The sequence below is a fragment of the Ketobacter sp. MCCC 1A13808 genome, from assembly GCF_009746715.1.
Classification (GTDB): Bacteria; Pseudomonadota; Gammaproteobacteria; order Pseudomonadales; family Ketobacteraceae; genus Ketobacter.
In genome coordinates, this window is record NZ_VRKW01000010.1 from 57,672 (window position 1) to 115,342 (window position 57,671).

Here is a 57,671-nt window from a genome sequence, read left to right on the forward strand (position 1 = left end):
GCATGTTTAGTGGACCCATACACCGGCTGTCGGGGCGCACCGATTAGACCGCCGATGGACGACGTGTTGACGATACTGCCACCGCCCTGTTTCAGCATTTGTTCGATCTCGTATTTCATGCAAAGCCAAACGCCTTTCACGTTAACGTCCATCAGGTCATCGAATGTATCCTCACTGATTTTCGCTAACGGTGCCTGTTCGATTTCAATACCGGCATTATTAAATGCGATATCAAGTGAACCATAGCGTGCGACCACCTGCTCCACCATCGTCTCAACCTGCTCACTGCGAGTCAGGTCGGCAGTAATGCTGATCGCATCGCCGCCTGATGCAGTGATTTCTTCGGCCACTGCCTGCGCCGCCGCTGCGTTGATATCAACCACGGCAACCCTGGCTCCTGCGGCTGCATACGCCAATGCAGTTACCCGACCAATGCCGCCACCGCCACCGGTCACCAGCGCCACTTTGTCCGTCAATTTTCCAGTCCCGCTATTTGCGTTGCTGATTTTTATTTCACTCATTATTCAGATAGCTCCGGATCACGCCACAGGTGGGCTAGTTGAGATTTTCTTTATCTTCCTGGCTGAACGGTTTCAACTGATCCAGTTCACCCTTTCTGACTTTGTTCACCCAATCCGGGTTGGATAACAAGGCACGACCAATTGCAATCAGGTCGAATTCGTTTTTGTCCATTCTTTCAATCAGGTTATCGATGTTGGCAACACCAGCACCCGCGCCCTGGAATGAGGAAATAAATTCCTGATCCAGCCCCACACTGCCAACACTGATGGTGGGTTTACCGGTGATTTCCTTGGTCCAGCCCGCCAGATTCAAATCCGAGCTATCGAATTCGGGCTCCCAAAAGCGACGCTGACTGCAATGGAAAATATCGACCCCAGCCTGGCTTAACGGCTCAAGAAAAGCAGCTAGCTCTTCCGGGGTGTTCGTCAGCTTTGCGGTGTAATCCTGCAGTTTCCATTGTGACCAGCGCAAGACCAGGGGGAAATCCTCACCACAGCGTTCACGGATGGATTTTATAATCTCCACTGCAAACTCCGTGCGGGCAACGATACTGCCCCCGTATTTATCGTCGCGCAGATTAGTGCCACCCCAAAAGAATTGGTCCACCAGATAGCCGTGAGCACCGTGTACCTCTACGCCATCGAAGCCCAACTCTTTTGCATCGAACGCGGCCTGGGCATAAGCTTGAACCAGGGTTTCAATTTCGGCAGTCGACAGCGCTTCAAAAACTTTTTTGCCGGGTGCAACCAGGCCCGAAGGCGAGACCGAAGGCGCGTCTGGATTTGGCCCGGTACCGGGCCGGCGGGTAGAACCGATATGCCAGATCTGAGGCATCATTTTGCCGCCGGCTGCGTGCACCGTTTCGATCACGTTTTTCCATCCTGCCAGCGCGTGCTCACCAAAGAATGAAGGGTATTCGGTGTTATCCGTTGCTGCCGGATGGTTAATCAGGGTGCCTTCGGAGACGATCAGGCCGACGCCCCCCTCCACTCGCTTGCGATAATATTCTGCAACATTTTGGCCGGGAATGCCGGCGGGCGAGAATCCTCTGGTCATCGGCGCCATCACGGTCCGGTTCGGCAGGCTCAGATTACCCAGTTGAAAAGGCTCGAACAATACATCGTAACTCATGCAGAAATACCTCTAAAAAAACTCAGTTAGGGCCAAGCGAACATGCGGTAAGCCCGGGTGAAGATCAGGAGTGCTAGTATACTTTTTCCGATTCATATGATAATCAGCTAATATATCGAAATACTTTTGCTGGAATTGCAATAATGGACAAGATCAGGGCGATGCAATACTTCTGCTTTATCAGCGAAACCGGCAGTTTCAGTGCTGCTGCCAGAAAGGCTCAGGTTCCGGTTTCGTCGCTATCGCGCAGCATTCAGGCACTGGAATCGGAGCTGGGCGCGGAGTTGCTGAAACGCAGCACCCGCCACGTTGCCATGACCGAGATCGGTAAAATCTACCTGGATCAGTGCAAAGAGATTTTGGCAGCAATCGAACTGGCTGACGGGCAGGTCGGCAGCTATCAAAGCTCTCCCTCCGGCATCCTCAGAATCAGCGCTCTTCCCCACTATACCGAGTTTCGCCTGCTACCGGTGTTAGAGGCCCTGCAAGCCCGTTATCCCGATATAGTGCTTGATCTGGAATTATCCGGGCAAGTCAGTGACCTGAACCGGGATGGCGTGGACATTGCTATTCGGGGCGGCAGTGCGCCAGATGGCCGGGTGATAGCCCTGAAGCTTGAGGATAACACCCATCGTTTATGCGCGACCAAAGCCTATTTGGAGCAGTATGGCACGCCCACCAATGCTGCAGACCTGCAACAACACAAAGCATTATTTTATCGTGCTCCGGCTCAGGTGTTGCACTGGCATCTGCAATGCGGCGATGAATGGCTGCCGGTTGATATCAACCCGGCGCTGATCAGTAACAGTGTTCGTGTTCTTCAACGGGCTTTATTGGCTGATAAAGGTTTGGCAATGTTGCCCGCCTGGTGCATCGAACAGGAGCTGGCCGATGGCGAACTGGAGTGGGTGCCAATTAAAGAAACACTGTCCATCGTACCCGCCTATCCGGCTGCTGGTATCTATATGCTGTATCAACGGCCTCAATACGTCATTCCAAAAATCAAAGTGGCCGTGGATTTTCTGCGATCCCAACTGACCTGCGACGATTTCTAGCCTTACGCCGGGCTCCGCCGGATTTGGTTTTTTTCTAACCCTATGCTATTTTTTTAGATGTGCATCACAAATTATAAAAATAAATAAACCTATTCAGATTTGTTCTTTCTAGACCTGCATTTGTATATAACCGGGGTTATTTGGATCGACCTCGGGTTGGCTCTCTCAATGCAAGTCGGCTTTATAAGGAAATAACAATATGACTCAAACCTTAATCCCGTTTTTCATTATCGGAGCTCCCCGTTCCGGCACCTCACTGCTCAGCCGGATGCTGAATCACCACGACGATATCGCCGTTCCGTTTGAAACCGACATTATTAAAAATTTCCACGGTATTCTCAGCGCCTACGAGCCACTCTCAAATACCTGCAATCAACGTAGATTAGTGGAAGATATCCTGGACCTTCCCACCATGCAGGACGTGACACCTGCCATCAATATTGACAACGTGATGGCAGAAATACATGGCACACATTTCCAGGACGTCTTTGAAGGTATTTTGAATTCCTGGACACATTTGCAGGGCAAACATTTGTGGGGTGAAAAATCCGTAACCAACGTTTTGTTTTCTGACACCCTGTTGGATCTGTTTCCAAGAGCAAAATATATCCATATTATTCGTGACGGGCGCGACGTATCCATGTCATTGCAACGAGCGCCATTCGGACCCAAAACCACATTCACCGCCGCTTTGCGTTGGCGTCAGCTGGTTGAACTGAGTTTCAGTATTCGCGACCGGGTGCCTGATGATCAGTATCTGGCGCTACGGTATGAAGATTTACTCGACCAGCCAAAACAGCAACTGCAACGGGTGTGTGATTTTCTTGGGGAACCCTACCGGAAATCCATGCTGCGGTTCTCCGAAAATAATACGCCTTACCCCAGCGATCCGGTGAACGATGCCAACCTTCAAAAAGCCTTAATGCCCAACAATAAATACAAGTGGAAGCGGCTATTGCTCAAACCCGAGGTGGAATTAATTGAATCGGCTGTCGGTCCGACTTTGAAAAAATGCGGGTATTCATTAAGTACCAAACAACGCCCCCTTTCCGATCCGGAAATTTTCTATCGAAAGTTTGTTGAGCCACTGCCTGCAAAAACCATCGCCATGCTACGCAATAAACAGGGACATGAAAAAGCGCTGGCAAAACTCAAGCTGCTCTTGAAATGGCAGTGGGCAAGATTGACCCACAGCTCGTGACCTTTAGCGGGGGAAACCGTACAATTTGGAACGTTGTTCCCCCCGCTAAGGATTGCTTTTGAAGAAGTACCTGTTCCCGCTGAAAATCCTGGTCGCGCTGGCTATTTTGGCGCTCATCGTCTGCACGCTTGACTGGCAGCAATCGTTGAATCACCTGAAAAATATTTCATGGTTATGGCTGCTGATCGGGGTGTTACTGCACGTATCCGCAATCATGCTATCGGCCTTTCGCTGGCAGCAATTAGTGCAGGTCCTATCCCATCGCCTCAATTATCGGGAGGCCCTGAAATTTTACTGGATCGGCTCACTTTTCAGTACCGTACTGCCATCCAATATCGGGGGCGATGTGGTGCGTCTGACCATGGCACGCCGAGTGGGGTCGGTCACTGCTATCCTCACCAGTGTTTTAATGGAACGGGTGACCGGCTTATTACTGTTGCTCGTTATCGGTTTGATCGCCTTGATCCTCTCCCCTCAAATAGAACAAGTATTGCCGATGCGAACCGCGATCATCGGGTCTCTCGTCATTGGACTCCTATTTATCCCCTATTTCTTGTCGCGATCTTCAGGTTGGCTATCCCGCTTGGCCGCACTGCCCTTCACTCAACAGGGTATTGCCCGGAAAGTGGCGTCTAAGCTAGAACAAATTGGTGACAGTGTAAGGGTCTATCGTCAACAACCGGCCGCTATCCGGCTTACTTTTGCTTTGTCTCTTATTTTCTACTGCCTGCTATTCGCCTATCAAGGCGCGATGGTCTATGCGGTGGGGGGTGAACTGACGCTGGGAGGGCTGATGTTCGCAGCGCCGCTTGTCATTCTGATCTCGTCACTGCCCATATCCATAAACGGGCTGGGTATCAGTGAAGGCGCATTCGTTGTGTTGTATGCCCTGACCGGCGTCAACCCGGAAATAGCCCTGGCTGCGGCAGTGCTGCGCCGCTTAACCATCACCTTTGTGGCATTGCTAGGGGTTATACCCTGGCTCCAGGAACGAAAGCAGGGTGCGACCCAGGCCACACACAGTTAAAGGACTCCCGAAGCCGGAGACTGGAGCAAGCGGGATCGGTCAGTGCTTAAGTGAGGCCGCCCGCTTTGACGGCAACGTCATAATGGCTTCCAGCATGCCGCCGGTCACTGCCGACAACAGCGGACCGGTATACATCACCAGTGACCAGGCCGTTGCCTCGACCGCGCTGACCCCGTATGGCGCCAGCAGAAAGATCATGCTGGCCTCGCGAACGCCGATATTAGCAAAGGAGATAGGCAGTAAAGCCAGCAGAAAAATGACACTGAACACCCAGCATAATGTGGCGGGAGGAACACTCACATCCACTGCCGCTGCGTAGGCCAGCATCGACGCCACCGCCACGCCGTGCTGAAACAGGGCCAAGGTCAGCAATCCGGTTAGCTTCGCCCAGCTAAGCTGAGAAAGCGACTCAAATCGCTTTGCCACATGAGTGAGTTTTCTGGCAAAGCGATCCAACCGCCGATTAATCACATTTGCCAACACATGGCCTGACCACCCACTCAACGAAACGCCCCAACGTACGATAAAGGGCGCAACCAGGCACAGCAAAACGCCATAAAGAATGACCCAGGCCGCGCCATCAAATAATTCATAGGTGCGGGCAATCACCCCCAGGATCAGAATGCTCATCACCGCGATGCCTTTGTTGACCAGAATATTGATCAACGACCGGGCCGAACTGGCGCCGTATTGCCGGTACTTAACAAACGTGATCGCACCGCCCGCCAACGCACCCGGCAAGAACAGGCTGTAAAACGAGCTGGTAAATACGATGAGTAAAAAATTGGGGAAGGTCAGTGTTAACTTTTGCAGAATTGCCAACCAGTACATTCTGAGCGCCGTCAGCAAACGCAATAAAATCTGCAGAAAAATCGCAAACGCCAGCCACAGCCAATCACTATCGCGAACCCGGTCCACCATTTCATTCACTGGTGTGACCAACCACACAACAAATACCGCACAGGCACACACCAGTATTTTAAGAACCAGCCAACGTGAAGGCATTTAATCTACAGCATCCTAATATTTGTTATGCGGGAGTCCCAAACTGAGACTTATATTAGATCAAAAAAAGAACAGAGCGAATACTTTATTGTTATTCCTGAAGGAGACGGGCCGGTAGAGATTTTATAATCATGTTGTTCAAATCCGGCCATGAGAGCCTGTGCGCAAATCACCCGCGCCCATCAGAGCACTCAAGGCCGGCAATTGCTTATTTTTTCAGGTCTTCTTCAGTGCAAACGTCCAGTGCCTTAACTGATCCATCGTCCAGCAGGTAGTAAAGCTGGTGCTCACGATACAGCGCGTTTACCGTATACATTTCCCGTGCTTTGCCCGGAACCGCTCCGGCTTTGAAGTAATAGGAATTGTCACCCTCGACAACTTCAAGGCATTTGAACAACCATTGTATTTTTACTTTTTCGTCCGCTTTTACGTGCCAGGTCGGCTTTTTCTTACTGTCTCCGACTATGGTAATGTCCGTTCCGCTTTTGTTATCAATTAAACCGGAATAATGAATTGTGCAGGCTTGGGTGAAAGCCACAAGCAGAAGGAGGGCTAACAATCTGCTGGTATTTCTAAATAGTGTTTGCATGATAAATCTCACCTGGTCCATGTTAGGCGATACATTAAATTAATGTATGCATTTGCTTTTTGTATTATCTGCCGGAACTCACTTTGGCAGTGGATCTTCCGGCTAGTACTCCAGCGCTAGTTATCCGGCTCTAATCAGGGAGCTAGCGTCGCCTGATGGTCTCATATAACTGAATAGCGAACAATACTCAGGCCTGCCCCCCCGACGTGTTATAACGAAGTTATAACAAACGAATGTTACGAATCTAAACCCGTGACACAACATAGTCCGATCGATCGGACTGCAACTGCTTCAATACCCATTGCGCTGCAGATTCACGGAAATAACGGCTCACTTCCACGGCATCACCGTCATCACACTGCCTTAAAATGGCCCACTGAGGCGGTGCCAGATCGTTTTTAATCCAGGGCAATTGTTGCGCAGTCAGCCCCAGCGCTATCAACAGATCCTGCAAGCAACTCATGGGCTGCGGTTGGTTGCCTTCCATATCGATCGATAGCGGCGGACTTTTGCTGTCTCTGCTGACAAACCCCTGTACAAAATATTTAGAGTGCCGGATCTGGATAAATGCACAATAACAAACACCCAACCCGTCTTCTGCAAACTCTTCCAGTTCAATACCGGTGCGCTGGCTGAATTCGTTAACCGATAACGGCAAAGAACACAGTGCTTCGCGACCGGTGAACTTACCCCACTTATTAATATCAATCACTTTCATTTTTTGTTATCCAAGAATGTTAGTCACCAAAACATGCTCAGGGTTTTTATAGTTTAATTCTGCCTCGATGTCCAAGTCTCAATCCATTCCGGCGACATGATTAGGCACCGATCACGCCACCGTCCAATTTGGTAATCAGCACCGTAGTGGAGCGCGGGCGCGATTTTCCGTCACTGGCGGGATAGTGCAAACCGGGGTGCTGTACGTTAATCCACATGGCTCGAAAATCCGGAGTGAACGTAATGCCGGTTATCTCACATCCGCGAGGCCCGACCAAAAAACGACGCACTTCACGACTGAAAGGGTCTGCACACAGCAATTGATTACAGCCCATATTCTGGTTCTGCTGCGCATCATCATCGTAATCCGTTTCAATCCACAGACGCCCGTCACCATCAAACATCAGGCCATCCGGTGAGGAAAAAATATCGCCGATAATATTACCTTTTAAATTATCCGCGACGATGTCTCCCGCTTGTGATTCTGCTGTGTCTGCTTCTCCGGCCAGCAAGAACACTGTCCACTCAAAGTCGGTGGCCGCTGGATCAGCCTGCTCTTCATTCCAGCGTAGAATTTGCCCGTGCAAATTATGCGGGCGGGGATTGGCTTTATTCAACGGCTGCTTGTCTCCCCGTTCATCATTATTGGTCAGCGTGACATACACTTCACGGGTATGGGGATGCACAGCAATCCACTCGGGACGATCCATCGCCGTGGCGCCCGCCCGGTCGGCGGCAGCCCTTGTGTTGAGTAAGATACTGGCCTGATCCGCAAAGCCGTTGTCCGGAGTCAATCCGTTTTCCCCGAGCCGGAGTGCCAACCATCGACCACGGCCGTCATCCCGGAACTGCGCGGCATAAAGGGTACCCTCGCTCAGTAATCGTCGGTTCAATTGCCGCGAACCCTCTTTATAAACGCCGTCTGGCACAAACTTGTAAATGTACTCCCCCTTGGTGTCGTCGCCGGAGTACACGGCCATACGACCGTCGTCGCCCACTGACACCACCGCACATTCCCGGCACAGCCGGCCCAACGCGGTATGTTTGACCGGAGTACTATCCGGGTCAAAGGGATCAACTTCCACGACCCAGCCAAAACGATTGGGTTCGTGCACGTAGCCTAAGTGAGGCTGATTGGCATCGGGCGTTGCATTGAACCGTGGATCGACACTTTCCCAAGCATAATATTTACTGCGTTTTCCCTGCGCCACGCCATAACGTTTATGGGAGATTCGGGTTTCGTAATCTCCCTCGTCGTTGTTACAAAAATAATGATGCCAGTTTTCTTCACACACCAGATAAGTTCCCCAGGGCGTCACGCCCATGGAACAATTGTTCAACGTGCCCAACACAACACGACCGGAAGGATCGGCCCGGGTTTTCATTTGCACGTTGCCTGCAAGCAGTCCGCTAATCTGCATCGGCGTCATGGCGTGAATGCGGCGGTTATAGGGCGAATCCGGCACCCGTCGCCACTGCCCGTGCTGATCTTTTTTAATTTCAATAATACTTAAGCCATGGGCAGCTTGTTCTTTTTTCACCTGCGCTGGCACCCGCTTCCGGTCTTGCCATTTAAAGCCATCGGGGTGAAGCGTCGGATTAATATATTCGTGATTAATCACCAACAACCCGTGTGCGCTGGGTTGATCGTGGAAGGGAAAGTAATGCATTCCGTCGTGGTTGTCGCCCGCCTGCATTAACTGATCCCGCCAATCATCACTGGCATCCGCTTGCCATTCTGGCGCACCGGCGAGAACGGCGTCACCCCAGGAGAAAAACGGCTCGGCCTGATAACCGTCCGCCACGATCACCTGATCGAAATCAGGCGCTGTTTGCACATCAATGGCAGCAAACCCGAGTAACGGCCCACGTCGTATTGAACCAGAGCAACCACCCAATGGGGTATTCAGAATAGCACCGCTTAACCCCATCAGGCCGTACGCTAGTCCGCCCTTTAAAAAATCGCGACGACCGCTATCGATCACCTGATTTAAGTCCGGGTTGACTGCCGGGTTAATGGTGATATCGTCCACCGCATCCATGGCCTGATGAAAGGTTTGTGAATAACTCATAAGCTCATCTCTCCCCTTTTTTGTCGGATAGCACCATAGGTCCGGAGGTACTTTAATTCGAACGTCAAAATGGTTAATCTCAAGCCAACATTATCGCCAGATAGCCTTTACAGGAGTAGGCTCGTTTGCGTCATATTACTCTCATTTGCCTGTATTTTTTCTGCCTGACCAACCTCACCGCCTGCAACAATCTGCGCAGCGATATACTGCAATTCTATGTTGAAGACCCTGTGCTGAATGTAAAGCAGATCGCGCTCTCCCGCATTAATAGCAGCAAGGTGCATTTGGCATTGGTTATGGAGGTGCACAACCCCAACGCGCATACGATATCCCTGAGCGGATTCGACTATTTCGTAAAATTCAACCAGCGCCAAGTATTCGATGGGCAGAATCTTGAGCAGTCCCGGTTACCCCCGGGCGGCAATCAGCTGATGCGGCTGCCGATCATTCTGCAATTCAGTGAAGCCCGACGACTATTGCGGGAACTGGATAGAGACGGCCAGCTTCAATTCGAAGTAAAGGCAGACATTGCAGTCGACAATGTCGCAGCGCACGCCATTCACATTTCCACTACCAAAAAAGGAGCATTGGTATTACCCCATTTGCCGCATCCATCGCTGGCGGATATTGAAGTCACCGAGTGGGGCCTTGATACGGCGAAATTGAGCATTGTATTGAAAATCAGTAACCCCAATGAATTTCCGATTCATATAAGTGAAATTGGATACCGCCTGGATCTCGCCGGACAAAGCTGGTTGAACGGGCACCTAAAAAAACCGATAACGCTGGTGCCAAATCAAAATACCCTCGCCAATATTGATACCGAATTTCACCTGGATAAATTAGGAGAAGGATTACTGGGTCTGATTCGTAACCGCGATCTGAATGCGTTTGAACTGGATGCCAGTCTAACGTTAGACAACGCATTCCCGTCACTGCAAAATCTGATATTACCGATACAATACCAGGCCCGCTAATTCACAGGGCAGAACTACTCCGGCCAGCGCCAGGGTGGCTGATCCAACCTGGTTTGTCCGGTGATCCGTGTTTCCCCCAGCGCTTTATTCAATTGCACCGCATTGCAATCTGCATATTCATTGAGAGCGGAAACCAACCGGTTCGCGTGCGATACCACCCACACCTGGGTCTGAGCGGAAGCTTTAATAATTAAACGCGCCAAGGCCGGAAGCAAATCAGGATGAAGGCTGGTTTCCGGCTCATTCAATACCAGTAAAGAGGGCGGTCGCGGCGTCAAAAGTGCGGCCACCAACAATAAATATCGCAGCGTACCATCCGATAACTCCGACTGGCTCAGCGGGCGCAGTAATCCGGGTTGATAGAACCGCAAGCTGAAACGGGTGCCGGCATCCACCTCCACTTCCACCCGCGATCCAGGAAACGCATCATCAATGGCCAACCTCAACGCCTCGCTGTCTCCAATCTCATAGATTGTTTGCAACGCGGCAACCAACTCCCGGCCATCATGATCGAGCACCGGCGTGCGCGTGCCGACCTGGGGCACGCGGATACTGGATTCACTGTCGGTTCTGAAATGATCGTAAAAACGCCAGCCACGAATGGCTTGGCGAATCGAAAAAATTTCCGGTGTGGCGACCGGGTCTGCGATTTCATTGAGAATACTCTCAAAGCTGCTTATATGCCGGGCGTACACTTCCCAAGAGCGACCCGAACGCACCTTAACCAACGGTCCATTACGATCCACCAAACAACCGGCAGGCCGGTAATAAGGGCCTGCCCAAATACACTCCCGTTTAATTTCCGGATCCAGAGCAAATTTGGAACTGGAGGGCGTCGGCAGGCCCAGCGCAATGCAATAACCAAAATCTTCGCCGGAAAAGCCCAGTTTTAGCCGCACCACATTTTTTCTGGGGCCACCCTGGACCGCGACCCTGCCCGCTTTCATGTCCCGTGAGATGCTTTCCGGTCCGGCCCAGAAAGCAGAGTCCAGGCCGCCCTCTTTTGCCAGTGCATTGATCATACTGCCGGAGGCCGATTCGGCTAATAATCTCAGCGCCTTATATAAATTGGATTTGCCACTGCCATTGGCCCCGGTTACCACGTTCAATTGTGACAGGGGCGTAACCACATCCCGTAACGAGCGATAGTTAGCGATGGCGAACGTCTCAATCATACTGAAGCAACCTCAAGTTAAATGATTAGCTCGGATTCCATATCTGCGCCAAGGGCTGCCTGTCGCTGGGTGTTTCTTTCTCCTGAAGATTGTCAGGCAGGGTATTGCTATCACCTATTTTACCGATCGCAAACCCCATCAGAACCTGCTCAACCTTAGTATCAAGCCCCAGGTATTGGGCAACTTCCTGGTGTTTGATACCAGCCATACCATGGGTATACAACCCTTCAAAGCGCGCCTGGAATGTCATCGACATCCAAGCCGCACCGCAATCCAACTGAAACGAACTGTTCTCTTTCTGATTATGGCTAAAATACTTTTTACCCACCAAAAACCCCAACACACTGGCCTCACCTGCCCAACGTTGATTGCCCTCCAACAGCAACCCCAGAAAGTCGTCAAAATTTTCGCTGGTGGAGGTATAAAAACGCCAGGGCTGTTCGTTGTAGCATGAAGGCGCCCAACGGGCTGCTTCCATTATCCGGGTCAGCATAGGCAGTTCGATTGAGTACGATTGAAACGCGCGTGGGGACCAGCGCTCAACGAATAGAGAATTTAGTCCGTCTATGGCGTCTCGGTTTTCAAAATTTACCGGTGTGCTCTGGCTCATGCTAATGACCTGTGGTTGACAGTGACTGTGGTGTGAATTGCCATTAAAAACATTATCTGCATAGGGTAACGTGCGTTCGGTCACCGCTTCAATGCGCAAAAAATGAATTTTTTCACGGACAGGATCCCATGTGGAGCCAACCCTTTCATCATCCACCCCAATTACCACACCCCGCCTTACTGCACCCGATTAATACACGACCAGGCATCTCATTGAGCGTGTATCCGGTAACGGCCCTTCGAAACAAAGGCGATTGCCGGCAGCATGCCAATTCGGTGGATGCGGGCCCTCATAATAGGGATTAGGCAGTTGAGACAGTCTATCCCTCAAACCCTGACCGGAGTGTACTGCATTCCGACGAGCTTCAACCGCTGCATTTAATAGCGTGATTTTCACATCCAGGTCGAACATGACCCCAATATAAGATAAAAATTCAGGCACGCTCATCGTCAGTAAACGCGAACCCAATGGGTTTCTGAAGCGGGAGACCAGCCACTCCGGAACGTCTTTATGTTCCATTTTTTGCGCAAATTCACTCGCGCTCAATAGAGAGTACTGAATGGCTTGTTCATAGAGGGGGAAGATCGTATTCAGACTCATATTGGGTTTAAAAACGGCGCGCACACTCCAGCCGGGCGCATAGCCTTCCGACATACCCTCAACTGCCCAGATATCCGGATTGCGATCCAGCCCCGCGACCATATCGGCTGTCATCGCAAACTCCCTTGCTATCCTCTGCTCAAAGGCTTTCTCTTCCTTGCTCAATTGATCAATGCGAAGATCGGCGTCCGATGTATCCTGCGCTGCAAGCCCATAATAAATATCCAGCAAATCCGATATCTGAAAAATAAACACCATCATGCCAATCAGGTTATCCTGGTTCGCGAGCTGGATTCGAAGCCCGACGAGGTGACCGGATAGCAGATCAAGTGCCGGTTTTAACTGACCCTCCGCGGACAGTGCCAGCGCTTTCAACAGCATCAAACGATTGGCTTTCACCAAGTAGCTAAATTCAGGAATTGGCTCTTGCAGGGAGGAAATTGTCTGCGTTGAGTAATCCGATAATTGCATAAACTCAGCATACCGTTCCATTAGTAAGTGATGTTCACTGAGCAACCCGTGTATTTGCGCAGTCGCGTTTTCGGATTCAAGTTTGAGTAAGGACGTTATACAGCCGTCTTCGCGCCGATTACAAAACAATGCCCCGTCCGGTAAGGGTAATGTCCGTTCCAAAATCGGCCCGGCCCCCGGTTGCCTGCGGTTGTTCCGATATGACCGCTGCCAGTTGCGAATCGCATTTAACTGCGCCTGACCCGCCGCACGCGGATCCTCGCCCGGTGCTGCCCCCATACCCAACAAATACACATACGCGTCACTGCCTTCACGAACCGAAACCTTATCCAGCAATGCCTGGGCACCGGGCACAAGCTCGTCATCCAGCTGCAGCAGTAATACACCCAGCACAATCAACAGCAACAAGCTGCACATTAGTTTCAACACGTGGCCACGCCCTGCCGTTTACCCTCATGAAAGAAGCGCAGCAATATATAGGGAACAAGCAACATGACAGACAGCCATAGGATGAAGCCGATGCCGGCTTTATTCGCGTATAGCCAGCTCATCATGTCACACTGCAGGGAGCTGGTTCTCTGGCACAGTTCAGACAGGCCGGGGCCGAACAGAAAATACAACGGCGTCGCTAGCACAGCGCCTCCCAGCGCCACCACCCCATGGGTTATGCAGCAAGACATAAAAGCAAATTTCAGCACCTGATTCACTTGCTTCCATTGTCCAACAATGCCACCCCAAAGCATCGGCACCCAGGCCATCAGCAATCCGGGCAAGGCCATCATAAACACACTGACAACATCCAATGTCACATTCAATCCTCCGACTTTAGCGGTGGCAAGGTTACCACAATTCTCCGATTAATCCCGCCGACCAGGAACTCTTGAGTCTGGCTCCACTCTATCTATTAATAACCCCGAGAAAGGGATACCCTGCGTATTAATATTTCAACAAAGCCACCTAATCCACTTGGCGTTTTCCGCATATGATGCCGCAACGTTGCAGCCTGCCACTGACCCTCAACAGCTTACTTCTGTTCTTCCTGATCGTGGCTACCGGGTTCACGGGCAACAGTTTTGCTGCGCAGCTCAGCGGGGAAGGCCCCGCGGTGAAAACCCCCAATATGACAGCCAGCCTGGTAACTGATTACCTCGCGGTTCATCCCGGCCAGGAATTCACGGTTGCCCTTCGCCAGCAGATCCGACCCCATTGGCACACGTACTGGAAAAATCCGGGCGACTCCGGTGAACCTACCACGCTGGATTGGTCTTTACCGGAAGGCTGGAATGCTGGCGAAATCAAATGGCCTACTCCTCATCGCATTGCCGTAGGCCCTTTGGTGAACTTCGGTTACAGCGGTGAAGTACTTCTGCAGACCAAGATCACGGTACCCAGCAATACGGAGCCGGGGGGGCAAGTGACACTTCGAACCAACGCCTTCTGGTTAGTTTGTGAGGAAGTCTGCATTCCGGAAGAAGGCGATCTCAGCCTGACCGTAAAGGTAAAAAACACGGCGGAGCCGAGTGGCTGGAAAGCTCAACTGGATAAAGCCCGCTCTGAATTACCTCGGCCGCTGCCTTGGGCTGCGCAAGCCAGCCTGAACAAGGATGAGCTTGTCCTTAGCGTGCCCCTTTCCACCGGTACCGAAGTCACCGGGGCGGTCTATTTCCCTAATCAAAAGGACATCATTCAGCCCGCAGCACAACAGACTTTTGCACGCGATGAAGACGGCTTTACCCTGACCATGGCTACCCGCTTCGGTGCTGAAGCAGGTGAGCTCGATGGCCTTCTTGTCCTTAGCGAACAAACCGGATTCGCTGGTAAAGATTCCCTCGTGCAACGCGCCTACGACGTGGACCCCGATTCCCCCATGTTGTCCTCTCCGGCTCCAACTGGTGAATCGCCGTCAAAAGTGAGCTGGGCGGCGGCGTTGTTGATGGCCTTCGTCGGTGGCCTAATCCTGAATCTGATGCCTTGTGTGTTTCCGGTGCTGTCCATCAAAGTACTGTCCCTGGTGCAAATGGCGGACAGCCGCCAGGCGCGAATTCGTCACGCAGCAACTCACGGCTGGTTATACGCAGCCGGCGTTCTGTCCGGTTTTTTGGTACTGGCTGGAATTCTGATCTGGTTACGCAACAGCGGTATAGCCTCAGGTTGGGGCTTTCACCTGCAAAACCCACTACTGGTACTGATCCTGGTTTGGCTCTTCTTTGTCATTGGACTGAGCTTATCCGGGCTATTCGAATTGGGTGGCCGTTTTATGGGCGTCGGGCAAACGCTCACTCAAGGCCACGGACTGCGCAAATCGTTTTTCACCGGCTTGCTTGCCACTGTGGTCGCGAGCCCTTGCAGCGCGCCGTTCATGGGCGCAGCCCTGGGTTATGCGCTATTGCAAACCCCGTTGGTAACGCTATCGGTTTTTGTGTTTCTGGGGTTGGGAATGGCAACGCCCTTTATCCTGCTCTGCCAGTTTCCCGGCTGGTTGCGGCGCTTACCCGCGCCAGGCTTATGGATGCAGCGTTTTAAAGAACTTCTGGCGTTCCCCATGTATGCCTCGGCAGTCTGGCTGCTATGGGTGTTGACTCAACAGGTCGGCGATATCGGAGTACTTGCCGCTGCCGGAGGCGCAGTTCTGATCACCTGGATTGTTTGGCTGAGCAAGGTGAACGCCAAATTCTGGCGCTACACAGGGCAAATCGCCGCCTTAGTGATTCTATTGTGCGGTATTGCCAGCACCCGCTCGCTGTTCGACGCGCCCGGCCCCACTGATGCCCCGGCAAGCAACGTTGCGGCCGGACCAAACGACTGGCAACCCTTTAGCCAGGAAGCACTGCAGCAGGCCCGCGAGAAAGGCCCGGTATTCGTGAATTTTACTGCTGATTGGTGCATCACCTGCAAAGCGAACGAATTGGTCGCCCTGGAGACGGATAAAGTCCGCGCTCTTTTCAAAGCCAACAAGGTTATAAAGTTAAAAGCCGACTGGACGCGCCGAGATGAAAGTATTGCCAGCACCATCGAAAGTTTTAATCGCAGTGGTGTACCACTGTATCTCTGGTATGGGGATCCGGATAGCACAACACCGGAGATTCTGCCGCAACTTCTGACCGAGCAACTTCTGATCGAACGAATACAAGCAGTAACCCAATCCCGATAATCCTTTTCTGGAGAGCAAACATGAACACCACCAGTATACGATGCAAACCATTTCTCGGCTCCGCATTTTTGCTATTGTGCTCATTGATGTTTAGTCAGCACGCACTGGCTGCCGCCAGTATCGGCAATATGGCGCCGGACTTCACGCTAACGGACAGCGATGGAAAGATTCATCAGTTAAACCAATATCGCGGCAAGCGCGTGGTGCTGGAATGGACCAACCATGGCTGTCCCTACGTACAAAAGCATTACGATTCCAATAATATGCAAGCGTTGCAAAAAGAAATGACCAACAAAGATGTTATCTGGCTGTCCATTATTTCATCAAAGCCTGGCGCTCAAGGCTACGTTAAAGGGAACGAAGCCAACGAACTCACCAGCAGCAGAAAAGCCCACCCCAGCGCCGTACTATTAGATCCGACGGGCAAGGTAGGCCGCGCATATGGTGCGAAAACCACACCCCATATGTACGTCATCGATCCGGTAGGCAGATTGGTGTACATGGGCGCCATTGATGATAAGCCCTCGGCACGGGCCAGCAGTCTGAATGGTGCCACCAATTACGTTCGCTCCACTATGGCCGACATGGATGCAGGCCGCCCGGTGAAATTGGCGCAAACAACCGCCTATGGCTGCAGCATCAAATATTGAGCCACATGCAACTGATCACCTTCAATACCGGGCAGCAGCCACGCTATACGATGAAACTGTCTAACTCCTGCTCGGTTTCCGCATGGTGATATACCATGTTGCAAGACAATACACCGCTGATTTCAAAAATGTCGGCACTGCACTTGGTAATTTCCCAACTGCTATGGGTTTCCAGCGTAATCACAATTTTTCCGGATGGATCCAATTGAAATACATCGACCCCGGGTAACTGTTCCAGGCTGTGCTCAACATATCTAAGTTGATCCGGCTTGGCTTGCACAACAAAACTACTAATATGAATTTCCGTATTCATGGGTAACCTCGATGCTGTTCCGTTTGGTTTTTATTTTTGTGATGTGACAGACCACCCACGCAGCCTGCACGTTAAACCCGCCAGTAAATTAGAGAGCCGGTAAACCGCTGTTAGTAATCATGACACAGGAGAAACAGCGACCGTACTTGTCTCTTCCCTGCCCCCAGGTCTAACGCACCTCTCTACATGCACCTATCTACATGCACCTAACCAGTGTAGACCAAATTTGTAAATTCAAATCCGGACTGTCCCCAGATTAGCAAACAAATTGGCGCCAAGACGTTAGACCAAAGTCGAATACAGGCGCGCCTGTACACCACCTGGCCTTGTGTATCTTTCACGTTTTACAAGACGAAAAAAAACCACCAACTACGTGGTGGTTTTTAGACATGCCAGGCTGATTCTAAAGGTGTAGCCCACATTCCGTTTTTTCCTTGCCCTGCCAGCGCCCGGCACGGCCATCCCCTTTTACGGTGCAATGGGTGCAACCGATCGAAGAATAACCTTCAGCCACCAATGGGTGAAACGGCAAGTCGTGTTCGCTGATGTAGTTGTCACGTTCTTCTTTAGTGACATCGATCATCGGGTTGAATTTGATGATCCCGCGTCGTTCCTCAAACACTTCCAAAGAGGCCCGGTGCTCGGTCTGCCAGCCCATCAGGCTGGACACCCAAACGTGATAATTTTCTTTCACTTCTTCAAGCGGTTGGACCTTGTTAACGGAGCAGCATAGATCCGGATCTTGCTCCCACAACTGTTCACTGACACTGTAGGCATGATGATGCTTATCCGGGGTAATATCGGCAACCTTCAACTGGAAGCGCTCAATCAGGTAGTTGCGGTATTCCGCGGTTTCTTGGAAATGAAACCCGGTATCAATAAAGTGAACCACCTGCTGCGGACGGATTTTGGAAATAATATGGAGAAAATAAGCCGAAGTCGCTGCAAACGAAGACGTCACTAATATTTTGTCTTGATTAAAGTCTTCATAAAGGCGTGCAATACGGGCTTCAAAATCGAGCGGTCGATAGACCCGGTTCAGCTCGGCGATGGCTTCCTTAGACAACCCCATGCTGTTGTCACCAACCCGACTGATCAGATTCGTTTCCCGGGTGTTGCTGCTGTCATTTGGCTCTCTTACGAAACTATTCATAGGGACATCTAGCCGTTTATTTATTAGGGGTTAAAAAGGTAATTGGTCGCTATGATAGCGAAATCAAACGATATTTGAAGAAATTGTTAGTTAAATGCTTATTCCAAACCCGTATAAGCCGGTTTTTGCCACCGACGATTTCAATCTTAAGGGTCATTAGGCTCTTATTATCAATAGGTTAGCTCTATTACACGATAATACCCGGAGCACCGCGCTCGTTTTTGCATAAGCATTTAATTGCATTGCGAATTGTGCGAAGCTTCCGAATCGGGGTTTTCGAGCGCCTCAGATCGCGCTCTATAACCCGCAGTTATAACCTGCCAACACCACCCGAAAAAGGAGGCCCCCTGTGCCCGGACTGTTACCCGAAGTGGATCCCAATGGCCTATTGGAGTATTCCGTCGTATTCACCGACCGCTCACTGAATCACATGTCACAGCAGTTCCAGGAGGTGATGCGCGATATTTCCGGCACCTTGAAGCAGGTTTACAATGCCCACGCCGTCGCCGTGGTTCCCGGTGGCGGCAGCTACGGTATGGAAGCGGTAGCCCGGCAATTTGCTCACGACAGACGCTGCCTGGTGATCCGTAATGGCTGGTTTAGCTTCCGCTGGTCACAGATTTTCGAGATGGGAAAAATACCGTCCTCGGCAACGGTATTAAAGGCCCGCCCTATCGACTCCAACCCACAAGCGCCCTTCACTCCCCCGCCTATCGATGAGGTGGTGAATGCCATACACAATGAAAAGCCTGACCTGGTTTTCGCTCCCCACGTGGAAACGGCATCCGGCATAATTTTGCCCGACGGCTATCTAAAAGCCATCGGAGAAGCCGTCCATTCCGTGGGCGGCTTGTTTGTACTGGATTGTATAGCGTCCGGCACCATTTGGGTGGACATGCAGGCTTGTGGGGTGGATATCCTAATATCAGCGCCGCAAAAAGGCTGGAGTTCTTCCCCTTGCAGCGCCCTTGTGATGTTCAGCGAAAACGCCCGGCAGCGCATCGACAATACACACAGCAGTAGCTTTGCCTGCGATCTAAAAAAGTGGCTTCAGATTATGGAAGCCTATGAGAATGGGGGACATGCCTATCATGCCACCATGCCTACTGACGCGTTGAAAACTTTCCGCGACACCATGAAGGAAACCGAAGCCCTGGGTTTTGAAAAAATACGGGATGCGCAGCAGGAATTGGGAGACCGTGTGCGCGCCCTGTTTGCTAAACGAGGCATCAAAAGTGTAGCCGCAGAAGGTTATGCTGCGCCCGGCGTTGCGGTGTTCTATACCGATGCCAGCCTGATGCAAAGCGGTAAGCCTTTTATTGAACAAGGCCTGCAGGTGGCTGCAGGTGTCCCATTGCAATGCGGTGAGCCGGAAGACTATAAAAGTTTCCGTATTGGCTTATTCGGCCTGGATAAATTGTTGCATATTGACCGCACGCTGGCACATCTGGAAACTGCACTCAAAAGTATTCCGTAGCGGCTACCGCATTTTTCTGCGAAAGCCGAGCCAACCCAACAGCAACAAACTAAGCCACTCAAATGATCCCGCATACTGTTTAGATGCCGAATCATTAGTACTGTTATGTTCTAAACTTTGTGTAGAAACGGAGGCACTCAGGTCGTGTTTCGTTTCGTCGTCAGGGGTGATGATTCGGATATCGATCACCTCTTTCGATTTACCTTTCATCTGGTCTGTATTGCACATGATACCGGTTTCAACCAGCTCGCAGCCGAGTTGACTATCCTCTTCCTGGCTGAAATCCACCATCGCAATCAAATCCACAGGAATGCGATGGTCCAAAACTACCCCTTCTGCATTGAGCACACCGCGATTGCGCACCTGCAGTTGGTAATGGATCAAAAGCGGATTGGCTTCGATGGTTTTCACTATCTTAACTGACACATCCACGTTGGCTTCGAACGGATCAGAATCCTGTTTGAATTCCTGATAATTGTTAAAACCATCTCCGTCCGGATCCATCAGCGCATCCAGCCCATAAAACGGGTCAAGACCATGCTCCCGCTCCCACTCGGTGCTCATACCATCATTATCGTGATCTTCACCGTAATTAATAAACCGCACGTTATCGATCCAGACCGTGTCCTCGTTAACACCGTCAACCAGATCTTTCATGTACGCGAACTCGATTGTATGCGGACCGGCGTCCAGATTCACAGTGAAAGAATCCTCACTTTCACCAGAGGCAGCAAGCACTTCCTCTCCGTCCAGGTATACCCTAAAAACGTCATAGTCCTGCTCTGTCGAGGTTTTGTAATCGAAGCTTAAGGTGCCAGCTTCATAAAGCTTGGTGAATTCCACCGCGGCCATCTGCGCATCCGCCAGTTGCGATATGGCAAGACTCAGAATCCCGTCGGTATACCATTCGTTATTCAGGCTCCAGTGCTGGCCCTCACCAGACAATACCCAGTCCGCCGGCAAGCCGCTTTCAAAGGACTCGACAAAATAATGTTCAGCTACCGGAAGCGAGGCCTCATCCTGGGGGTCGGTGCCCCACTGCGACTCCTGCAAGTTGGTGAACCCATCGTTGTCCGGATCACCGTCTGCGTCTGCCGCGTCCAGGGCGTCCAACTGATAACGGATTTCAAAGTCATCGGTCATGCCATCAGCATCGGTGTCCGCCCGGATCGGAGAGGTTTCATAGATATTGACCTCATCACCATCACTCAACCCATCCTGGTCGCTGTCTGCAACTGTGGGATCGGTCTTGAACGCGTATTCCTCCAGATTAGTCAGACCGTCGTTGTCACCGTCCAGAGTGGCATCCGATGGATCATCCGGATCCAGGTTATATCGCAGCTCCCATTCCGTTGACATACCGTCACCGTCTATATCAGGGTCATCACCAGTGAACAGTACGTTGTCGACCCAGGCTCCCTGCTCATTATCCTGACTGGTATTTTTCTGCATCAAGATTTGGATAATATGCGCCCCCGGCTCCAGATCAGTGGTAAAACGTCCCTGAATTTCACCGGCGCGCACCAACACTTCCTCACCATCAATTCTTACAACAAATTCATCGGTTTCCGCGCTCATGACCCGATAATCAAAACTCAGCGTACCGGCGGAAAATAAGTGACGAATCTCAACCAGGGCGTTTGCGGACTGGGTCAGATCCTCAACCCCCAGACTAAAACCACTGTGGGCAGACCACTGCTGATTACGTTGCCAACCGTGTTGCGGGTCCGTACTCAGAATTAACCAATCCGCAGGCACGCTCTCTTCGAACGTTTCCAGAAAGCTGGTGACCCGAACCGCAACAGACAGCGCATCGTTGGGATCGGTACTGGTAATGTATTCGTCCAGATTGGTCGCGCCATCGCTATCCGCATCCTGCATTGCATCCGCAGCATCCAGTGGATCCAACCGGTTGCTGACTTCGAACAAGTCAGGAATAGCGTCCGCATCGGTGTCCGATAATACCGGGGAAGTAAGGTGGACATGAACCTCATCTCCATCGTTAAGACCGTCCTCATCACTATCAGACGATTGTGGGTTGGTGCTATTCAGAAACTCTTCCAGGTTCGTTAAGCCATCCTCATCACCGTCAAGAAGTGCGTCCGCAGGATCATTGGAATCCAGACCCCAGCTGGTTTCCCAGCCATCAGCCATACCGTCGGCGTCACTATCGGCTGTTCTACTGGAGAATACGAGGTTGTCGATCCATACCTTATTCTCGTTCTCCATCAACGACTCGTCTCTTACGTAGACAAACTGAATGCGGTGCGGCCCGCTACTCAGATCAACTTCAAAACGGCCTTCTTCCAGCCCCGATACGTTTAACACCTCTTCGCCGTCAATCAACACCTGCAAAAAGTCATATTGATATTCGGTGGATGTGCGGTAATCAAACGATAATGTGCCTGCTTCCACAAATCGTTGCATTTCAACCGAAGCAAATTGAGAATCTTCCAACCCAGCCATCATCAGGCTTTGCTCGCCGTCACTGGCCCACTGTGAATTCACCTGCCAGTTTGCCGCGCCCTCGGAAGCGCTTAACGACCAATAATCGGCAAGAGGCTGTTCGAAAGACTCCAGGAAGTAAACCTCCGGTGTCGGCGAAGAATTTGCATCATTCGGATTGGTATCCCAAAGCGCTTCATCCCTGTTGCTGTATCCGTCACGGTCATTATCCTGATCCGCATCAGTAGCATCCAGCGGGTCTAACTGATAACGAATCTCAAAATCGTCCGGAATACCATCGGCATCGGTATCGCCCGCCAGGGGCGACGTGCCGTAGATTCGGACTTCATCGCTGTCACTCAGGCCATCTCCATCGGTATCGGCCCGGTCAGGATCGGTTGAGTTTTGAAACTCTTCCAGATTTGTTAGTCCATCATTATCCCGGTCCAATTTCGCATCATCGGCAGACTCAGGATCAAAACCGTATTGCAGCTCCCACAGGTCTGATATACCGTCGCCATCGTTGTCAACACTGATACCCTCAAATTTCAGATTATCAATCCAGGCAGCGTCAGCGTTAGCGGCCGTATCAGCATCTTTAACATAGATAAATTGAAGGGTATGCACTCCGCGTTCAAGCTCTATCCTCACTGAATCGCTTTGTTCACCGGAGACCGATATCAGCTCGTTGCCATCCACAATAATTTGAAAAAAATCAAACTGCTCTTCACTGGAAACCCGGTAATCCAGAGTCAATACGCCTTCTTCAAATAACCGGCGCAACTGGGCAACGGCTCGTTCGCCATCCGGAACTCGATTGGCTTTGAAGCCCTCGCTACCTTCACTGGACCATTGCCCATTCACCTTCCAGCCCCGGTTTGGGTTGGAAGACTCCAAGGACCAGTCCTCAGCAATTTCACCCTCGAACCGCTCATGGAACTGGTCAAACAATTTCGCCACCGAGCTGTCATCAAACGGGTCGGTGTTCATCAAGAATTCTTCGTAATTGGTAACGCCATCGCCATCGTTATCCAGATCACGATCACCCGCATCCAATGGATCCAGTCCTAGTCCAATTTCTGCCGCGTCGCCGATACCGTCCAAGTCGGTATCGGCCAACACAGGCGAGGTACCGTACAGAGTTACTTCATCACCGTCCGAAAGGCTATCGGCATCCGAATCCGCGACAAAAGGATCGGCCTTGTTCTGGTATTCTCCCAGATTGGTCAAACCATCCAGATCCGCATCGTCGTCCGCGTCTGCGGGGTTCAGATAATCAAAACCGAGCGTGACCTCCCAGCCATCCGGCATTCCGTCTGCGTCAGAGTCGGTGGTATCGGTGCTGCACACCACCCCCACTTTGCCGAACGCTACGGCGATCGCGGATAACGGCAGCCCCATATCCGTGGCGGCATCCATCACGCCACATGCTCCTTCCTGGAAAGTAGTGGTCGGGGTCCAGTAAAATTGATTGGCATGGGCAAACACCTGGAAACCCGTTTGAACGTTCCATCCTTCCGAATTGGCCAGCAGGTAGAAGGCTCGGTTAAAAACACCGCTCCCCAGATGAACGTCCAATTCCTCAAAAAAATCCTTGGCGTGGCCAATCGAGGCGCCGTCCATCGCCGGATCTTCAAAGTACCGCAGCGGCTCGCCGGTTTTTGACAGGTCTGCCCCTGCAAGCCAGTCGACTTTGCCGTGCATATAATATTCCGCAGCTTCGCCTGCAATATCCGAATAGGATTCATTAATCGCACCGGACTGATCCTGGTAAATCAAGCTGGAATGGGCTTCGGTGAAGCCATGGGAAATTTCATGAGAAACAATATCCAGGACGGTAAACGGAAAATAGATTTCATTGCCGTCACCGAAATTAACCGCTTCTCCATCCCAGAAAGCATTGTCCATTTCTTCGCCGTAGTGAACCTTTGCTTTTATTTTGTGGGATAGCGGGTCAACGGACAGCCACTCCTGATACATAGCGGCAACCACACTGCTAAAATAGTGAGCGTCGTTTATGGGCGAATAGGCTCCATTTGTGGCTTTGTAGGTATTACGGTAACACTCAAACATAAACGGATCCGTAATCCGTTGTTCTTCCTGGCTCTGATGATCAATTGTACGCACGGCATCATTTTCCATAATGCAACCGGCGGCATTCTCTTCGACATCCAAAGCCGGGAAGTCGGTACCATAATTGTACCGCCCCACCCGCTCGTTGCCCCCAGGCCCGGTGGCTTCAGCGTGCGCCAGGGCATTCCAGGCTTTTAGAATCTTGCCACTGCTTTCATCAATTATAACGGTAGGCCTAGCGGGCATTTCATCCTGAGTGTTGACAAGATAGGTAATCACTCTCACGACATAGGCTTTGTCGTCACTGTGAATGAAAATTTGCCGACTGTCTTTCTGGTGTTTTATAACCCATTCACCGGCGCCTGGTGGATGGGATTTTAACCACCATTGTTCGGCCTTGGTCTTGATTTTGTCTTCAACCGGTTGACCCGGAATATTGCTGATGCCGACATCCGGACGATCGCCTACGTCAACCAGGTTTTCTTCCTGCTCCAAATCTCTGGCGACACTGCCATTAATAGCATAAAGCTTGCGGCTTTTGTCATGAACGACAACGTGCTGTCCCCATACCGGCAACCCGTGATAGCTCTGCCGATAACGAACATGACGATTCCCCTGCGTATCCGTGCCTTTGGAAAGGGTTTCCAATGACTCGTTTTTGCCAAGATCAAGTAGCGCGTTCAGGTCCGGTTCTTTGGAGGCTTTTTGCGTGTTCGCAGAAGACGACGAAAAAGAATTTGCTGACTTAAATTTGATATTCAATGGCTCTAGCGTTGCAGAATTTGCTTCCCCAATCACAACACTCAATAAAGCGAACCCCAATAACAGCTTATACACGTGCTTGTACATCTTAATATCCATTTTAATTTTAACCGTCAATCCAAAAGGCGCACGGGGCCGAGCGGCGATGCGCGCGTACTAATAGCCGAATAAAATTATTCAGCCTATTTATTAATGTTCGGAAAGCCAGCATGATAGCACAGTGATTTAACGTTTTAAGCTAGAAAAATGTATGAATTAGGGAACTAATTGTTGCCCCTTAGCCGGAACATAAAACTTGAATACAAACAGGTCAGCAAAAGTTCCAACATGGCCTGTTTACCGACCAGAACGTTGATAGGATGTATACTTATAAGTATCTAATCGTTAACCGGAATTGAAATAACGGGGAAGAAATCCGTGCATGACTAACGGTTCTAGCATTACGCGAGCTTAATCGACAAGCCTGACAAATCTCTAAAAAGACAACAGCCATACTGACTAACGATGAAACACCGTGGTCTCTACCAATGGGGCCCGACCTATGCGGGTGTCATTAATCGGATCACAGCTATCCTCATACCCGAAGGAAATACCAAACAGCAATTTGTTTCCTGCCTCGATACCCAGACAATCGCGTACCGCGTCCGCATGAAAACCCAGGGATGTTTGCGGGCAACTGGCCAAGCCCTGCGCTGACAATGCCAGCATCAAAGTTTGGGCATACATTCCAACATCGGCGGCTTCGCGCAAACCGAAGGGTTCCGGCAGAAATAGAAACGCCACATGCGGTGCGCCGAAAAAGGAATAATTACGCAGGAACACTTGCTGCCGCTGCTGCTTGTCTTTACGTTCCAGATTCAGCGCACCGTACATTTGGTTGGCGGCGTCGTATTGTCGTTCCTGAAACACACCTTGGTACTTGGGTTCATAAGGGAAGTCCAGGGTCATTTTCCCCTGCATTGTATTGACCGGTAGCAACGCTCGCAACTGTTCCAGTTTGTCGCCGCTGACCACGTGCACTATCCAGGGCTGTGTGTTGCAGTTGGAGGGCGCTTGCTGTGCCAGTTCGAAAAGTCGCGTCAGAATGGCATCGTCCACCGGGGTGGATTGAAAACCACGCACCGAACGGCGGGTACGGACAACTTCAGTAAAACGGTCGACTAAAGATACGGAGTGATCCGTGTTTGCCTGCTGATTCATTTCGCTGAATTTCCTCTACTGTCTCTGAGCGGTTGCGACACGGTTTAACATTGCCGATACCAATAAACACCGTCAGTTAGAACCCTGTTAATTCGTTTCTGGTGTAACAAATAATGGAGGTGCGCTACGCACTCTCCCACCGCCATAAAATTCTGAAACGTGTCCAGCTCACGCTTAAACAATCGCGTCGTAAGCTGCTGCGCAGTGCGTGGTTGATCGCACAGAGCCTGCAACGCATCGAGCCGCTCGTGGTGATGTTCTACCACCGCATTCAGGCGTTCGTGCAAACCGGTAAAAGGTAGCTGGTGAGCTGGCAGCACTAACACCGAATCCGGCACCCTCGCTGCCACTTCTGCATGGGCATCGAGCCAATGTTGCAGCGGGTTAGCGGTGGGCTGAATGGGCGTCACACTGACATTAGAGGTGATACCCGGTAACACTTGATCACCGGAAATCAGAATATCCAGGTCGGCACAATACAAACAAAGGTGTTCAGGTGCGTGACCGCCGGTGGTGATTGCTTCCCAGTGGTGAGATCCGATTTTAATAATTTCCTTGTCCAGCAGCTGATGGAAACTACCGGGCAACTCCGACACCAGATGGGTGTAATCCGTATTGCCCAAAATAATTTTCCGATCGCTGTCCGCAATGCCGTTCTCGTCGAAATACGCAGACGTTTCCCAGAACGGTTGACTACGGGGCGCCCCCCCGAAAGCAGCAGCATACAAGTATTCGGTTTGTGTCATGAATAAGCGGATCCGGCGTGAATCGCATAGCCAGCCTGCCAATCCGACATGGTCCGGGTGGTGGTGGGTCACAAATACCCGGGTGATCGGCGCCCCCTCCAATTCCGCTTCTATTACGTCAAGCCAATTCTGCCGGGCAGCATCGTTATTCATTCCGGTATCCACGATGCACCAACCATCACCGTCGCGCAGCAGATAGCAATTAATATGATCCAATGAATACGGTAACGGGGAACGCAACCACTTTATGTCCGGATGCAACTGCAACGCTTGTTTAGCTGCAGGGGCCTCCGGGTGCGGGAAGAATAACGCCATTATAACTGCGTGGCCACCTCCGCGTAGATCGCGTCATTGGCCCCCCTGCGCAAGTAGAATGCCCTTGCGTTCCGGTACCTTGTTTTACTAATTGTGTCGGTCATCACGTCCCTCTCTCGATACCACTACATCAATTCAAACATAACCTGATTGGTTATATCACAGGCACAGGCTTCAAGTCCCGACACTTGGTGCAGTGGCCATGAACGATTCAACAGGATTTCCTAATCAACTTTTAGCCCCCGGGCATAGTCCCCGGGCATAGTCCCCAGGCACGTTATTCAGACATCCCTTAATCGGGGTAAACTGCGAATCAGCAAAGCATTTCGTTAGCAGCACCGGTTTAACAAAAAATGCCTTAAACCCGATGCACGTAAACTGTTTGCTGAATCGGAAACACCGCAGGGCCAAACTGGTTGTAGACCGCAACGTCGGCCGCATCCCGACCGTAACCAATGGACACATACCCCCCCAGCTTTACAGACTGGGTGGCATCGAATGTATACCAACGCCCGGCTACATAGGCTTCGAACCAGGCATGTAGTTCCATTGGCTGCAGCCCGTAAAGATACCCAACCACCATGCGGGCGGGAATACTCAGGCTACGGCACAATGCAACGCCTAGATGAGATAAATCCCGGCACACTCCGTACTGCTGGTGGTTGACTTCGATGGCAGAAAGGGGAAGAGAACTGCTGCCGGGTTGATACATGATGGTGTTATGCAACCAACGTTCGATTTCCCGAACCTGGTCGTATCCCGGCTTCTGCGAAGCGGTTATTTCGGAGGCCATATCACCAAACCGATCTGACTCACAATAACGACTGGGCAATAAATATTTCAGAACACTATCCGGCAGATTCTGAACATCAACAAATGCGCCTCCCGGAACAATATCAACATCATCTGCGGTCAGGATCCGCGCCGATGTGTATATCGTAAATTCACCCGGAGGCGCAACCAGCCGTTGGCACAGATTCCCGTAGTCATCCGTGAACTCAACAGCCAGTACGTTCGGGTAAAGTAAATATTCCTCGGAGGCCACCCATTGTTGAGCACCACTCCTGGGACGCAGCATCAAAACAAAAGGCGTGGGCATTTCAATGATAAATTTTAATTCACAACTGGTTTGCAACCACATGACATTTGCCTCTCCTTTCGTAGCCAGGTTCAGGATTGAAACAATTCGGTTACCCACACATTGACTTTCATGCTGGCACCCGGCGGCCCGATAAACGAACCGGCAACCGGTGGCACTGATTCCGGTGATCTTGATACCGCCACAGGTATGTGATCCGCGCCGACAATATTTCCTGTGGTGGCGTCAAACCCCTTCCAACCCGCCCCCGGAATAAACACCTCAGCCCAGGCATGAGTGGAACCGGATTGTGCGATAGGCGAGTCAGAGTAAATATAGCCACTGACAAAACGAGCGGCGAAACCCAGCTGTCGTGCCGCCACCATAAACAGATTGGCAGAATCCCGGCAGGAACCGGAACCACAGGTCAGCGTGTGCTCCGCTGACTGAACACCTGCCTCCTCCCGCATGCTGTATTTAATGGTTTGAAAAATCAGTTGATTCAAACGCAACAGAAGCTCAAATGTTTGAACCTGTTGCCCCGGCTTCCAAAGCTCATCAACCCATTTCATCAATGTGACCGACTCATCTTTTACTGATTTTTGCAGATAGGGTGAAAGCACGATCCTGTCTTCATTATTGTAATGAATTGGAAAATTCAGCGCATAGTCCGCGACCAGGAAATCGTAAGGAAGCTGGTTATATTGTTGAATTATAACTTCGCTATCAAAAGTTAAATGCTGGGTATGACCGTTGAAAGTCGCAGTTGCAACCGAGTTGCCTTCAACATCCCTCTGCCAGCGCAATGAGGCATCCGGGGAGATTTCCAGTGTTGAACTTTCGATACGTAACTCGTGGCCTTCCCGTGGCCGGAGCCGCATCGTATGCGGTTGCAACCTGACCGGTTCAGGAAAGTTATAATAGGTTTGATGAACTATTTTATAACGCTTCATATCGATTTGAGTCATCCTGCATCAATAAAACTAAATCCATAACAGCTTTTGCAGACAGATTCGGCTCCGCCTTTGCTGACATGGATATCTACCCTACGACAAGCGTCTAAAAGAAACCCCGGCCGACCGGAATTATGCGTGGGAACACGGGTAGAAAACCCCGTTGAAATGGAATGGATAAACCACTCTAACACAATTACTGCGATAGTTGAGCCCGTTATAACAAGTACACTGGTGTTCATCGAGGTATCAGGCGCAGCATACGCAACAACCTCTCGGTGCGGGCCTACAAGTGTATTTTTTCCGGCTACGGCCCTTTTCATGCGGCGAAGGTTGTTTCATAAAAGTGTCCGCTAAAGCAAGTAAAGTTCTAACCATGGAGCGAATCGTGTCTACTTAAAGTGAACGAGAATGAAACAGGGCAACCGCAGCACCGTTAATTATTTTTACCACTGTTTGATCAGCTTACTATTGCCCCTTTCAGGGCTGCTGGCGAGCCAGCCCGTATCGGCCCATGAAACCCCCATTGCATTACTCACCTTAAGTGAATTTCAAAGCGGACGTTTCTTCATTGAATGGAACTACTCTTCCGCTAACGCGGCGCCCCCCCCTGTCGCGGAGTTCCCCAAGCATTGCCGACACCATTCTGGTGTACTTAATTGCGGAACAGGCGGATTACACGGCACCATTAGTCTGGCTCAAACCGATGAACGATATTCCGCGGTAGTGGTACAGATTAAACGCAACAATGAGAGACAACAAACCTATACGCTCACCGGCACTCATTCCGCCGTTATTCTTACCGCCGATAGGATACTTCCTCTATCTCAGGTAATCGCCACTTATATTCCCTTAGGGTTCGAGCACATTTTGTTGGGAGTAGATCATCTGTTGTTTGTGCTCGGGTTGATGTGGCTGGTTAACAGTACCCGCATGCTGCTTCACACCATCACTGCGTTCACCGTTGCCCATAGCGTGACGCTTGCCGCCGTCACATTAGGCTGGATCGGTGTGGAGGAAAAACCAGTCAATGCTGCCATTGCGCTCAGTATCGCCATTATCGCAGTGGAAGTGGTCAAATACCGGCAGGGAAAACCCAGCCTCAGCGCCCGCTTTCCCTGGCTTATCGCTTTGGCTTTCGGACTGTTACATGGCTTTGGTTTCTCCGGCGCGCTCACGAGTATAGGTTTGTCCCCGGAAAATCTTCCAGCGGCGTTATTATTCTTTAATATCGGCGTCGAGTTGGGCCAGCTTTGTTTTGTGTTTCTGATTTTGGCTCTGATTTGGGCGCACCGTAACCTTCAGGTTCGCTTCCCCTCATGGAGCACAACCGCGGCCTTTTATGCCATTGGCACTATCGGGGCGTACTGGTTCTACTCTCGCCTCGACATACTAATTAACAGCGCTTAACACAGGATCGTTCAATATGAAAAGTTGGATCACCCACTGCGGTGCCGGAGTATGTTTCCTTTTGTTTGCTGGTACCACCTACGCGCATTCGGGTACGGGGGTTGCCGGCGGGTTAGTCAGCGGTTTTTTTCATCCGTTTCTGGGCCTCGACCATCTGGTCGCGATGGTCGCTGTCGGGCTCTGGGGCGCCCAGCTCGAAAAGCCCGCCATTTGGTTACTACCGATGACGTTTCCGCTAGTCATGGCCCTCGGCGGGCTGCTCGGTATTGCCGGCGTTGCGATGCCCTATTTTGAAATCGGTATCGCATTTTCCGCCTTGGTCTTGGGCCTTTTGATCGCGTTAAAAATAAAGCCACCTCTGGGGATCGCTGCCCTCGTGGTGGGCTTTTTCGCCGTTTTTCACGGCTATGCTCATGGCACAGAAGTGCCCGCTGCCGCAAACCCGCTGGCCTATGGTGTTGGCTTCGTAGTCGCGACCGGTCTGCTCCACTTGGCTGGCATTGTATTGGGCATCCTGACCTATTGGCCCACCGGCGCCAACGCGGTGCGCGCAATGGGAGGTGTTATTGCCGCACTGGGGGTTTATTTTTCTGCACTCAGCGTCGGCATGATTCAGTAACCGCACATTTTTACTTAAAAGCGAACCCCGCATGAGATCAATATCAATTATGCTTGGCGGTATCACATTGCTGTTGCCGCAGTTGAGTTTTGCCCACCTGGTGACGACCCGCCTCGGTGAATTTTATAGCGGGCTGGCACACCCCATTACATCACTGGAGCATTTGCTACCCTGGCTGGCTCTGGGACTACTCGCGGGAATACAGCAGCGCAACACCAGCCGGTCGGTTTTGCTCTGGTTTCCCTTTACCGTTGCCACCGGCGCCATCCTGGGTGGCTGGCTTCCCGGTCCGACTTGGATCCAAACACTGAACTTGTTTTTCCTCTGCAACCTGGGCTTGCTGGTGCTGCTGGCACTGCGCCTGAAACAAGCTGTATTCGTGCTGCTGGCAGTGGTGTTCGGATTCACTCAGGGTTTCGCCAATGGTGTGAACACTTTGCAAGGCAGTGACCTATTGCTGTATGTGTGCGGCGTTACCAGCGCCGCCTATATTTTGATGGCGCTGGTGACTGCCGTGGCTTTCTGCACTTACCGGCGCTCGGCATGGGGCCCTATTGCATTGCGCGCCGTGGGCAGCTGGATGCTGGCTATAGGTATGATGTATGGCGGGTTTTTACTTTTTGCTCCAGGGTATGCGCTCACAGGTTCAAACTGAAAGCGCCAGCACCACTAGCAGCAGCAGAACGTTTGTCAAAAACGCTTCTGCTTGATTGGGTCGGGCGGGCAGTGACTTCGGCATATTGTGTTTCCCTATCCGGAATAATAAACGGGGTAAGATTAGCTAACCGTATGATGACCACCAGTTTATCAGGGACAGGTTACTCTATTTTTACAATGGCGCGATCCACTCGTCCTACGACCTTGACCTCGTCAGTGAGGTCATTAATGTCCACATAACCAATGGCATTGAGGTTGCTTTTTACTGCCTGCAGCACACCGGCGGCACTTTCCACCGTTTGTGGCGGAGTGGCTCGACCGGTGAATAGCAGCTTGGCCCAATAGGCATTGACCTCTGCCACGCTTTTATTCACCAAGCCGCGATAGAACTGAACACGGGTAGCCGACTCCGGTGCTTGATCAAGGCGTAAAATCAAACTTCCGTTCGGGAAATACAGGTTGCGCCCCATATAAAGATCAACTAATTCGCGGGAGCTAAAGCGTTCAACAGTGCTTTTTGAATTCACCACAACCACGATCTCGGCATTGACACTGACTGCCAGTGACATCCCGAATATCAATGTGATCATGCGCACTATGGGCTTCATCATTAGAATATACAGTTCAGGTTGATGGAAAAGGTGTTGATCTTTTTGTCTGCCATCGGAGCACTCCGGACTTCCCAAAGGCTGAGCCCTCTTTGACCAACCCGTGAGTGGTCCAACTGAACTTTCAACGCCAGATCGTACCGTATATCCCAACGTAAACCGGCCGTTAGCGTGGTCTGATCGGAACTGAGTGAGTCGTAGATAGCCTGAACGCCTTGTTGCAGCGCAGCCAGTGGCGCCGCCAGCTCAGGTGCCGAAGGAATGACCGGCGGCTCGGGCACCAGCCGGGTTTCTCCCAGCGACTCACTGCGGGCCACCATGAAGTACGGTGTCAACGAATTCACCTGATAGCCTGCGCTAATGTAACCCTGAACGGTTTCTGGATAAAGATTGACTCGAGGGTCAATACGGCTGATTTCAGACTGGATTTGCCAGGGCTTGCGAGTATAGGCCACACCAAAAATATAGTAATAGATATGGGGGTTTGATAAGTAAATATCGTCCTGCACGCTGACCAGCTCGGGCCAGATGGGTAACGCTAATTGCAAGTTTTTCGCTAAAGGTTCTGAGCCCGGAAAATACTGGCCTTGCGCGCCAACCTTCGTATCCACAGCGCTGAGTTTGAATTGCCAGCGTTCAGATTCCCAGCTGAAAGCCGCAGTCATAATGTCGTGCACTTCGAAATTAACCTGATTATCCAGAATATTCAGAGTCGAGTCGGTGTTACCCGCAGAAATCTTGGCCCTGAACATGCCACCTGCCGCATACGTTGACCAGGTCAGATCGGCACCATCGAAACTGGTAAACGTTAACGGCGCATAGAATTCAACGGGCGGCCGGGTCCACAGATAAGCGAAGCCCACATTGCGATAATCTGATAACAGGAATAAATCGAACCCGATACGACCCGCGCGAACGGTCCAGTCCGGATTGAAGCGATACCGCAGAAAAGCCCATTCAACACTGTTCTCCAGGCTGTCTTCCACCCGGTCTTTACCGACCATCTGAACTGCACCGCCAAACTGATCGTTGACCACCACATCCATCTGCACACCCAGCAAAGAATCCGCTGAAACAGACCAATCACCGTCGTACAGCCCCTCCTGGTCGAGATCGCGGTGGAATCCAAGGTCTTCGTCCCCGCCCTTGGTCAGCCCGAGCGTCGCAAAGCCACTGAATCGAAAGTGTTTTTGGCCAACAACCTCCGCCGCGAATGCGGTGCAAGCGGACGTCATTAAAACGAACGCTGCCAATAGCGCGCTTATCCGACGGGGTAAGTTTATGTGCGTCATCGCTGCCTGCCGTAGCATCCCCTCTATATCAGGTAAGGACATGGGTGAAATAGAAATTAACCGGTATCGCTAATAAGCTTAGCAGCCGATTTTCGATTTGGAGGTCAATTATCGACCAGGATGGAAGTTTATTGGTTTAGATTTGTGAAGATTGGCTTTGCGGTCTTTCCGACGGCCACCGATGTTTGTTTTTCAAAGGGTGAGATCCCATCACCTGTATGTAATGGCGCTATAGGCTATTAACGCAATATTTTTGCAATATTTTTGCAATATTGGTTGCATGTAACCCCGCCACTAGTCTACCTGCCTTACAATCCATGAGCTCGAACCGCTTACTTCCAAAATCACACGGGAATCGGCTCCCTAAATCGCCCTATACTCTTGCCGAGAGCGAAATGGGTATGCCACTTTGGACATGGTGACCATGAACAGTACCGGTTGTAATGACAATGCACACAGTTCTGCGCCGCTTCCATTGCAACCAATATTGCATTTCGCCGCATGGAAGGTCATCCTGTCCTGCAAAAGAAATAAAAATGGGTTAATCCACTACCGTCGCTCTTTCACCTGATTCCGGAATAGGTTCACAAATGCAGATCCTGTGTACCGCACAACCGTATCGTCAGGGTGTTCTTTACTGCGAAAGCAGCTCCCTCTAAAAGAGATACTGCAACACGAAGCTGTGACGCGATGGTAGCTGCCAACGGAACGCTGGATTGCCCGACCCCTGCCATTACCGGATATTCTGCGCTCCGGTGATTTGGAGCAAGCAACACAATGACAATATATACCGTAGATTCGGACTGGGTAGTGATCAATGCACCACAAAGACTGGTCTGGAATATTCTAGTGGATTTCGAAACCTATCCGCAGTGGAATTCCTTCACCACCAAGGTGCACACGGATCTAACGATAGATTCACCGGTAGAGCTGCACGTAAACCTACCCAAACGCGGAAAGCGCATTCAGCACGAAGTGGTGCGCACAGTGCAGCCGCCCCATACCCTGGCGTGGGGCGGCTCAATGGGCGCAAACTTTTTACTCACGGCATTACGCACTCAAACCATTGAGAAAATAAACCCCAAACAATGTCGTTACCGTTCGACGGATGTTCTTACCGGCGCTCTCACACCCCTGGTAAAATGGCTCTTCGCTGAATCCATGCGCAGCGGGTTCTGTGCAATGGCTCTCGAACTCAAATTACGCGCCGAAGCACAGCATCAAAACAACGAAAACAAGAATGAAATAGAAGGCGAAGTCGTGTGAACCGGTTAGCGACCTGCCCCCAGCCTCAAGTTAACTTCCTATGCAACCCTGATTCCGAAGTCGTGCCCACGCGCTTTCGGTCTATTGATGTTTAGAACGATCGGGTATACGGTGTAAACCCAAGTAGAGAAATATCAATGATCAGAGGAACATCAAAATGGCTACTGCCGGATTGAAGGCCATATTGCCACCTTCCCCTAAAGACATGAAGCTAACGCAAGCGTTCAAGATGGGTCATGGCATTTGGCAATACCTTGAAAAACAGCATGACGCCTTCGGTGATTATTTTACGCTGATGCTGCCAGGACAAGGACCGATGGTTATCATCAGTGATCCGGTGGCGATCAAGGATATATTTTCATTAAAGCCGGAACAATATGATGCATCACTGGTGCAGATTCCGATGGATGTTGGGGAGCAGAACACGGTGTTTCTGAATAAAAAGGAACATCAGGATTCACGGAAAATGGTCATCCCGCCTTTAAATACCGACCGTCTGAAATCACGCGCGGGTGTGATGCACGAGATCGTATCCGAGCATATTAATTCCTGGAAGCCCGGCGACCAGTTTAATGTGCCAAGATTGATTGGCGATATTACGCTGGACGTTATCTGCTATACAGTCTTCAATTTGCGCCGGGGAGAACGCAAAGATCAATACCAACAAATAATGCTAGGTTGGTTACTGTCAGCTTGCAGCGACGCAAATTTTGCGGTGGGGGCACTAATCGGTGCGAAAAAATATCGCGCCAAACTGAACAAAGCCTACTTAAAACGAACCGCAAAAAACGATTTTGGTGACGGCAAAAAAGGGCTGTTTCCGTGGAAGCAAGCAATCGACCTGAAAGTGCAACTAGCCGACATGATACGCCAGGATATTCGCACTATTCGCGAACGCAACGATTCGGCAGAGACCCACATGCTCGCCATATTGGCACGCGCAACGGATGAAGACGGTAACCCGCTGGAGGAAGAACGGGTTATCGCAGAAACCATCGGATTATTGGTGGGCGGGCATGAAACCAGCGCAGCAACCGCAGCCTGGTTCATGATCTGGTTGCTAAAAAAGCCGGACATCGTGCAGCGGATGCGGGCAGAAGTTAAAGAATCACTGGAAAAAGAAGCCGGTTTCGATCCGGTGAAAGTGGCGGAACTGCCCTTTCTCACTGCTTGTCTTAACGAGTCGCAACGCCTGACGCCTTCAGCCGTCGGCACCATTCGGTGGTTAACCCAGGACACCCATATCGGACCCCTCTTTTTACCCAAGGGCAGCGCCGTGTTGCCTTGTACTTATTTGACTCAACGCCGTCGGGACATTTTTGGGGAGGACGCGCATGAATATCGGCCTGATCGCTGGCTGGAGGGTGGCCGCTTCGGACCCAACGAATATTTTCCCTTCGGTGGCGGGCGCCGGGCCTGTGTCGGAATGAGTCAGGCCCGACAACAATTGCGTATAATTTTTGCAGAGTTTGCGCGACGGGTGGAATTCGATTCGGAGCATAGCGAAAACGACACATGGCCTATACCCCGTCAAATTGGCGGGCAGACAGAACCGGATGGCGGTGTTTGGGTAACCGTGAAATCGGTCCGCAGCGAAGACACCGACATGCCCGGCAATGACAACCCGGCTATGGCCGTCAAACAGGCTTAGGCATGATCGCACGACCTTTTCAATAGAATGCAATCAAAAAGCGCCCGCTACCGCGGGCGCTTTTTGATTTAACGTCAGCCTCGCTTTCTCGACTTACTGCAGGCTAACGGGGAACGGGGTTAGGCAACATCGCGGTCTTTGATGTTTCGATGTTGTTCCTCGTCCTTCTTCGCGGCTTTCATGTCTTTTTCCATCTGACTGGCCTCGCCGTCGGACATGACTTTCTTCGCGTCTGAAAATATTTCCGTCTCCTCTTCATCGATATGGTGTTCGAGCGCTTGCTTCAGAGTTTTGAACTTCTGAAACCAGGCAGATCCCACCAAAGACGAATCGGTCAACTCTTTCAGTAACGTTTCCGCTTCCTGATGTTCTTCCGTGCCGTGCTCCACTTCGTCCTTGGTTCGCTTACTTTCCTTCAACGGATTATAAAACGCTCTCTCCTCCGCTTTGCTGTGCAGAATTATTTTTGACTTCAGTTGATTAAACGTTTCGTCCCGTTCGGCTGAGCTTTCCGGGCCGAGTTGTTCTATTTTCTCCAGCAGGCTCTGAATTTCCCGGTGGTCTTCTTTCAAATAAGTAAAAATACTCATGATTCCATCCTCTTAATCTATCATCCATTGGTTGGCTTTTGGGATGCTGCAGATAGCATGCCAGATGGGGATCGCCGTATTTAAAGGGCTTGTAGCCAATAAAAGCATAGAAAATTGCAAGATATACAATGCCAATCGCAAACCGGTTAAAAATTCAGAAGACGAGATGTTCGTAACGCAGTCAGCCAGATGCCATTAGCGTCGCAATGCGACCCAATTCCCGAACAGGATACACACAAGCCCTGCCATGGCAGCGGGCGTCCACATATAACCCTCGAATACCGACGAAAGTCCTAGGGCAATTACCGGTACCAGCATGCTCATATACCCCGCCTTATCCGGCCCCAGAATAGCAATTAACCGCAAATAGCCTGCGAACGTGAATAGACTACCAAACAGCGACAAATAACCCAGTGACAGCCAATAAGAGAGTCGTCCGTCCAGGCTGAACTCGACCCCAAGCACCACCGCTGCGACGATCATTACCACAGTGCCGTACAACATAGCCCAAGCATTGATAACCAGCACCGAGCGGCCGCCACTGATATTTTTTGCCGCCGCAATGTTTCCGAGCGACGCCAACAGTGTCGCTAACAATGCCAACAGCATCCCTGCACCGCTTTCTCCGGTCAGAGTAAAGCCTTCGATCTCGCGTACGAACAACATCGCCACCCCGGCCAACCCGATGGCGCCACCGACCAAAACGCCCCGTCGCACCGGCAGCGCGAGAAACAGCCTGCCGTTGAGCGCGTTGAAAAAAACTATGGTGGTAAAGACGGCCGCGATCAAACCACTGGTCAGGTGCTCCGTGGCAAGATAAAGCACCCAATAGTTTAAGCCGAACAGAAATGTGCCTTGTACCCCCATCAACACATGCTGCCGACGGTTCATCCGAACATCGATCTTTTTCCATAGACACCAAACAAACAGCATCACTGTAGCCAGTCCAAAGCGGTAAATGACAGAGGCAAGAGGAGCTGTTTCACCAAGCTGAAAGGTTATCGCTAACCAGGTCGACCCCCAAATAAGGGCAACTCCGGAGTAAAGCAAAGGGGTAGCGAGCGGCATGAATACACGTGGGATAAGGATGAATTAAGCGTTATAGTTTACGCTCTTTGCCCGCCTGAACGGGGCGGACACGCTAGACTCGCAACGCAAACTTAATAGACCTGATTAGCAATCACCACTTCCATACCGTCCATGTCATCCGTCAAGGTAATCTGACAGGACAGGCGCGAGTTCTCCCGGTGGTGCTCGGTACTGCTAACTAACTGGTGCTCGTCCTCACAGGGAGATCCCGTTTTCGCCTGCCAGGAAGGCTCGATATACACGTGACATGAGGAACAGGAACACACACCGCCACAAATCGCCAATATTTCGTCGTATCCGTTATCGCGCAGACTTTCCATCAGCGTATCCCCGGATTTGGCTTCCAGAGTCGTCTTGATTCCTGATAGATCGGTAATCTGCAAAGTCGGCATTTTCCTTACTCCTGATTTTTTTATTATTTGGGCAGCAAAAATGGTAATCTGGACCCAGTATTCAGACTTTAATTCGGCTTACCTTGCGCAGTATACGGCGTATACTCAAGAAAATATAAAAGCAAGCAGAGCCGGCTAAAAATAATAAGCAAACAGCAGTGAGACTATAGTTTATGACTACCGAAAAAACCTGTGTAATCATCGGTGCCAGCCATGCAGGCTCGCAATTGGCAAACAGCGTACGCAAGGAAGGCTGGGAAGGCCGCATCCTCATGATCGGCGACGAAAAGGCCCCGCCCTATCACCGCCCTCCGCTATCTAAAGCCCTGTTAAACGGCGAGAAAACCGCAGACCAACTGGATATCTTCAAACCCACCGTATACGAAAAAGCCAACGTCGAAATGATGCTGGGGGTTGAGGTTGAATCCATCGACCGGGCTAAGAAACAGATCAAGCTGGATAATAAAGACGTGATTTCTTACGACAAATTGGCGCTTTGCACCGGAGCCCGTGTGCGCAAGCTGGATATCCCCGGAGCGCATCTGGATGGTGTCTTTTATCTACGCACCCTGAGCGATGCCCAAGCAATCCAGCAGGCCGTTAAACCCGGCGCTAAAGCGGTTATTGTCGGCGGTGGCTATATCGGACTGGAGACCGCCGCGTCGTTAAGCAAGCTGGGCATGAACGTGACCGTTTTGGAAATGATGAACCGAGTACTGGAACGGGTCACGGCCACTGAATTGTCCACGTATTACACCAAATTACATGAAAGCCACGGGGTCAAAATCATCACTGACGCCCAGGCCTTGGCTCTGCACGGCGAAGGCAATGTACAGCAGGTCATGTGCAACAACAATCTGATGCTGGACGCCGATATGGTCATCATCGGTATCGGCGTCATTCCCAACACCGAACTCGCGGAAGTGGCCGGCCTGGAAGTTGGCAACGGCATCATCGTCGACCAACATGCCAGCACCACCGATCCCGACATCGTGGCGGCTGGTGACTGCACCTTTCATCCCAACGACGGACTTGGCTTTCAACTGCGGCTGGAATCCGTGCCCAACGCGATGGAACAAGCCAAAACCGCCGCCGCGACCATTTGCGGCAACCCGAAACCCTATCACGCCCTCCCCTGGTTCTGGTCAGATCAATACAATATTAAATTGCAGATCGCCGGATTCAATCGAGGCTACGATCGAGTAGTAGTACGCGGCAATCCGGATGATGATCAATTTGTTGCCTGGTACATGCAAGGTGACAAAGTGTTGGCCGCAGACTGCATTAATAGTCCCAAAGAATTTATGCAAGCCAAGAAAATCATTGCCGCCAAAGCCACTGTCTCCGATGCCGACCTGGCAAACACCGAGTTTGACTTGTTGGGGTTTGTTAAAGGACTAAGTGCGTAACCACAAATAAACCTGGCCAACCGAAACGAAACTACGACTACCAGAATGTCCATTCAATAGGACAATCTGGTAGCCGTATGAGCTATAGCGCCCGGTATAGATGGGGGCAATCATCAAAAACGCAATTCCACACCGGCACCAAAGGTTCTGGGTGCACCCCAGGTTGTAAGGACGCCGAAGAATTGGGGTAATACCTGGGTATAATATTCCTCATCAGTCAGGTTGTCGCCGTACAACGACAGCGTATAAGTGTCAGAAGCATCTGTCCACGACACCCTCATATTTAACAGTTGATACGCGTTTTGTTCGTAAGTCTCGTATGTGTCAAAGTAAAAGTCCGATGAATAATAAAGATTTCCCCATATTGCCAACCAGCCCTCGGCAACGGGAATATCGTACTTAACATTCAGATTCCCCGTGAGCTCGGGTGAGCGAAGCATTTCGTTTCCGGATGCATCCACATACTGCGCCTGAAACAGGCCTGTTGCGGTGGTATCCTGAACCCAGTTTTGTGCGCGATCAAACTTGTCGTATTCTGCATCCAGATAAGTTAACCCCATGGAAATTTCCAGGCTCTCTGTTGCGAGATAACGTATTTGAGCTTCGACACCGTTGATACTGGAATCAGCTGCATTTTCAATTACACTGGTAAAACCATCGTATCCTGCGACCTGAAGATCTTGGTAATCATAGTGAAAAGTCGCAAGATCAATTGCCAATGGTCCGGCGCTGTATTTATAACCCAACTCATAGGCTTTTAGTTTTTCCGGGGCTACATTGATACCCGTTAACGTGGCGCGGCCAACGTTCAAGATCCCGGATTTAAATCCTTCGGAATAAGATACATATGCACTCGAGTTCTCGCTGGCCTTGTAGCGAAGTACGGCCCGTGGCGTGACCTCAGAATCATCAATCGAAGGGACGGATACCTTAGCCAGATTATTGGCGTCATCAAGGAAATAGGCATTATCTACCGAGTCTTTACTGTAGCGGGCCCCAAGCGTCAGAAATAACTGGTCTTCCAGCAACGCGTAAGTAAGGTCGCCATACAAGGCGATCGATGAATTCTCGACCCCTGACCCGCCGTTATCAACAAAGGCTCCGCCAGTTAAAGCAGATGCGCCCCGATTATTTTCAAATCGGGTCTCGTCGGAAAAATAGAATAACCCGGTGGTCCACTGCAAACGGGAATCGCTCTGCGATGTTAAGAGCAACTCTTGGGTGAAAACTTCGTCCACTGTGTCAAATATATAGTGGCTCATTGCCAATGCACTACTTGATGCATCAAAATCGTAATTATGGGTCGCAGACTCATCACGATATTGGGTATAGGATGTCAGCAAAGCGGAATCGAGATCGACTTTCACCGTCAGCTGAAACACATCACTGTCCGCAAGGAACCGTGGTTTGAAATCGCTGGACGTTTTATACGGCGCTGATGCAATCGGTGGCTCTGAAGGGACAGCGGCAGCAACAAACGCGGCTGTAGAATAGACATTACCATCCTTACTATAAAGGTTATAGGCATCCGCATTGGAGTCGTCCACATCTTCGTGTATGAAGCGAAATAACGCGCTCACACGATCATTAAACTGCATTTTAACACCGGTGCGCACACTCCAGTTCTCGTACGCCCCGTCTTTATCGCTACCAGTATTAATATTTTCAATATAACCATCGCTTTTTCGCAGCATCGTTGCCAGATCAAAGGCCAGATTATCGCTCGGACCACCGGAGGCATAAAGCGCATAGCGCTGCGTATTAAAGCTTTCATAAGAAACATCGAGTGAAGCCTGCGGATCACTCTCCGGCTCTCTGGTGGTTACCAAAATCGCGCCACCGGTCGAGTTACGTCCGAATAACGTACCTTGAGGGCCCTTGAGCACCTGCACGCTGTCCACATTCAGTAGATCTGAGTCCGCCATTAATTGATTGGGGGAATAAAAGCCATCGGTATATATACCTACATTAGAACCGCTTCCTGCGACCACTACGGCGGTGCCTACACCTCTGATTGTCGGCTGCGAGAAGCCCCCAGTCTGATCGAAACGCAGCCCGGGTGTCATCTCCATAATATCGCCAAGCTGCTGCATTCCGCCCTTGTTCAGATCTTCTGACCCGATAGCCGTTACCGATATCGGTACATCTACCGACCTCTCGGTATGCCTTTGTGCGGTCACGGTGACCTCTTCAATCACGTTGTGACCGACCGATTCGGCATGAGAAAGCGGGCTACTGATCAACAGCCCCACCAAAGGCAGCTGCACAGTGATTATCGAAAGTGAAATGTTGGATAGAACGATACGAGGGGGTTTCTTCATTGAAGTTGCCTGCGATTTAATTATTATAAGACAGCACTTTTTTATTTGTAGTTGAAGTAGCTCGAGCAAGCAAATGAAAATTACATTAAAGCGTGTCCACAGGACGCATCAACCACATCCTTTTATTCTAAATATTGAATGAACCCGATAAATCGGATCAAAAGTCAGGTACGACCTAGCTGATTGGTTCGATCAATGACTTTTTCCTTTCCAGATATTAATATAAAAATCCAAAATGGAATCAGTATAATATACATTCTAGTCTCATTGACTAATCCAAAAATCAATATGTTTGCTACCAATAAGAAGTACACTAAAGCGAATTTAATTTTAATTTCTACGTAATTTTTTAGATTTAGAACCAGGTATAAAACAGATAAAAAGCATTACCCATAAAAAGGATTCAAGCGGACGAATCCGCATACCCATAACCAAATAAAATAGCAGGACATTCAGAATCAAAACGGTGATAAATATAAAGATTTTCAACGCTTCGGAGAAAGGAAACCCCACAAGGGAAATCAACTTAACAAGGTAAGGTACCAAGAGACGATGGCGAAACAGAAATTCTGTATGATTGTGAATCCCTGTCCTTTCATTGCATAGATAATCCGAGGTCTTTACCGATGCTTGCTTGTGTTTAACCAGAACACGGCTTTCGTATGCCACAGCGGCACAGCGCTGGAAGTGCTTTGTGGTGGAGAACCACCGGGCTTTCACATGCTAACAGAAAACAAATAGCCAAACTGAAAGCGTTAAATAAAAAGTAACCCCCGCCATTGATTTACGACAAACCAATCGCAGGGGAAACCTGCTAACAATTAGAGTTAATTTGCAAAGCAGTATGCGTTCTTAACTGTAATTCGATGGTTCCAATCACTACTATCTGTGATGTTGTGCCTATACCACCCATTGGTTAGCCCCTTTTGAATGGCGGACTTTGCTTTCTGGCAAGTAAGAGAAGGAAAGGGCTCCGATTTCCAGCTATCGCTAAGACAATAGCCATTCTTCGTAGTAATTTTATACTCCCACTTGCTCTTGTCCGCGACGTCGTGCTTGTACCACCCCGCGGCTATGCCATTAGTAATAGCGCTATCTGCTTTACTACAGGTCATATTGGGCACAGGGTCTTCGGATGTCGGAGGCGGTGGTGGAGCCATACCCCCGGGCGACACTTCTCTCAAGCTACTACTGCTATTTCCCACTTTCAACTCATCGAAATAAACCGTTCTATTTGCTTTCGAGCGCGTTGCCGCTCGATTATCGAGACATTGCTTCTTGGTTTTGTTCGAAGCATCCTGGCAAATCCAGTTGTATTTATACAAGTTTATCATCAATTTGTGCGCATCCGCCTCTGTATTGGGTCCATTATGAGAGAAGACAGGCGCCGGATTGCCATTTAAATACATACGTATAAAACCATTGCAATTAGCTGTGTTTTTTCTGCAAAACTTTATGTTAAACGCCACATCCTGCCATTTGTTCTTAACGGTCGGCCAGCTGAACTGTTTAGCATTACCGTTACTGTCGTAACTATTTCTGAAAGTGGCGGTAAACTTCCCATTCACCTCTTTAATATTTACGGCATTTGCTCCATCTGCTCTTGCATTCCAGCTACCGGTTTTTTCTTTAAATAGCTGAAATAGATTATCTGGATTATTGCTATAATCAGAAACCCAGCTTTTATCTAACATAAATGAAAAACCTATCCAGTAAGCCCTATTCTCCTTCATAGGAAGCGCCTTATATATACTAAGCTCCTGCCTAGGTTTCTGTGGCCCACCATTAAAGACCCCATAATCACAATGATATTTTATTGTCTGGGCGTTCGCATATGAGCCCTTCCGAACGTACTTCGTTTGCACCCGGTTGTCGTTATCGTCACTGTAGTTTTTTGGCGAAAACATACAATTCGGACCAAAAGCCCCATAGTAAAACCCATTATTCGTATCACTACTATTTGGCTTTATATACCCTGTTTCAAAATCCCCATTATATATAATGGCACCGACTACAACCTGAGACGCAACAGATCCTGTCACTATAACAGCCAACATCATCAGCTTACGTCTTATCTCTTTTCCACATTTAAATAACATTGCGATAGAATTCTCCATTAATTATTTACGCTGCAACGCTCGAATGAGCAATTGACAACATGATCATTAAAACACACGCTTCAATTTGTGCGTCGGCCCAGCCTGTACAGACTGAATTAAAAAGAAAGTGAAATCATTAGATCAGCACGCATTTTTCTGAAAAACATAGCGCGCAATCTGAATTCAGAGCACATTCGTAATTCACTGGAGCACTAAAAAGACAGCATTCAGACAAAAGAATTGATATATCATCGCGGAATGATACAAGAATCAAAAAACAGGCATTCGTTTACTTGAAGAATATCTATCCATGATACGTGTGACAAATCCGCAGAACATTGCTGATGCTTCTTTGTTTTTCCAGAACGCAGACTTCCTATGTCAGCGGCACAGCGCTGGAAGTGCTTTGTGGTGGAGAACCACCGGGCTTTCACATGCTGGCAGAAAACAAATAGCCAAACTGAAAGCGTTAAATAAAAAGCAACCCCCGCCATTAATTTACGACAAACCAATCGCAGGGGAAACCTGTTAACAATTAGAGTTAATTTGCAAAGCAGTATGCGTTCTTAACTGTAATTCGATGGTTCCAATCACTACTATCTGTGATGTTGTGCCTATACCACCCATTGGTTAGCCCCTTTTGAATGGCGGACTTTGCTTTCTGGCAAGTAAGAGAAGGAAAGGGCTCCGATTTCCAGCTATCGCTAAGACAATAGCCATTCTTCGTAGTAATTTTATATGCCCACTCGCTCTTGTCCGCGATGTCGTGCCTATACCAACCTGCAGCTATGCCCTTGGTGATAGCGCTATCTGCTTTACTGCAGGTCATATTCGGCACAGGATCTTCGGATGTCGGAGGCGGTGGCGGAGCATTACCTCCGGGCGACACTTCTCGCAAACTACTGCTGCTGTTACCTACTTTCAACTCATCGAAGTAAACCGTTCGATTTGCTTTCGAGCGTGTTGCTGCTCGATTATCGAGACATTGTTTCATGGTTTTGTTCGAAGCATCTTGGCAAATCCAGCTAAATTTGTACAGGTTCATAACCAATTTATGTGCATCCGCCTCAGTGTTGGGCCCACTATGGGTGAACACAGGTGTCGGATTGCCATTTAAATACATGCGGATAAAACCATTACAACCAGGCGTGTTTTTTCTGCAAAGCTTTATATTAAATGCCAGGTCCTGCCATTTGTTCTTTACAGTCGGCCAGCTGAATTTTTTTGCATTGCCTTTACTATCATAGCTATTTCTGAAATTCGCGGTAAATTTACCGTTGGCTTCTCTAATGTTGATAGCATTGGCACCATCCGCTCTTGCATTCCAGTTACCGGTTGTTTCTTTAAATAACTGAAATAGATTATCTGGATTATTGCTATAATCGGAAACCCAGTTTTTATCCAACATAAATGAAAATCCAATCCAGTAAGCGGTGTTTTCCACTAGCGGAAGGGCTCTATATATACTAACGGCCTGACGAGGCTTTTGATAATCACCATTATTAAGCAACCTGTAATCACAATTGTACTTTATCGTTTGCGCATTAGCGTAGGTCCCTTTCCGTGCATATCGCTTCTGAACCCGGTTGTCATTATCGTCACTATAGTGGTTAATTGAGTCCTGACAATCCGGACCCAGCGCCCCATAATAAAAACCATTATTCGTATCTTTGCTGTCTGTTTTTATATAACCAATTTCAAAATCACCGTTATATATAATTGCTCCGATGGCTGACTGGGATGCAACAGATGCGGTCATCATTGCAGCCAAGCCAAACAAACCTTGCCTGAGCATCTTGCTTCGTCTTAAAAACGTCATACAAACTCTCCAGTAATTAATTCCATTTATCGCAACCCACCTTTTGGCCGCCGATAACCTCGTTAATTTGATCCAAACCTACGCCAATCTAACTACATTTAATTACTAGAAAGCACTACCTTCATTTAAAGGTCATAATGTTTTCTGAATTCAAATTAATGCTTGTTTACAAACAGAACACGGCTATTAGCTTAGGATCACAATAGAGACAAGCATCAGACAAAGAAAAATCGCTTTTTCTTATATAAGCGGATAAAGCGCTTGAATCCTGTTGATCCTGACCAAATAAAAAAATTGACACCTTTTTTAGAAAGCAGAAAAGAAAATCACTCTATTTCAATATATCGCATCCCGGATTTCGACTAACTTGCACAAACCGGCGCGCATCAATATTGATAATTCGCCGACAAGTCGATGAGCGCAGCACCCACCGCTTGCAATCGGGAGCAGTCGGATTTCCATCGCCGTCATAGGGCTGCTAGATTTTAATTTCCACTTCCGCGTAATTCATACCGAAGTCCGGTACCCACTTATCCACATTGGTGCCATAGGCAATAAAGAACGAACTCTGTTTATCCGCGGGTGGTGGAATAAGGCACGAGTGTATTCCGGTGGTGCTCACAGAATTAAGATTAGACACATTAATATGTTCAAACGGTCGTTCACTCGGTAACTGAGAGGCATAGCAAATTTGAAAATAGCCAGATTGACCTTTTCTTCCCCACCGACAAAAGACGCAGGCAAAAAAAAACTCAGGCACCGAATGCGGTGGCCTGAGCTTTTTATCAAGCGGGTATTTTAAAGGGACGTTTTACTTAGGAGCGCGCTTACGCTCATTCTCCTTCAGCAACTTTTTACGGATGCGGATGGAGCTGGGGGTTACTTCGACCAGTTCGTCCTTGTCAATAAAGTCCAACGCCTGTTCCAGCGAATAACGAATCGGTGGGGTAAGCACGATGTTCTCGTCAGTGCCCGCAGCCCGGATGTTGGTCAGCTGCTTGGCCTTGGTCGGGTTGATTACCAGGTCGTTGCCACGCGAGTGAATGCCGATGACCTGGCCCTCGTACACTTCAACGTTAGGGTCAATCATAAGGCGACCCCGATCCTGCAGATTGAACAGAGCATAACCCAACGTCTTACCGGTGATCATGGAAATCAAAACACCGTTCTGACGTTTGCTGACGTCGCCTTCTTTCAACTCGCCATAGTGAGAGAACGTGGAATTCATAATGCCGGTACCGGACGTCATGGTCAGGAACTCGGAACGGAAACCGATAAGACCGCGGGAAGGCGCGATAAAGTCCATACGCACGCGACCTTTGCCGTCGGGCACCATGTCCGCCATTTCAGCTTTACGCAAACCCAGTTGCTCCATAATGGAACCCTGGTGCTGCTCTTCGATATCAATCATCAGCTGCTCATAAGGCTCTTGCGTCTTACCATCCGCTTCTTTCAGGATGACCTCAGGAGATCCCACTGCCAGCTCAAAGCCTTCCCGACGCATATTCTCGATCAACACCGACAAATGCAGTTCTCCTCGGCCAGAAACCCGAAAACGGTCCGGACTTTCGGTGTCTTCCACCCGCAAGGCCACGTTGTGAATCAACTCCTTTTCCAGACGCTCACGGATATTACGCGAGGTCACGAACTTGCCTTCTTTGCCTGCAAAAGGAGAGGTATTGACCTGGAAGATCATGCTAACGGTCGGCTCGTCCACGGTCAGGGGCGGCAATGCTTCAACCAGTTCCGGCGAACACACCGTGTCCGATATAAATAGTTCATCAATACCGGTGATACAGATGATGTCACCAGCCTCGGCATCGGGCACATCGATCCGGTCCAGACCGTGATGACCCATGATCTTAAGAATCTTGCCGTTACGAGTCTTACCTTCGCGATCCACAATCTTGACCGGGGAGCCGGCTTTGATTTTGCCACGTTTAACCCGGCCGATACCGATAACTCCCAGAAAGCTGGAATAATCCAGGGAACTGATCTGCATCTGGAAAGGCCCGTCAGAATCCACTTCCGGCGGCGACACCTTATCGATTACTGCCTGAAACAATGGGGTCATGTCTTCGGCCATATCATCTGCATCCATCCCGGCAATGCCGTTCAACGCAGACGCATAGATAACCGGAAAATCCAACTGCTCGTCGGTCGCACCCAAACGGTCAAACAAGTCAAACACCTGATCCATCACCCAGTCAGGACGAGCCCCGGGCCGGTCGATCTTATTAATTACAACAATGGGATTGAGGCCCTGGGCAAATGCCTTCTGAGTAACAAAACGAGTTTGCGGCATGGGGCCATCAACGGCGTCAACCAACAGCAGTACAGAGTCCACCATGGACATAACGCGCTCAACTTCTCCACCGAAGTCGGCGTGTCCGGGGGTATCTACTATATTGATATGGTAGTCATTCCACTCGATTGCGGTATTTTTGGCCAGGATTGTGATCCCGCGTTCTTTCTCAAGATCATTGGAGTCCATCACTCGCTCACCTTCGTCTTTACGACCTAAGGTGCCGGATTGTTGTAACAGCTTGTCCACCAGAGTTGTTTTACCATGGTCAACGTGCGCGATAATGGCGATATTACGGATTTTTTCGATCACAAATTTACGGCCTCGGCCCAATACAGTACATCAAGGCGCGGGAGTATACCTGAAACCATTGACAACTGGGCAGCAGGATTTACATTTTTTGCACAATAAGCGGATTTTATCCTGTATAATTCGCGCCCTTTGAATTTCAACTTTGGCATGTCCAAAAAGCGAGCAAGTGAACAATATGGCTATTCAACGCAAAGCAATTGCCTTGATATCCGGCGGACTGGACTCCATGCTGGCGGTAAAAACGATTCAGAATCAAGGCATTAAAGTAGAAGGCGTTAATTTCTATACCGGATTCTGTGTGGAAGGTCATACTCATGCCATCCGTAAAAAAGACAAGGATAAAGAGAAACGCAATAATTCCTTATGGGTCGCTGAGCAGCTCGGCATTAAAATGAATATTGTTGATATATCAAAAGAATATAAAGATATCGTGCTCAACCCACAATACGGCTACGGCGCCAACCTTAACCCTTGCCTGGATTGCAAAATCTTCATGGTGGAACAAGCCAACGCCATGCTGAACAAGGCCCGTGAACTGGCAGACGAAGGCGGTTTTGACTTTATTATCACCGGCGAGGTGATTGGTCAGCGCCCCAAATCTCAACGTAAAGAGACCATGCCCCTGATTGCCCGCGAGTCCGGTGCCGATGACCGCCTGTTGCGCCCCCTCAGCGCCAAATTGCTGCCTCCCACCCTGCCGGAGCGTGAAGGCTGGATCGATCGTGAACAGTTACACGATTTTAGCGGCCGCAACCGCAAGCCGCAGATCGCCCTGGCAAAACAGTACGGCCTGGATGATTTCGCCCAACCGGCCGGTGGCTGCTGCTTCCTGACGGATGAAAGTTACTCCCGTAAACTGGCGGACCTGTGGACTGCTCAGGGTCGTAAAGACTATGAACTGGATGACATCATGCTATTGAAGGTGGGCCGCCATATTCGTCCGGCTCCTAACTACAAATTGATCGTCAGCCGCGAAGAAGGTGAAAACAATTTCCTGCACGGCTATCGCAAGCAATTTCACGCGATCCACTGCATCAGCCACGGCGGCCCGTTAACCTTGGTGGACGGCGACCCCACCGATGAAGATCTACTGACGGCGGCCCGTATTGCGACCCGCTTTAGCCAGGGCAAGCATGCTGACCAGGTATTGGTTGAAATATGCAGTAAAAATGGCGTAGCGCGGCAGCTTGAAGTGAAGCCCATGCCGAGTGAGGCTATTTCACAAGCCTGGTATGTTTGACACCGGCCAGACCAGCAGCGCTTCAAACTCGTCGAGCCCCTGAAACTGACTGTATTCCCCTTGCGGGCGAACGATGACATAAACTCGGGACTCACATGATTCCGGCAGCCGAGCTTCATTCACAAAGCAAATATCAGTAGACGATAACTCCCTTAATAGCTCGTTTATGTTAGTCGCATCGGCAGGACCAAGCCCCCCGTTGTCACCCACCAGCGCGGACAACCGGCCTGCCAAAGCCAGCTCAGGCTGGTCTGCAGGTGGGTCATTGGACAGGGGAACCAGAAAGCCGGTGGCTCTGGATTGAATCGCCCCCGCGCGTCCACAATTGAAAAAATATTGCATGCCGCTATCGTCTAAAACAATAACGGCTGCCTGTTCAAGATTATAAAGACACAGCTCGCGCATAGGATCACTTGCATTCGGTCAGAACACAAAGCCTGGGACAAACAGGCTACTGGCTCTGCATAGCGGGAATTATGATGGCGGCCAGTATACCTAACACGGCCGGAATAACCATCAGGCAGACAGCCCATACCGACCACTTTCGTTGCACCGAATTAAAATGCTCGATGCTGTCCCATTGTTTGTTTTTCCAGGCTAGCTCGCGACCCTTTATACCCAAATAAATAGCAACCACAAACCCGACATAGGGAATCAATGCCAACAAACTTATATACGATTTATTAAATATCCCCCAGATCCAATTCAGAAAAAATGCGCCCCAACTCCAGCCCTTGACCCCTTCCGGAATCTCGTCCTGCTTCATTCCTGAATTATTAATGGCGTCTTCCACCCGATCCACATTCGATCTGGGTGCATCATATGCACTCATAGCCTCGTTCCTTTTGTTTCGTATTATTAAGTCACCCGCCCCATCGGACCTATAATCAACAAAGACACCCGGACCGCAAACACCCGGCCACTGCAGACTAAATATAGATCAGCAGGGGTGATGAGCAAGCGGTGTTGCAGACGACCCGCTGACGCGCACGATAACGGATAAATCGCTACCATTAATTGTTTGACTTACCAAAGATTAAACCGACGCGAAAAAACGATGGCTGGTAGCTGGCTCAGATATTGCTTTGTTTGCTTTGTGTGATCAAGTAGGGAATGCATCGAGCAAGACAACCTGCGCAAGGGCCGCTTATACTGAACATTGCCGCCCATTAAAAAAAGGACAAAAGCAGATGAGCAACGACAAGGCCGGCGAAGGCAAACCGTCCAAGCATATACGCCTGACCAGTCATCCGGGCCAGCAAGGGTCCAACGGTTCCCCGATCATTCATTGGGGCGCAGGCAGCGCGAGTGAACGGGGCCCTGTGATCGGCACTACGACTAACCGCAGCCAACGCAACGTTATCGGTACTCATAGCGGCAGCTATGGTGTTTATCGCGCGTTAGCGGTAGCCGCAGGCAACTTGGTAAAAGGGCATCGTGCCGATCTAACCAACACCAGCCCCACGGACCTGATCGGCCCCCACCCACAATGGTGCGATGCTGAAAAAATGGTGTCTATTGATCCCTGGGGCGCCAGCGTCGCGGATGTGTTCAGTGATCATATTGCCCAGGGCTACGATGTGCGCCCGACCATTGCCGTCACCAAGGCCCATATTGACCTGCCCGAAATTCACCACGCGCTCACGTTCCACCGCCTGATTCCGGATAACCGTATTTTTCTGGAGAATGGTTCGGCAGTGGTAACAAAAGTGGCGATCGAACCGGTTTGGTGGCTACCCGGCGTGGCCAAGCGATTCAACGTCAGCGAATCGGATTTACGCCGCAACCTGTTTGAAGAAACCGGTGGCATGTATCCTGAATTGGTGACCCGCAGCGACCTGGAAGTTTTCTTGCCTCCCATCGGAGGGCAAACCCTTTACATTTTTGGAAATCCAAAAGATTTAGCCAACCCCGAAGTCACACTGACCGCGCGCGTGCACGACGAGTGCAATGGCTCTGATGTTTTCGGCTCCGACATTTGCACCTGCCGCCCCTACCTCACCCATGCCATAGAAGAATGCATACGCGGAGCTCAGCAAGGCGGCGTAGGGTTAATTGCATACAGCCGAAAAGAAGGCCGCGCACTGGGAGAAGTCACTAAGTTTCTGGTGTATAACGCGCGCAAACGTCAGCTCGGCGGCGACAGTGCGGATAAGTATTTTCTGCGCACTGAATGCGTAGCCGGGGTTCAGGATATGCGGTTTCAGGAATTGATGCCGGATGTGCTGCACTGGCTGGGCGTCCAAAAAATTCACCGACTGGTCAGCATGAGTAATGATAAATACAACGCCATCGTGGGCAGCGGGATTGACGTGGGCACCCGGGTAAAAATTCCCGACGAACTGGTGCCTGCGGATGCGCAAGTGGAAATTGAAGCCAAAATTGCTGCCGGCTACTACACCGATGGAGCGGTGCCCGATGAGACCTCACTTGCATCGACCAAAGGACGAGACCTTGATGGCTGATGAAAGAATTATTCAAAATGACACCGGTCAGAGCTCAGGGCCCATCGCATTACTGCGCTCAACCTCCACCATCCGTGAACGCTGCAACCACATTCTAGAGTCAGTAGAAAATAACCAATCAGCGCATTTCACCGTCAATACGGGCAAGCTGGATCAAGCTGCTCAACAGGTAGAACAGGTTACGCGCCAAAATTACCCGGATTTGCGAATTCCCTATCACAGTCGTTGGCGCCATTTTGAATCCGGAGGTGTGGATCGCAAAGCGCTTCTGGACACGGCTATGGCTGGGCGCACGCGGGCCGATCAGGCAAAAGCGCGAATTGACCTTACCCTGGTCAGTGTGTTGCTGGATGCCGGCGCCGGCCCCCAATGGCGATATTGTGAAACGACGGAAATCAAAGGCAAACACACTTACGCACGCTCAGAGGGACTGGGGGTCGCGAGTTTTAATGGGTTCATGCAGGGCTGCTTCTCCTCTGATCCGGACGATTTCCTGCGGGTGGATGCCGACGCGTTATTACAGGTATCCGAAACAACGTTAGCCGCTATTTTTCAGGTAACTGACCACAACCCGCTGGTCGGCCTAGCCGGTCGCGCCCAATTGATGCGACGCCTGGGTCAAACCCTGCAGGCAAACCCCGACGTGTTCGGCGATGACGGCAGGCCCGGAGCCCTTTACGACAGACTGACCGGAAATGGCAGCGAAACGAGCCTCGCTGCACCACGGGTACTACAAGCACTTCTGGATCACCTGAGCCCGATCTGGCTCACCGGTAATGAATTGCAAGGCCGGCCTCTGGGTGATTGCTGGCCCCACCCGCTTGCTGGCGGTGAAGGAGTCACTGCCGGATGGGTGCCCTTTCATAAGCTCAGCCAATGGCTTACTTACTCGTTACTTGAACCGTTTGAGTGGTCGGGCATTGCCTTAACTGACATTGATGGCTTGACCGGTTTACCCGAATACCGCAATGGTGGGTTATTACTGGATACGGGCGTGATTGTGCCACGCCATGCCGACTTTACGCTGCGACAATATACCGCCGCAGATGAAGCCATTATCGAATGGCGCGCACTCACGGTTGCGCTGATTGACCGGCTGGCACCGCTGGTGCGAAAGCGATTGGGAAAAGCTGAACAGGAGATGCCGTTAGCCTGCATTCTGGAAGGAGGCACCTGGGCAGCCGGACGGCAAATTGCAAAGTCACTGCGCGAGGGAGGCCCACCGCCGCTTAATATCGAAAGTGACGGCACCGTTTTTTAATACGGTTTTAGGTCCCGACTTTCTACACCCAGTATTTTTACGGACGAAGGAAAATAATATGAGCCAAGCCGAAGTTCACCACATCAACCACCCACTGATCCAGCATAAACTGACACTGATGCGGGAAAAAGACCGCAGCACCAGCAGCTTCCGTCGGCTGTTACATGAAATCAGTATGCTGATGGCCTACGAAGTTACTCGGGACATGCCAACTCAACTGATTGATATTGAAACGCCTCTGGAAACCATGCAAAGCCCGGTGATCGATGGTAAGAAAACCGTTTTTGTCAGCATACTGCGGGCGGGCAATGGTTTTCTGGATGGCATGTTAAGTGTCGTTCCCGGGGCGCGGGTGGGCCATGTAGGCTTATATCGTGATCCAAAAACGCTGGGCGCGGTGGAATACTATTTCAAAATGCCGCACAGCATGCACGAACGGGACGCCGTGGTTCTGGATCCCATGCTGGCCACCGGCAACTCCGCCGTGGCTGCCGTCGATCGGCTAAAAGAAACCAATCCGAAATCGATCCGCTTTGTTTGCCTTCTGGCTGCGCCGGAAGGAATAAAAAATTTTCATGAAGCACATCCGGATGTACCTATATACACCGCAGCCATCGATCGCGGCTTAAACGATCACGGTTATATTTTACCGGGGCTGGGCGACGCGGGGGACCGTATGTTCGGCACCAAGTAAAGCACCGGCTAAATGAGTTGTCATCATCAACCAAAGAATCAGGTGATGATGACAAGCTCATAGGCCTGTCCGTTTGCAAGCTTGAATTTATCCAACGCTACACCAATTATTTCAACTCTGTTACTGAATTCACTGACAGAAACCACCTTACTGTTTAAGGCGCGGTATACATCTAGCCACTAAATTCAATACGGGGGCGTTGCGTGGTGCCACCGTGCTATCCAAAGCTCGTCAGCACGTTAAAGTCTGGAAACCCCGACAAAAAATACTACATAATTAAAAGCAAACCAGGGATGGGGTTAATGTTGGCTTGACCAAGGCACCCCAAAAGGAATTCAATTATTTTTATGGAGTGAAAATGTTTAACTATCTTTTAATTTTTTTGTTTATCAGCACGTTCTTTTTAATAAATGCCGGCGCAAAAGAAAGGGACATTTCCACTGGTCGAAAAACACCGATGCTAATGAAATATGGCGAAGCAGTGAGAGCATCCGTTGCCGACGCTTATGTATATGCGCTAAGCAACAAATACAATAGAAACGTTCAATTAGGCAGTGAAGAATTCATTGAGATGCTATCGTCTCGGCCACTATGTAATTCAACCGACTCTCGCCTAGTATCAAAAAAAATGTTAAACCAACAGTGCTTGGTGATCGATTTTCCAGTCAATGCTGCGTGCAAAGATATAGACGGCTGCATTGAATTAAGAGTGCATAAAAGCGTTTATCTTGACAAAGAGTTGAATGCCTTACTCTACAGTGCCGTACGCAACCCATGTGAGCATATTCCAATAAATACCCGCTTTCATTGGACCAGTCTTTTTTATCCAAACTGGGTTTCATATGGGAATTTAAACTGTAAAAAAGATCGGTTACCGTACTCAACAGCGTATATCACCTATGGCGACACTCGGGTTGAGTTAGAGTTATAACCGTGCGAAAAGGCCGCAACCCTGGGTTAGCTCTCCTCAGGTCGCGTATGCGGGTCCACCTTGCTATGCCCCCCCCACCTCCTCTCATCAAACTACCTGACGGGTTACGTTTTTTATACAGTACTGCTCACCTACCCACTAGAGATGCGAACAATTATCATTTATAATCCGCGCCCTAAAGACCTCATTCACGCTTTTTAACCGCATTTTTCAACAGGAATTTTTCGTGGACAACCGATGGAGTAACTGGCTAATTCTGGTGCTGGTGTTTCTTGCCCACGGCGCAGCGTTGGGCGCAGCAGCACTGTGGCCGTCAGATTCTCCGCCTCAGGTCATACCACCCACTATAAGCGGCGTAATCGTACAGGCTCCGGCGGCAGAGGTGGTTCAGGCTCCGGCTGCGCAAAAAGTCAAACCTAAGCCTAAGCCCGAACCCAAACCCAAACCCAAGCCGAAGCCAAAACCGAAGCCCAAGCCCAAGCCAAAACCGAAGCCAAAACCGCAGCCCGTGGTTGCACCGCCAGAGCCACCGCCGCCGGAACCAGAGCCCGAACCCATCGCCGAGCCGGTGGAAGACGTAACCGAAGCGGAAGAGACGCCACCGGCGCCGCCTCCGGCACCCAATATTGATAGCGAAAAGCCGAACACAAGCAAAGGTGCGCCGGTAACCCCTCCCCGGGTTGATGCTCAGCACCATCACAATCCGGCTCCGGCTTATCCTTCCTCATCAAGACGCAGAGGGGAAGAAGGCGAAGTATTGCTGGAGTTATTAATATTGCCCGACGGCACAGTGGCTGACGTCACCATCAAGGAATCCAGCGGCTACCCCAGATTAGATCGGTCGGCCGTAAAAGCAGTGAAAAGCTGGCGCTACACACCAGCGAAGAAAGGCGATCAAGCCATCGAGTTTCGTTATTTACAGCCGGTTAAATTTTCCTTGCGGGGCTAACCAGCAAATTACATAAGAGGTATAAAATATGGAATCCAGTCCTTACGGCATGGCCGCACTCTGGCAACAGGGTGATATCGTAATCAAAACCGTTGCTGTCATGTTGCTGGCGATGTCGATCATCTCCTGGTATGTAATTGTCGTTCGCAGCATCGGATTACTACGCTTACGACGCATTGAACGAAGCACTCATAATTTCTGGCACGCTCGCAGCCTGGGTGAAGGAATTCAACTGATCAGCAGTGGCCGATACCAGAACCCATTCAAAAAGCTGGTAGAAGACGGGCAAATGTCTCGCGACCATCACAGTCAGCACCACAACGATTTGCACGGCCAGCTACCACTGACCGAGTGGCTGACCGCCAGTTTACGTGGCTCCATAGATGAGAGCACCGAACGCTTGCAGAAAGGTTTATCCGTTCTCGCTTCCGTCGGCAGTACCGCGCCGTTTGTGGGTTTATTCGGTACCGTTTGGGGCATCTATCACGCGCTGGTGGGAATTGGCGTATCCGGCCAAGCCAGCATTGATAAAGTAGCCGGCCCGGTGGGCGAAGCGCTTATCATGACGGCCTTCGGTTTGGCGGTCGCAATCCCCGCGGTCTTGGGATACAACGCGCTGCAGCGCAACAACAAGCTTTTGTTGGGTAAGATCAACCGGTTTGCACATCAGTTACACGCGTTCTTTCTGACAGGATCTCCGATGTCGAAAAAGAACACATCGGACAAAGTGCTTCCGCTCACTCCGCGAAAAGAGGGTCACTAACATGGCTTTCGGCGGCGGACTAGATGACAACGAAGAAGTCATGAGCGAGATTAATATGACC

At 50.3% G+C, this 57,671-nt stretch carries 50 protein-coding genes (2 of these 50 cut by a window edge); 21 read left to right on the forward strand and 29 right to left on the reverse strand.

From position 1 onward, the window contains the following. Nucleotides 1–521 carry the 5' portion of an SDR family oxidoreductase gene (locus FT643_RS16800; protein WP_156872584.1) on the reverse strand. 274 nt of this gene lie to the left of the window's left edge, so the window shows 521 of its 795 coding nt (coding positions 1–521); the start codon lies at nucleotides 519–521; its stop codon lies beyond the left edge, outside the window. A gap of 34 nt (nucleotides 522–555) precedes the next feature. Beyond that, nucleotides 556–1,653 carry an NADH:flavin oxidoreductase gene (locus FT643_RS16805; protein ID WP_156872585.1) on the reverse strand — a complete coding sequence of 366 codons (1,098 nt, stop codon included), beginning with the start codon at nucleotides 1,651–1,653 and terminating at the stop codon, nucleotides 556–558. Nucleotides 1,654–1,796: 143 nt separating this feature from the next. On the opposite strand from FT643_RS16805, the gene FT643_RS16810 reads away from it, so the two are divergent. From FT643_RS16810 to FT643_RS16820, 3 genes are all read left to right on the forward strand, one after another. Next, nucleotides 1,797–2,708, forward strand: a complete 912-nt coding sequence (locus FT643_RS16810) for a LysR family transcriptional regulator (RefSeq protein ID WP_156872586.1) — start codon at nucleotides 1,797–1,799, stop codon at nucleotides 2,706–2,708. A gap of 199 nt (nucleotides 2,709–2,907) precedes the next feature. Beyond that, entirely contained in the window at nucleotides 2,908–3,909 is a 1,002-nt protein-coding gene (locus FT643_RS16815) for a sulfotransferase family protein (RefSeq protein ID WP_156872587.1), read from the forward strand. Between the two features lie 58 nt (nucleotides 3,910–3,967). Then, entirely contained in the window at nucleotides 3,968–4,936 is a 969-nt protein-coding gene (locus tag FT643_RS16820) for a lysylphosphatidylglycerol synthase transmembrane domain-containing protein (RefSeq protein WP_198043631.1), read from the forward strand. A gap of 39 nt (nucleotides 4,937–4,975) precedes the next feature. On the opposite strand, the gene FT643_RS16825 is transcribed toward FT643_RS16820, so the two are convergent. The 4 genes from FT643_RS16825 to FT643_RS16840 form a co-directional block, all read right to left on the reverse strand. Beyond that, nucleotides 4,976–5,941, reverse strand: a complete 966-nt coding sequence (locus FT643_RS16825) for a lysylphosphatidylglycerol synthase transmembrane domain-containing protein (protein ID WP_156872589.1) — start codon at nucleotides 5,939–5,941, stop codon at nucleotides 4,976–4,978. Nucleotides 5,942–6,149: 208 nt separating this feature from the next. Then, complete coding sequence (locus FT643_RS16830; protein WP_156872590.1) at nucleotides 6,150–6,530, reverse strand: hypothetical protein; 381 nt, start codon at nucleotides 6,528–6,530, stop codon at nucleotides 6,150–6,152. A gap of 244 nt (nucleotides 6,531–6,774) precedes the next feature. Further along, nucleotides 6,775–7,248, reverse strand: coding sequence for a hypothetical protein (locus FT643_RS16835; RefSeq protein WP_156872591.1), 474 nt, complete (start codon nucleotides 7,246–7,248; stop codon nucleotides 6,775–6,777). 100 nt (nucleotides 7,249–7,348) lie between these two features. After that, the gene (locus FT643_RS16840; protein ID WP_156872592.1) at nucleotides 7,349–9,319 is read right to left on the reverse strand and encodes a PhoX family protein; all 1,971 of its coding nucleotides are present in this window, start codon (nucleotides 9,317–9,319) and stop codon (nucleotides 7,349–7,351) included. Nucleotides 9,320–9,444: 125 nt separating this feature from the next. Here FT643_RS16840 and FT643_RS16845 point away from each other — a divergent pair, with 125 nt between their 5' ends. Beyond that, nucleotides 9,445–10,296: an LEA/WHy family protein gene (locus FT643_RS16845; protein WP_156872593.1), complete on the forward strand. Its 852-nt coding sequence runs from the start codon at nucleotides 9,445–9,447 to the stop codon at nucleotides 10,294–10,296. Nucleotides 10,297–10,310: 14 nt separating this feature from the next. Here the strand turns inward: FT643_RS16845 and FT643_RS16850 are convergent, their stop codons facing one another. From FT643_RS16850 to FT643_RS16865, 4 genes are all read right to left on the reverse strand, one after another. Further along, nucleotides 10,311–11,471, reverse strand: a complete 1,161-nt coding sequence (locus FT643_RS16850; RefSeq protein WP_156872594.1) for an AAA family ATPase — start codon at nucleotides 11,469–11,471, stop codon at nucleotides 10,311–10,313. 25 nt (nucleotides 11,472–11,496) lie between these two features. Then, nucleotides 11,497–12,081, reverse strand: coding sequence for a nitroreductase family protein (locus FT643_RS16855; RefSeq protein WP_156872595.1), 585 nt, complete (start codon nucleotides 12,079–12,081; stop codon nucleotides 11,497–11,499). Nucleotides 12,082–12,270: 189 nt separating this feature from the next. Continuing rightward, nucleotides 12,271–13,581, reverse strand: a complete 1,311-nt coding sequence (locus tag FT643_RS16860) for a hypothetical protein (RefSeq protein ID WP_156872596.1) — start codon at nucleotides 13,579–13,581, stop codon at nucleotides 12,271–12,273. Then, nucleotides 13,575–13,961, reverse strand: a complete 387-nt coding sequence (locus tag FT643_RS16865) for a hypothetical protein (RefSeq protein WP_156872597.1) — start codon at nucleotides 13,959–13,961, stop codon at nucleotides 13,575–13,577. Before FT643_RS16865 ends, FT643_RS16860 begins: the two co-directional genes overlap by 7 nt. A 173-nt stretch (nucleotides 13,962–14,134) precedes the next feature. On the opposite strand from FT643_RS16865, the gene FT643_RS16870 reads away from it, so the two are divergent. Continuing rightward, nucleotides 14,135–16,303 carry a protein-disulfide reductase DsbD family protein gene (locus FT643_RS16870; RefSeq protein ID WP_156872598.1) on the forward strand — a complete coding sequence of 723 codons (2,169 nt, stop codon included), beginning with the start codon at nucleotides 14,135–14,137 and terminating at the stop codon, nucleotides 16,301–16,303. Nucleotides 16,304–16,323: 20 nt separating this feature from the next. Next, nucleotides 16,324–16,953, forward strand: coding sequence for a thioredoxin family protein (locus FT643_RS16875; RefSeq protein WP_156872599.1), 630 nt, complete (start codon nucleotides 16,324–16,326; stop codon nucleotides 16,951–16,953). Nucleotides 16,954–16,996: 43 nt separating this feature from the next. Here FT643_RS16875 and FT643_RS16880 read toward each other — a convergent pair whose 3' ends face one another. After that, on the reverse strand, nucleotides 16,997–17,266 hold the full coding sequence (locus tag FT643_RS16880; protein ID WP_156872600.1) for a chaperone NapD: 270 nt from the start codon (nucleotides 17,264–17,266) through the stop codon (nucleotides 16,997–16,999). A gap of 403 nt (nucleotides 17,267–17,669) precedes the next feature. Further along, nucleotides 17,670–18,419 carry a phosphoadenylyl-sulfate reductase gene (locus FT643_RS16885; protein ID WP_156872601.1) on the reverse strand — a complete coding sequence of 250 codons (750 nt, stop codon included), beginning with the start codon at nucleotides 18,417–18,419 and terminating at the stop codon, nucleotides 17,670–17,672. A 349-nt stretch (nucleotides 18,420–18,768) separates the two neighbouring features. Between FT643_RS16885 and FT643_RS16890 the strand changes: the two genes are divergently transcribed. Continuing rightward, on the forward strand, nucleotides 18,769–19,896 hold the full coding sequence (locus FT643_RS16890) for an aminotransferase class V-fold PLP-dependent enzyme (protein WP_317622049.1): 1,128 nt from the start codon (nucleotides 18,769–18,771) through the stop codon (nucleotides 19,894–19,896). Between the two features lie 3 nt (nucleotides 19,897–19,899). Here the strand turns inward: FT643_RS16890 and FT643_RS16895 are convergent, their stop codons facing one another. From FT643_RS16895 to FT643_RS16915, 5 genes are all read right to left on the reverse strand, one after another. Then, nucleotides 19,900–25,263, reverse strand: coding sequence for a M4 family metallopeptidase (locus tag FT643_RS16895; protein WP_198043632.1), 5,364 nt, complete (start codon nucleotides 25,261–25,263; stop codon nucleotides 19,900–19,902). A 411-nt stretch (nucleotides 25,264–25,674) separates the two neighbouring features. Further along, nucleotides 25,675–26,376, reverse strand: a complete 702-nt coding sequence (locus FT643_RS16900; protein WP_156872603.1) for a nitroreductase — start codon at nucleotides 26,374–26,376, stop codon at nucleotides 25,675–25,677. Nucleotides 26,377–26,420: 44 nt separating this feature from the next. Next, entirely contained in the window at nucleotides 26,421–27,437 is a 1,017-nt protein-coding gene (locus FT643_RS16905; RefSeq protein WP_156872604.1) for an MBL fold metallo-hydrolase, read from the reverse strand. Between the two features lie 358 nt (nucleotides 27,438–27,795). Then, entirely contained in the window at nucleotides 27,796–28,578 is a 783-nt protein-coding gene (locus FT643_RS16910; protein ID WP_156872605.1) for a transglutaminase-like domain-containing protein, read from the reverse strand. Between the two features lie 29 nt (nucleotides 28,579–28,607). After that, nucleotides 28,608–29,468, reverse strand: a complete 861-nt coding sequence (locus tag FT643_RS16915; protein WP_156872606.1) for a transglutaminase family protein — start codon at nucleotides 29,466–29,468, stop codon at nucleotides 28,608–28,610. A gap of 411 nt (nucleotides 29,469–29,879) precedes the next feature. Between FT643_RS16915 and FT643_RS16920 the strand changes: the two genes are divergently transcribed. From FT643_RS16920 to FT643_RS16930, 3 genes are read left to right on the forward strand one after another with little or no spacing between them, the layout of a single operon-like run. Further along, entirely contained in the window at nucleotides 29,880–30,878 is a 999-nt protein-coding gene (locus FT643_RS16920; RefSeq protein WP_156872607.1) for a HupE/UreJ family protein, read from the forward strand. A gap of 16 nt (nucleotides 30,879–30,894) precedes the next feature. Continuing rightward, nucleotides 30,895–31,497, forward strand: a complete 603-nt coding sequence (locus tag FT643_RS16925) for a HupE/UreJ family protein (protein WP_156872608.1) — start codon at nucleotides 30,895–30,897, stop codon at nucleotides 31,495–31,497. 31 nt (nucleotides 31,498–31,528) lie between these two features. After that, nucleotides 31,529–32,152 (forward strand): HupE/UreJ family protein, encoded by a 624-nt coding sequence (locus tag FT643_RS16930; RefSeq protein ID WP_156872609.1) that lies wholly within the window; start codon nucleotides 31,529–31,531, stop codon nucleotides 32,150–32,152. A 163-nt stretch (nucleotides 32,153–32,315) separates the two neighbouring features. Here the strand turns inward: FT643_RS16930 and FT643_RS16935 are convergent, their stop codons facing one another. Both FT643_RS16935 and FT643_RS16940 read right to left on the reverse strand, forming a co-directional pair. Then, the gene (locus FT643_RS16935) at nucleotides 32,316–32,765 is read right to left on the reverse strand and encodes a type 2 periplasmic-binding domain-containing protein (protein ID WP_198043633.1); all 450 of its coding nucleotides are present in this window, start codon (nucleotides 32,763–32,765) and stop codon (nucleotides 32,316–32,318) included. Continuing rightward, nucleotides 32,765–34,054, reverse strand: coding sequence for a hypothetical protein (locus FT643_RS16940; protein WP_156872610.1), 1,290 nt, complete (start codon nucleotides 34,052–34,054; stop codon nucleotides 32,765–32,767). The genes FT643_RS16935 and FT643_RS16940 overlap by 1 nt, the downstream gene beginning before the upstream one ends. A 777-nt stretch (nucleotides 34,055–34,831) precedes the next feature. On the opposite strand from FT643_RS16940, the gene FT643_RS16945 reads away from it, so the two are divergent. Beyond that, the gene (locus tag FT643_RS16945; RefSeq protein ID WP_156872611.1) at nucleotides 34,832–35,320 is read left to right on the forward strand and encodes an SRPBCC domain-containing protein; all 489 of its coding nucleotides are present in this window, start codon (nucleotides 34,832–34,834) and stop codon (nucleotides 35,318–35,320) included. A gap of 157 nt (nucleotides 35,321–35,477) precedes the next feature. Continuing rightward, nucleotides 35,478–36,971: a cytochrome P450 gene (locus FT643_RS16950; RefSeq protein WP_156872612.1), complete on the forward strand. Its 1,494-nt coding sequence runs from the start codon at nucleotides 35,478–35,480 to the stop codon at nucleotides 36,969–36,971. A 119-nt stretch (nucleotides 36,972–37,090) separates the two neighbouring features. Here FT643_RS16950 and FT643_RS16955 read toward each other — a convergent pair whose 3' ends face one another. From FT643_RS16955 to FT643_RS16965, 3 genes are all read right to left on the reverse strand, one after another. Next, a complete protein-coding gene (locus FT643_RS16955; protein ID WP_156872613.1) occupies nucleotides 37,091–37,561 on the reverse strand; it encodes a hemerythrin domain-containing protein in 471 nt (156 codons plus the stop codon). A gap of 195 nt (nucleotides 37,562–37,756) precedes the next feature. Further along, the gene (locus tag FT643_RS16960) at nucleotides 37,757–38,629 is read right to left on the reverse strand and encodes a DMT family transporter (RefSeq protein ID WP_156872614.1); all 873 of its coding nucleotides are present in this window, start codon (nucleotides 38,627–38,629) and stop codon (nucleotides 37,757–37,759) included. A 92-nt stretch (nucleotides 38,630–38,721) separates the two neighbouring features. Further along, complete coding sequence (locus FT643_RS16965) at nucleotides 38,722–39,042, reverse strand: 2Fe-2S iron-sulfur cluster-binding protein (RefSeq protein ID WP_156872615.1); 321 nt, start codon at nucleotides 39,040–39,042, stop codon at nucleotides 38,722–38,724. Between the two features lie 173 nt (nucleotides 39,043–39,215). Here FT643_RS16965 and FT643_RS16970 point away from each other — a divergent pair, with 173 nt between their 5' ends. Further along, nucleotides 39,216–40,451 carry an NAD(P)/FAD-dependent oxidoreductase gene (locus FT643_RS16970; RefSeq protein ID WP_156872616.1) on the forward strand — a complete coding sequence of 412 codons (1,236 nt, stop codon included), beginning with the start codon at nucleotides 39,216–39,218 and terminating at the stop codon, nucleotides 40,449–40,451. Between the two features lie 113 nt (nucleotides 40,452–40,564). Here FT643_RS16970 and FT643_RS16975 read toward each other — a convergent pair whose 3' ends face one another. The 5 genes from FT643_RS16975 to typA form a co-directional block, all read right to left on the reverse strand. Then, a complete protein-coding gene (locus FT643_RS16975; RefSeq protein WP_156872617.1) occupies nucleotides 40,565–42,772 on the reverse strand; it encodes a TonB-dependent receptor in 2,208 nt (735 codons plus the stop codon). A gap of 827 nt (nucleotides 42,773–43,599) precedes the next feature. Beyond that, nucleotides 43,600–44,871, reverse strand: a complete 1,272-nt coding sequence (locus FT643_RS16980) for a heparin lyase I family protein (protein ID WP_198043634.1) — start codon at nucleotides 44,869–44,871, stop codon at nucleotides 43,600–43,602. Between the two features lie 541 nt (nucleotides 44,872–45,412). Beyond that, complete coding sequence (locus FT643_RS16985; protein WP_156872619.1) at nucleotides 45,413–46,690, reverse strand: heparin lyase I family protein; 1,278 nt, start codon at nucleotides 46,688–46,690, stop codon at nucleotides 45,413–45,415. A gap of 478 nt (nucleotides 46,691–47,168) precedes the next feature. Then, complete coding sequence (locus FT643_RS16990) at nucleotides 47,169–47,330, reverse strand: hypothetical protein (protein ID WP_156872620.1); 162 nt, start codon at nucleotides 47,328–47,330, stop codon at nucleotides 47,169–47,171. Between the two features lie 171 nt (nucleotides 47,331–47,501). Continuing rightward, the gene (gene typA, locus FT643_RS16995) at nucleotides 47,502–49,307 is read right to left on the reverse strand and encodes a translational GTPase TypA (RefSeq protein WP_317622050.1); all 1,806 of its coding nucleotides are present in this window, start codon (nucleotides 49,305–49,307) and stop codon (nucleotides 47,502–47,504) included. A gap of 175 nt (nucleotides 49,308–49,482) precedes the next feature. Between typA and FT643_RS17000 the strand changes: the two genes are divergently transcribed. Beyond that, nucleotides 49,483–50,547 (forward strand): tRNA (5-methylaminomethyl-2-thiouridylate)-methyltransferase, encoded by a 1,065-nt coding sequence (locus FT643_RS17000; RefSeq protein ID WP_156872622.1) that lies wholly within the window; start codon nucleotides 49,483–49,485, stop codon nucleotides 50,545–50,547. On the opposite strand, the gene FT643_RS17005 is transcribed toward FT643_RS17000, so the two are convergent. Continuing rightward, a complete protein-coding gene (locus FT643_RS17005) occupies nucleotides 50,527–50,952 on the reverse strand; it encodes a DUF6210 family protein (protein ID WP_156872623.1) in 426 nt (141 codons plus the stop codon). The two genes, FT643_RS17000 and FT643_RS17005, sit on opposite strands and share 21 nt — an antisense overlap. 46 nt (nucleotides 50,953–50,998) lie before the next feature. Further along, nucleotides 50,999–51,379, reverse strand: a complete 381-nt coding sequence (locus FT643_RS17010) for a hypothetical protein (RefSeq protein WP_156872624.1) — start codon at nucleotides 51,377–51,379, stop codon at nucleotides 50,999–51,001. A 358-nt stretch (nucleotides 51,380–51,737) separates the two neighbouring features. Between FT643_RS17010 and FT643_RS17015 the strand changes: the two genes are divergently transcribed. The 7 genes from FT643_RS17015 to FT643_RS17045 form a co-directional block, all read left to right on the forward strand. After that, nucleotides 51,738–53,012 (forward strand): GTP cyclohydrolase II, encoded by a 1,275-nt coding sequence (locus FT643_RS17015; RefSeq protein ID WP_156872625.1) that lies wholly within the window; start codon nucleotides 51,738–51,740, stop codon nucleotides 53,010–53,012. Continuing rightward, nucleotides 53,005–54,273, forward strand: a complete 1,269-nt coding sequence (locus tag FT643_RS17020; protein ID WP_156872626.1) for a URC4/urg3 family protein — start codon at nucleotides 53,005–53,007, stop codon at nucleotides 54,271–54,273. The genes FT643_RS17015 and FT643_RS17020 overlap by 8 nt, the downstream gene beginning before the upstream one ends. A gap of 58 nt (nucleotides 54,274–54,331) precedes the next feature. Continuing rightward, on the forward strand, nucleotides 54,332–54,967 hold the full coding sequence (upp, locus tag FT643_RS17025) for a uracil phosphoribosyltransferase (RefSeq protein WP_156872627.1): 636 nt from the start codon (nucleotides 54,332–54,334) through the stop codon (nucleotides 54,965–54,967). Nucleotides 54,968–55,325: 358 nt separating this feature from the next. Further along, on the forward strand, nucleotides 55,326–55,898 hold the full coding sequence (locus FT643_RS17030) for a hypothetical protein (RefSeq protein ID WP_156872628.1): 573 nt from the start codon (nucleotides 55,326–55,328) through the stop codon (nucleotides 55,896–55,898). Nucleotides 55,899–56,124: 226 nt separating this feature from the next. Further along, nucleotides 56,125–56,847, forward strand: a complete 723-nt coding sequence (locus tag FT643_RS23720) for an energy transducer TonB (RefSeq protein ID WP_198043635.1) — start codon at nucleotides 56,125–56,127, stop codon at nucleotides 56,845–56,847. Nucleotides 56,848–56,875: 28 nt separating this feature from the next. Beyond that, nucleotides 56,876–57,610, forward strand: a complete 735-nt coding sequence (locus tag FT643_RS23940) for a MotA/TolQ/ExbB proton channel family protein (protein WP_156872629.1) — start codon at nucleotides 56,876–56,878, stop codon at nucleotides 57,608–57,610. Nucleotide 57,611: 1 nt separating this feature from the next. Next, nucleotides 57,612–57,671, forward strand: the start of a protein-coding gene (locus FT643_RS17045) for an ExbD/TolR family protein (protein WP_156872630.1). 354 nt of this gene lie beyond the right edge of the window; only the first 60 of its 414 coding nucleotides appear in the window; the start codon lies at nucleotides 57,612–57,614; its stop codon lies off the right edge, out of view.

Excerpts from the sequence above, each read along its gene's own strand:
- FT643_RS16805 (WP_156872585.1), bottom strand. The coding sequence starts at position 1,653 with ATGAGTTACGATGTATTGTTCGAGCCTTTTCAACTGGGTAATCTGAGC.
- FT643_RS16810 (WP_156872586.1), top strand. The coding sequence starts at position 1,797 with ATGGACAAGATCAGGGCGATGCAATACTTCTGCTTTATCAGCGAAACC.
- FT643_RS16815 (WP_156872587.1), top strand. The coding sequence starts at position 2,908 with ATGACTCAAACCTTAATCCCGTTTTTCATTATCGGAGCTCCCCGTTCC.
- FT643_RS16825 (WP_156872589.1), bottom strand. The coding sequence starts at position 5,941 with ATGCCTTCACGTTGGCTGGTTCTTAAAATACTGGTGTGTGCCTGTGCG.
- FT643_RS16830 (WP_156872590.1), bottom strand. The coding sequence starts at position 6,530 with ATGCAAACACTATTTAGAAATACCAGCAGATTGTTAGCCCTCCTTCTG.
- FT643_RS16835 (WP_156872591.1), bottom strand. The coding sequence starts at position 7,248 with ATGAAAGTGATTGATATTAATAAGTGGGGTAAGTTCACCGGTCGCGAA.
- FT643_RS16840 (WP_156872592.1), bottom strand. The coding sequence starts at position 9,319 with ATGAGTTATTCACAAACCTTTCATCAGGCCATGGATGCGGTGGACGAT.
- FT643_RS16850 (WP_156872594.1), bottom strand. The coding sequence starts at position 11,471 with ATGATTGAGACGTTCGCCATCGCTAACTATCGCTCGTTACGGGATGTG.
- FT643_RS16855 (WP_156872595.1), bottom strand. The coding sequence starts at position 12,081 with ATGAGCCAGAGCACACCGGTAAATTTTGAAAACCGAGACGCCATAGAC.
- FT643_RS16870 (WP_156872598.1), top strand. The coding sequence starts at position 14,135 with ATGATGCCGCAACGTTGCAGCCTGCCACTGACCCTCAACAGCTTACTT.
- FT643_RS16875 (WP_156872599.1), top strand. The coding sequence starts at position 16,324 with ATGAACACCACCAGTATACGATGCAAACCATTTCTCGGCTCCGCATTT.
- FT643_RS16880 (WP_156872600.1), bottom strand. The coding sequence starts at position 17,266 with ATGAATACGGAAATTCATATTAGTAGTTTTGTTGTGCAAGCCAAGCCG.
- FT643_RS16885 (WP_156872601.1), bottom strand. The coding sequence starts at position 18,419 with ATGAATAGTTTCGTAAGAGAGCCAAATGACAGCAGCAACACCCGGGAA.
- FT643_RS16895 (WP_198043632.1), bottom strand. The coding sequence starts at position 25,263 with ATGTACAAGCACGTGTATAAGCTGTTATTGGGGTTCGCTTTATTGAGT.
- FT643_RS16900 (WP_156872603.1), bottom strand. The coding sequence starts at position 26,376 with ATGAATCAGCAGGCAAACACGGATCACTCCGTATCTTTAGTCGACCGT.
- FT643_RS16905 (WP_156872604.1), bottom strand. The coding sequence starts at position 27,437 with ATGGCGTTATTCTTCCCGCACCCGGAGGCCCCTGCAGCTAAACAAGCG.
- FT643_RS16910 (WP_156872605.1), bottom strand. The coding sequence starts at position 28,578 with ATGTGGTTGCAAACCAGTTGTGAATTAAAATTTATCATTGAAATGCCC.
- FT643_RS16915 (WP_156872606.1), bottom strand. The coding sequence starts at position 29,468 with ATGAAGCGTTATAAAATAGTTCATCAAACCTATTATAACTTTCCTGAA.
- FT643_RS16920 (WP_156872607.1), top strand. The coding sequence starts at position 29,880 with ATGAAACAGGGCAACCGCAGCACCGTTAATTATTTTTACCACTGTTTG.
- FT643_RS16925 (WP_156872608.1), top strand. The coding sequence starts at position 30,895 with ATGAAAAGTTGGATCACCCACTGCGGTGCCGGAGTATGTTTCCTTTTG.
- FT643_RS16930 (WP_156872609.1), top strand. The coding sequence starts at position 31,529 with ATGAGATCAATATCAATTATGCTTGGCGGTATCACATTGCTGTTGCCG.
- FT643_RS16935 (WP_198043633.1), bottom strand. The coding sequence starts at position 32,765 with ATGATGAAGCCCATAGTGCGCATGATCACATTGATATTCGGGATGTCA.
- FT643_RS16940 (WP_156872610.1), bottom strand. The coding sequence starts at position 34,054 with ATGACGCACATAAACTTACCCCGTCGGATAAGCGCGCTATTGGCAGCG.
- FT643_RS16945 (WP_156872611.1), top strand. The coding sequence starts at position 34,832 with ATGACAATATATACCGTAGATTCGGACTGGGTAGTGATCAATGCACCA.
- FT643_RS16950 (WP_156872612.1), top strand. The coding sequence starts at position 35,478 with ATGGCTACTGCCGGATTGAAGGCCATATTGCCACCTTCCCCTAAAGAC.
- FT643_RS16955 (WP_156872613.1), bottom strand. The coding sequence starts at position 37,561 with ATGAGTATTTTTACTTATTTGAAAGAAGACCACCGGGAAATTCAGAGC.
- FT643_RS16960 (WP_156872614.1), bottom strand. The coding sequence starts at position 38,629 with ATGCCGCTCGCTACCCCTTTGCTTTACTCCGGAGTTGCCCTTATTTGG.
- FT643_RS16965 (WP_156872615.1), bottom strand. The coding sequence starts at position 39,042 with ATGCCGACTTTGCAGATTACCGATCTATCAGGAATCAAGACGACTCTG.
- FT643_RS16970 (WP_156872616.1), top strand. The coding sequence starts at position 39,216 with ATGACTACCGAAAAAACCTGTGTAATCATCGGTGCCAGCCATGCAGGC.
- FT643_RS16975 (WP_156872617.1), bottom strand. The coding sequence starts at position 42,772 with ATGAAGAAACCCCCTCGTATCGTTCTATCCAACATTTCACTTTCGATA.
- FT643_RS16980 (WP_198043634.1), bottom strand. The coding sequence starts at position 44,871 with ATGTTATTTAAATGTGGAAAAGAGATAAGACGTAAGCTGATGATGTTG.
- FT643_RS16985 (WP_156872619.1), bottom strand. The coding sequence starts at position 46,690 with ATGACGTTTTTAAGACGAAGCAAGATGCTCAGGCAAGGTTTGTTTGGC.
- FT643_RS17000 (WP_156872622.1), top strand. The coding sequence starts at position 49,483 with ATGGCTATTCAACGCAAAGCAATTGCCTTGATATCCGGCGGACTGGAC.
- FT643_RS17005 (WP_156872623.1), bottom strand. The coding sequence starts at position 50,952 with ATGCGCGAGCTGTGTCTTTATAATCTTGAACAGGCAGCCGTTATTGTT.
- FT643_RS17010 (WP_156872624.1), bottom strand. The coding sequence starts at position 51,379 with ATGAGTGCATATGATGCACCCAGATCGAATGTGGATCGGGTGGAAGAC.
- FT643_RS17015 (WP_156872625.1), top strand. The coding sequence starts at position 51,738 with ATGAGCAACGACAAGGCCGGCGAAGGCAAACCGTCCAAGCATATACGC.
- FT643_RS17020 (WP_156872626.1), top strand. The coding sequence starts at position 53,005 with ATGGCTGATGAAAGAATTATTCAAAATGACACCGGTCAGAGCTCAGGG.
- upp (WP_156872627.1), top strand. The coding sequence starts at position 54,332 with ATGAGCCAAGCCGAAGTTCACCACATCAACCACCCACTGATCCAGCAT.
- FT643_RS17030 (WP_156872628.1), top strand. The coding sequence starts at position 55,326 with ATGTTTAACTATCTTTTAATTTTTTTGTTTATCAGCACGTTCTTTTTA.
- FT643_RS23940 (WP_156872629.1), top strand. The coding sequence starts at position 56,876 with ATGGAATCCAGTCCTTACGGCATGGCCGCACTCTGGCAACAGGGTGAT.